The organism is Pseudomonas sp. NFX5 (genome assembly GCF_049132125.1).
GTDB lineage: Bacteria > Pseudomonadota > Gammaproteobacteria > Pseudomonadales > Pseudomonadaceae > Aquipseudomonas > Aquipseudomonas marginalis.
This window is the reverse complement of record NZ_JAFMZG010000030.1, coordinates 166533-223962: the sequence shown is the minus strand read 5'-3', so window position 1 is coordinate 223962 and position 57430 is coordinate 166533. Positions and strand designations below refer to the sequence as shown.

53 protein-coding genes (2 of these 53 only partly in view) are annotated in these 57430 nt (G+C 60.7%); 18 read left to right on the top strand and 35 right to left on the bottom strand.

Going from position 1 to position 57430, the window contains the following annotated elements; translation table 11 throughout:
• The 8 genes from J1N02_RS20490 to pdeM form a co-directional block, all read left to right on the top strand.
• Window positions 1-1402, top strand: the 3' portion of a protein-coding gene (locus J1N02_RS20490) for an ATP-dependent DNA ligase (protein ID WP_421147668.1). The gene continues 233 nt to the left of window position 1, outside the view; 1402 of the gene's 1635 nt are visible here — the last part of the coding sequence; its start codon lies off the left edge, out of view; the stop codon is at window positions 1400-1402.
• Window positions 1403-1636: 234 nt separating this feature from the next.
• Window positions 1637-2416 carry a transporter substrate-binding domain-containing protein gene (locus J1N02_RS20485; protein WP_027604451.1) on the top strand — a complete coding sequence of 260 codons (780 nt, stop codon included), beginning with the start codon at window positions 1637-1639 and terminating at the stop codon, window positions 2414-2416.
• A 57-nt stretch (window positions 2417-2473) separates the two neighbouring features.
• Window positions 2474-3202, top strand: a complete 729-nt coding sequence (locus J1N02_RS20480; RefSeq protein WP_027604452.1) for an ABC transporter permease — start codon at window positions 2474-2476, stop codon at window positions 3200-3202.
• The gene (locus tag J1N02_RS20475; protein ID WP_027604453.1) at window positions 3199-3909 is read left to right on the top strand and encodes an ABC transporter permease; all 711 of its coding nucleotides are present in this window, start codon (window positions 3199-3201) and stop codon (window positions 3907-3909) included. The genes J1N02_RS20480 and J1N02_RS20475 overlap by 4 nt, the downstream gene beginning before the upstream one ends.
• Window positions 3910-3918: 9 nt before the next feature.
• Complete coding sequence (locus J1N02_RS20470; protein ID WP_169899524.1) at window positions 3919-5037, top strand: succinylglutamate desuccinylase/aspartoacylase family protein; 1119 nt, start codon at window positions 3919-3921, stop codon at window positions 5035-5037.
• 13 nt (window positions 5038-5050) lie between these two features.
• Complete coding sequence (locus tag J1N02_RS20465) at window positions 5051-5815, top strand: ABC transporter ATP-binding protein (protein WP_016973168.1); 765 nt, start codon at window positions 5051-5053, stop codon at window positions 5813-5815.
• 57 nt (window positions 5816-5872) lie between these two features.
• A complete protein-coding gene (locus J1N02_RS20460) occupies window positions 5873-8353 on the top strand; it encodes a ligase-associated DNA damage response DEXH box helicase (protein ID WP_405126162.1) in 2481 nt (826 codons plus the stop codon).
• The gene (gene pdeM / locus J1N02_RS20455; protein ID WP_098480263.1) at window positions 8353-9003 is read left to right on the top strand and encodes a ligase-associated DNA damage response endonuclease PdeM; all 651 of its coding nucleotides are present in this window, start codon (window positions 8353-8355) and stop codon (window positions 9001-9003) included. Before J1N02_RS20460 ends, pdeM begins: the two co-directional genes overlap by 1 nt.
• Window positions 9004-9018: 15 nt before the next feature.
• On the opposite strand, the gene J1N02_RS20450 is transcribed toward pdeM, so the two are convergent.
• Together J1N02_RS20450 and dcd are read right to left on the bottom strand one after the other, a co-directional pair.
• Window positions 9019-9219, bottom strand: coding sequence for a hypothetical protein (locus J1N02_RS20450; RefSeq protein ID WP_027604457.1), 201 nt, complete (start codon window positions 9217-9219; stop codon window positions 9019-9021).
• A 107-nt stretch (window positions 9220-9326) separates the two neighbouring features.
• Window positions 9327-9893, bottom strand: a complete 567-nt coding sequence (dcd, locus tag J1N02_RS20445) for a dCTP deaminase (protein ID WP_003172320.1) — start codon at window positions 9891-9893, stop codon at window positions 9327-9329.
• Window positions 9894-10282: 389 nt separating this feature from the next.
• Here dcd and J1N02_RS20440 point away from each other — a divergent pair, with 389 nt between their 5' ends.
• Window positions 10283-10492 carry a cold-shock protein gene (locus J1N02_RS20440; protein WP_002554837.1) on the top strand — a complete coding sequence of 70 codons (210 nt, stop codon included), beginning with the start codon at window positions 10283-10285 and terminating at the stop codon, window positions 10490-10492.
• A 209-nt stretch (window positions 10493-10701) separates the two neighbouring features.
• Here the strand turns inward: J1N02_RS20440 and rpoS are convergent, their stop codons facing one another.
• The 8 genes from rpoS to J1N02_RS20400 form a co-directional block, all read right to left on the bottom strand.
• Entirely contained in the window at window positions 10702-11706 is a 1005-nt protein-coding gene (gene rpoS, locus J1N02_RS20435; RefSeq protein WP_025855149.1) for an RNA polymerase sigma factor RpoS, read from the bottom strand.
• Between the two features lie 105 nt (window positions 11707-11811).
• Window positions 11812-12648 carry a peptidoglycan DD-metalloendopeptidase family protein gene (locus J1N02_RS20430; RefSeq protein WP_027604458.1) on the bottom strand — a complete coding sequence of 279 codons (837 nt, stop codon included), beginning with the start codon at window positions 12646-12648 and terminating at the stop codon, window positions 11812-11814.
• Window positions 12649-12855: 207 nt separating this feature from the next.
• Complete coding sequence (locus J1N02_RS20425) at window positions 12856-13491, bottom strand: protein-L-isoaspartate(D-aspartate) O-methyltransferase (protein WP_169899534.1); 636 nt, start codon at window positions 13489-13491, stop codon at window positions 12856-12858.
• Between the two features lie 41 nt (window positions 13492-13532).
• Window positions 13533-14282, bottom strand: coding sequence for a 5'/3'-nucleotidase SurE (gene surE, locus J1N02_RS20420; protein ID WP_027604459.1), 750 nt, complete (start codon window positions 14280-14282; stop codon window positions 13533-13535).
• A complete protein-coding gene (gene truD / locus J1N02_RS20415; RefSeq protein ID WP_421147667.1) occupies window positions 14270-15328 on the bottom strand; it encodes a tRNA pseudouridine(13) synthase TruD in 1059 nt (352 codons plus the stop codon). The genes surE and truD overlap by 13 nt, the downstream gene beginning before the upstream one ends.
• Window positions 15325-15798: a 2-C-methyl-D-erythritol 2,4-cyclodiphosphate synthase gene (gene ispF, locus J1N02_RS20410; protein WP_092487654.1), complete on the bottom strand. Its 474-nt coding sequence runs from the start codon at window positions 15796-15798 to the stop codon at window positions 15325-15327. The genes truD and ispF overlap by 4 nt, the downstream gene beginning before the upstream one ends.
• A 54-nt stretch (window positions 15799-15852) precedes the next feature.
• A complete protein-coding gene (gene fghA, locus J1N02_RS20405; protein ID WP_027604461.1) occupies window positions 15853-16698 on the bottom strand; it encodes an S-formylglutathione hydrolase in 846 nt (281 codons plus the stop codon).
• 8 nt (window positions 16699-16706) lie between these two features.
• Window positions 16707-17819 (bottom strand): S-(hydroxymethyl)glutathione dehydrogenase/class III alcohol dehydrogenase, encoded by a 1113-nt coding sequence (locus tag J1N02_RS20400; RefSeq protein WP_017137160.1) that lies wholly within the window; start codon window positions 17817-17819, stop codon window positions 16707-16709.
• Window positions 17820-17927: 108 nt separating this feature from the next.
• On the opposite strand from J1N02_RS20400, the gene J1N02_RS20395 reads away from it, so the two are divergent.
• A complete protein-coding gene (locus J1N02_RS20395; RefSeq protein ID WP_027604462.1) occupies window positions 17928-18824 on the top strand; it encodes a LysR substrate-binding domain-containing protein in 897 nt (298 codons plus the stop codon).
• Here the strand turns inward: J1N02_RS20395 and ispD are convergent, their stop codons facing one another.
• The 23 genes from ispD to rpsB form a co-directional block, all read right to left on the bottom strand.
• Entirely contained in the window at window positions 18825-19532 is a 708-nt protein-coding gene (gene ispD / locus J1N02_RS20390; RefSeq protein ID WP_027604463.1) for a 2-C-methyl-D-erythritol 4-phosphate cytidylyltransferase, read from the bottom strand.
• Window positions 19529-19807 carry a cell division protein FtsB gene (gene ftsB, locus J1N02_RS20385; protein WP_003172294.1) on the bottom strand — a complete coding sequence of 93 codons (279 nt, stop codon included), beginning with the start codon at window positions 19805-19807 and terminating at the stop codon, window positions 19529-19531. The genes ispD and ftsB overlap by 4 nt, the downstream gene beginning before the upstream one ends.
• A gap of 170 nt (window positions 19808-19977) precedes the next feature.
• Window positions 19978-21267 (bottom strand): phosphopyruvate hydratase, encoded by a 1290-nt coding sequence (eno, locus tag J1N02_RS20380; protein WP_053137218.1) that lies wholly within the window; start codon window positions 21265-21267, stop codon window positions 19978-19980.
• A 157-nt stretch (window positions 21268-21424) separates the two neighbouring features.
• Window positions 21425-22270 (bottom strand): 3-deoxy-8-phosphooctulonate synthase, encoded by an 846-nt coding sequence (kdsA, locus tag J1N02_RS20375; RefSeq protein WP_027604465.1) that lies wholly within the window; start codon window positions 22268-22270, stop codon window positions 21425-21427.
• Between the two features lie 5 nt (window positions 22271-22275).
• Window positions 22276-23907 (bottom strand): CTP synthase, encoded by a 1632-nt coding sequence (locus J1N02_RS20370; protein WP_053137224.1) that lies wholly within the window; start codon window positions 23905-23907, stop codon window positions 22276-22278.
• A 274-nt stretch (window positions 23908-24181) separates the two neighbouring features.
• Entirely contained in the window at window positions 24182-25492 is a 1311-nt protein-coding gene (gene tilS / locus J1N02_RS20365) for a tRNA lysidine(34) synthetase TilS (protein ID WP_421147666.1), read from the bottom strand.
• 161 nt (window positions 25493-25653) lie between these two features.
• Window positions 25654-26601 carry an acetyl-CoA carboxylase carboxyltransferase subunit alpha gene (locus J1N02_RS20360; protein ID WP_016976871.1) on the bottom strand — a complete coding sequence of 316 codons (948 nt, stop codon included), beginning with the start codon at window positions 26599-26601 and terminating at the stop codon, window positions 25654-25656.
• Between the two features lie 128 nt (window positions 26602-26729).
• On the bottom strand, window positions 26730-30251 hold the full coding sequence (gene dnaE / locus J1N02_RS20355) for a DNA polymerase III subunit alpha (protein WP_027604469.1): 3522 nt from the start codon (window positions 30249-30251) through the stop codon (window positions 26730-26732).
• 77 nt (window positions 30252-30328) lie between these two features.
• A complete protein-coding gene (rnhB, locus tag J1N02_RS20350) occupies window positions 30329-30961 on the bottom strand; it encodes a ribonuclease HII (RefSeq protein WP_027604470.1) in 633 nt (210 codons plus the stop codon).
• The gene (gene lpxB, locus J1N02_RS20345) at window positions 30958-32097 is read right to left on the bottom strand and encodes a lipid-A-disaccharide synthase (RefSeq protein WP_027604471.1); all 1140 of its coding nucleotides are present in this window, start codon (window positions 32095-32097) and stop codon (window positions 30958-30960) included. The genes rnhB and lpxB overlap by 4 nt, the downstream gene beginning before the upstream one ends.
• A 2-nt stretch (window positions 32098-32099) precedes the next feature.
• On the bottom strand, window positions 32100-32876 hold the full coding sequence (gene lpxA, locus J1N02_RS20340) for an acyl-ACP--UDP-N-acetylglucosamine O-acyltransferase (protein ID WP_027604472.1): 777 nt from the start codon (window positions 32874-32876) through the stop codon (window positions 32100-32102).
• Window positions 32873-33313, bottom strand: coding sequence for a 3-hydroxyacyl-ACP dehydratase FabZ (fabZ, locus tag J1N02_RS20335; protein WP_003172281.1), 441 nt, complete (start codon window positions 33311-33313; stop codon window positions 32873-32875). The genes lpxA and fabZ overlap by 4 nt, the downstream gene beginning before the upstream one ends.
• A gap of 110 nt (window positions 33314-33423) precedes the next feature.
• The gene (gene lpxD / locus J1N02_RS20330; protein WP_027604473.1) at window positions 33424-34479 is read right to left on the bottom strand and encodes a UDP-3-O-(3-hydroxymyristoyl)glucosamine N-acyltransferase; all 1056 of its coding nucleotides are present in this window, start codon (window positions 34477-34479) and stop codon (window positions 33424-33426) included.
• A 3-nt stretch (window positions 34480-34482) separates the two neighbouring features.
• The gene (locus J1N02_RS20325) at window positions 34483-34986 is read right to left on the bottom strand and encodes an OmpH family outer membrane protein (protein WP_003219314.1); all 504 of its coding nucleotides are present in this window, start codon (window positions 34984-34986) and stop codon (window positions 34483-34485) included.
• Window positions 34987-35031: 45 nt separating this feature from the next.
• A complete protein-coding gene (gene bamA, locus J1N02_RS20320) occupies window positions 35032-37419 on the bottom strand; it encodes an outer membrane protein assembly factor BamA (RefSeq protein WP_421147665.1) in 2388 nt (795 codons plus the stop codon).
• Window positions 37420-37493: 74 nt separating this feature from the next.
• Entirely contained in the window at window positions 37494-38846 is a 1353-nt protein-coding gene (gene rseP, locus J1N02_RS20315; protein ID WP_108573951.1) for a sigma E protease regulator RseP, read from the bottom strand.
• Window positions 38847-38900: 54 nt separating this feature from the next.
• On the bottom strand, window positions 38901-40091 hold the full coding sequence (ispC, locus tag J1N02_RS20310; RefSeq protein ID WP_027604476.1) for a 1-deoxy-D-xylulose-5-phosphate reductoisomerase: 1191 nt from the start codon (window positions 40089-40091) through the stop codon (window positions 38901-38903).
• On the bottom strand, window positions 40088-40897 hold the full coding sequence (locus tag J1N02_RS20305) for a phosphatidate cytidylyltransferase (RefSeq protein WP_421147664.1): 810 nt from the start codon (window positions 40895-40897) through the stop codon (window positions 40088-40090). Before J1N02_RS20305 ends, ispC begins: the two co-directional genes overlap by 4 nt.
• The gene (gene uppS / locus J1N02_RS20300; RefSeq protein ID WP_027604478.1) at window positions 40898-41653 is read right to left on the bottom strand and encodes a polyprenyl diphosphate synthase; all 756 of its coding nucleotides are present in this window, start codon (window positions 41651-41653) and stop codon (window positions 40898-40900) included.
• A gap of 17 nt (window positions 41654-41670) precedes the next feature.
• Window positions 41671-42228 (bottom strand): ribosome recycling factor, encoded by a 558-nt coding sequence (gene frr / locus J1N02_RS20295; RefSeq protein ID WP_027604479.1) that lies wholly within the window; start codon window positions 42226-42228, stop codon window positions 41671-41673.
• The gene (gene pyrH, locus J1N02_RS20290; RefSeq protein WP_003172271.1) at window positions 42225-42968 is read right to left on the bottom strand and encodes a UMP kinase; all 744 of its coding nucleotides are present in this window, start codon (window positions 42966-42968) and stop codon (window positions 42225-42227) included. Before pyrH ends, frr begins: the two co-directional genes overlap by 4 nt.
• A 211-nt stretch (window positions 42969-43179) precedes the next feature.
• Window positions 43180-44043 carry a translation elongation factor Ts gene (gene tsf / locus J1N02_RS20285; protein WP_027604480.1) on the bottom strand — a complete coding sequence of 288 codons (864 nt, stop codon included), beginning with the start codon at window positions 44041-44043 and terminating at the stop codon, window positions 43180-43182.
• Between the two features lie 192 nt (window positions 44044-44235).
• A complete protein-coding gene (gene rpsB / locus J1N02_RS20280) occupies window positions 44236-44973 on the bottom strand; it encodes a 30S ribosomal protein S2 (protein ID WP_421147663.1) in 738 nt (245 codons plus the stop codon).
• 387 nt (window positions 44974-45360) lie between these two features.
• Between rpsB and map the strand changes: the two genes are divergently transcribed.
• The 3 genes from map to dapC all read left to right on the top strand — a co-directional run bounded on the left by map (window position 45361) and on the right by dapC (window position 50170).
• Window positions 45361-46143 (top strand): type I methionyl aminopeptidase, encoded by a 783-nt coding sequence (gene map, locus J1N02_RS20275; RefSeq protein WP_012722594.1) that lies wholly within the window; start codon window positions 45361-45363, stop codon window positions 46141-46143.
• Window positions 46144-46208: 65 nt separating this feature from the next.
• Window positions 46209-48911 carry a [protein-PII] uridylyltransferase gene (locus tag J1N02_RS20270; protein ID WP_027604481.1) on the top strand — a complete coding sequence of 901 codons (2703 nt, stop codon included), beginning with the start codon at window positions 46209-46211 and terminating at the stop codon, window positions 48909-48911.
• 59 nt (window positions 48912-48970) lie between these two features.
• Window positions 48971-50170 (top strand): succinyldiaminopimelate transaminase, encoded by a 1200-nt coding sequence (gene dapC, locus J1N02_RS20265; protein WP_027604482.1) that lies wholly within the window; start codon window positions 48971-48973, stop codon window positions 50168-50170.
• Between the two features lie 9 nt (window positions 50171-50179).
• On the opposite strand, the gene J1N02_RS20260 is transcribed toward dapC, so the two are convergent.
• Window positions 50180-51823: a Na+/H+ antiporter gene (locus J1N02_RS20260; protein ID WP_065948797.1), complete on the bottom strand. Its 1644-nt coding sequence runs from the start codon at window positions 51821-51823 to the stop codon at window positions 50180-50182.
• A 281-nt stretch (window positions 51824-52104) separates the two neighbouring features.
• Here J1N02_RS20260 and J1N02_RS20255 point away from each other — a divergent pair, with 281 nt between their 5' ends.
• From J1N02_RS20255 to J1N02_RS20240, 4 genes are all read left to right on the top strand, one after another.
• Complete coding sequence (locus tag J1N02_RS20255) at window positions 52105-52413, top strand: arsenate reductase (RefSeq protein ID WP_231982825.1); 309 nt, start codon at window positions 52105-52107, stop codon at window positions 52411-52413.
• Window positions 52414-52445: 32 nt separating this feature from the next.
• Window positions 52446-53480: a 2,3,4,5-tetrahydropyridine-2,6-dicarboxylate N-succinyltransferase gene (gene dapD / locus J1N02_RS20250; RefSeq protein ID WP_027604485.1), complete on the top strand. Its 1035-nt coding sequence runs from the start codon at window positions 52446-52448 to the stop codon at window positions 53478-53480.
• A gap of 64 nt (window positions 53481-53544) precedes the next feature.
• The gene (locus J1N02_RS20245) at window positions 53545-54750 is read left to right on the top strand and encodes an aminotransferase class V-fold PLP-dependent enzyme (RefSeq protein WP_421147662.1); all 1206 of its coding nucleotides are present in this window, start codon (window positions 53545-53547) and stop codon (window positions 54748-54750) included.
• Window positions 54747-55160, top strand: a complete 414-nt coding sequence (locus J1N02_RS20240; RefSeq protein ID WP_027604487.1) for a SufE family protein — start codon at window positions 54747-54749, stop codon at window positions 55158-55160. Before J1N02_RS20245 ends, J1N02_RS20240 begins: the two co-directional genes overlap by 4 nt.
• A 20-nt stretch (window positions 55161-55180) precedes the next feature.
• On the opposite strand, the gene tcdA is transcribed toward J1N02_RS20240, so the two are convergent.
• On the bottom strand, window positions 55181-55990 hold the full coding sequence (gene tcdA / locus J1N02_RS20235; protein ID WP_065938764.1) for a tRNA cyclic N6-threonylcarbamoyladenosine(37) synthase TcdA: 810 nt from the start codon (window positions 55988-55990) through the stop codon (window positions 55181-55183).
• Window positions 55991-56208: 218 nt separating this feature from the next.
• Between tcdA and J1N02_RS20230 the strand changes: the two genes are divergently transcribed.
• Window positions 56209-57430, top strand: partial view of a glycosyltransferase gene (locus J1N02_RS20230; protein WP_421147661.1) — the start only. It continues 1370 nt past the right edge of the window; 1222 of the gene's 2592 nt are visible here — the first part of the coding sequence; its start codon is at window positions 56209-56211; its stop codon lies beyond the right edge, outside the window.

Genomic DNA, 57430 nt, shown 5'->3' with positions numbered 1-57430 from the left:
GGTAGGCGACCTGGCCGAGACGATTTCCCTGCTCCTGCCGGAATCCACCTACACCTCCGAGGACGGCCTCTCCATATGGCTGGAAGAAAAACTCCTGCCGCTGCGTGGCCTGTCGCCCCTGGACCTGGCCGAACGGTTACCGGCGTTATGGGCGCAACTGGACCAGCCGAGCCTGATGGTGTGCATCAAGTTGATCACCGGCAGCTTTCGCGTCGGCGTGTCCAAATTGCTGGTCACCCGTGCGCTCGCGGCCATGGCCGACCTCGACAGCAAGCGCGTCGCGCAGCGATTGGTGGGCTACACCGATTTATCCAACCGACCGACAGCCGAAGGCTACCTCAAGCTGATCGCCGCCGAATCAGCCGACGAGCATGCACAACGGGGCGGACAGCCCTATCCGTTTTTTCTCGCCCACGGGCTGGCGCAACCGGTGGAGCAATTCGACGCCTTGCTCGGTTCCCCCGCCGACTGGCAGGTGGAATGGAAGTGGGACGGCATTCGCGCGCAGCTGGTCAAGCGCGAAGGCCGGCTGTGGATCTGGTCGCGGGGCGAAGAGCTGGTGACCGAACGCTTCCCCGAACTGCACAGCCTGGTCAGTGGCCTGCCTGATGGCACGGTGATCGACGGCGAGATCGTGGTGTGGAAGGACTCGGTACAACCCTTCGCCCTTTTGCAGCAGCGCATTGGCCGCAAGACCCTGAGCAAAAAAGTGCTCGACGATGCCCCGGTTGCGCTCCTCGCCTATGACCTGCTGGAACATCAGGGCGACGACTGGCGCAACCACCCCCAGGCCGAACGTCGCGCCCAACTGGAACAGGTGATTGCCCAGTGCAACCAACCCGTGTTGCAGCCCTCGCCCCTGCTGACGGGCGCCACATGGCAGGACCTGGCACTGCAACGCGAAGCCTCCCGCAGCCTCGGCGTGGAGGGCATGATGCTCAAGGCTCGCGACGGCCTGTATGGCGTGGGCCGCACCAAAGACATGGGCCTGTGGTGGAAGTGGAAAGTCGACCCCTTCAGTGTCGATGCGGTGTTGATCTACGCCCAACGCGGCCATGGCCGGCGCGCCAGCCTCTACAGCGACTACACCTTTGCCGTATGGGATGGCCCGCCCGGCAGTGAACGCACGCTGGTGCCCTTCGCCAAGGCCTACTCAGGACTGACCGACGAAGAAATGCGCAAGGTCGACGCCATCGTGCGCAAGACCACCGTGGAGAAGTTCGGCCCGGTCAGCAGCGTGACGCCCAGCATGGTGTTCGAGCTGGGGTTTGAAGGCATTGCCCTGTCCAAGCGGCACAAGAGCGGGATTGCGGTGCGCTTTCCGCGGATGTTGCGTTGGCGCCAGGACAAGGCAGTGGATGAGGCGGATAACCTTGCCACCCTGCAGGACCTACTGGCCTGACCCAGAACACCGCCCCTCCCACAATCGGATCTCCAAATGTTCCGAAACAGTGCGCTCGATTTTCAATGCCCATTTTCGGGCATCTCCTACACTCATGACTCCCTTGTCCCACCTTTTAAAACGCTCATTCGGAACTATGGTGCAGAAATTGCTACTCGTGATCCGTCTGACACCGTTCAGTAACAGTCCTAAAACGCGCCACAAGCGCTTATCTTGGTTTCCAGGGATTAAATAATGAAAAAAGCATTGCTGACCCTTTCTGCACTGGCTCTGTGCATGGCCGCCGGTACCGCGCTGGCCAAGGAATACAAGGAACTGCGTTTTGGTGTCGATCCGTCCTACGCACCGTTCGAATCCAAGGCGGCCGATGGCAGCCTCGTGGGCTTCGATATCGACCTGGGCAATGCGATCTGCGCCGAACTGAAAGTGAAGTGCAAGTGGGTCGAAAGTGACTTTGACGGCATGATTCCAGGCCTCAAAGCCAACAAGTTCGACGGAGTGATTTCGTCCATGACCGTGACCCCGGTGCGCGAGAAGGCCATCGATTTCTCCAGCGAGCTGTTCTCCGGCCCGACCTCGCTGGTGTTCAAGAAAGGCGCGGGTTACTCGACCCCAGAATCCCTCAAGGGCAAATCCGTGGGCTACGAGCAAGGCACCATCCAGGAAGCCTACGCCAAGGCGGTACTGGATAAAGCCGGTGTGACCACCAAGGCCTACGCCAACCAGGACCAGGTTTACGCCGACCTGACCTCCGGTCGTCTCGACGCTTCCGTGCAGGACATGCTGCAAGCCGAACTGGGCTTCCTGAAGTCCCCGGCCGGTGCCGGCTATGAAGTCAGCGCCGCCATCGATGACCCATTGCTGCCATCGAAAACCGCCATCGGTATCAAAAAAGGTAACACTGAACTGAAGGCCCTTTTGGATAAAGGTATCAAAGCGTTACACGATGATGGCACCTACGCCACCATCCAGAAGAAACACTTTGGCGATCTGAACCTGTACAGCGGCAAATAATGCCTGGGGCGCCCCTCCTGCGGAGGGGCGCTTTTTTATCGCCATAGGTCCTGATTTATGTTCGAAGAACTGTTGCAAACCCTCGGGCTGAGCGCACTCAGCTTGAAGGGTTTCGGCCCGTTGTTGCTGCAAGGCACCTGGATGACCATCAAGTTGTCGGTGCTGTCCCTGATCGTCAGCGTATTGCTGGGCCTGCTCGGCGCCAGCGCCAAACTTTCCAGCCTGCCCTTCCTGCGTATCCCCGCCCAGCTCTACACCACCCTGATTCGCGGTGTACCCGACCTGGTGCTGATGCTGCTGATTTTCTACAGCCTGCAAACCTGGCTCACCGGCCTGACCGACTTCATGGAATGGGAATACATCGAGATCGACCCATTCAGCGCCGGGGTGATCACCCTGGGCTTTATCTACGGTGCTTATTTCACCGAGACGTTTCGCGGCGCGATCCTCGCCGTGCCCCGTGGCCAGCTCGAAGCCGCCACGGCCTATGGCCTCAAGCGCGGGCAACGCTTTCGCTACGTGACCTTCCCGCAGATGATGCGCTTTGCCCTGCCGGGTATCGGCAACAACTGGATGGTAATGCTCAAGGCCACGGCCCTGGTGTCGATCATCGGTCTGGCGGACCTGGTCAAGGCCGCCCAGGATGCCGGCAAAAGCACCTACCAACTGTTCTACTTCCTGGTGCTCGCCGCGCTGATCTACCTGTTGATCACCAGCGCGTCCAACTTCGTCCTGCGTCGTCTTGAACGTCGCTACTCCGCAGGCTCACGGGAGGCGGTGCGATGATCGAACTCTTGCAGGAATACTGGCGCCCCTTCCTCTATAGCGACGGCCAGCACATCACCGGCCTGGCCATGACCCTGTGGCTGCTCAGCGCCGCCCTGGTCATCGGCTTTGTGGTGTCGATCCCGCTGTCCATCGCCCGTGTATCGCGCAACCCGCTGGTACGCTGGCCGGTGCAGTTCTACACCTACCTGTTCCGTGGCACGCCGCTCTATATCCAGTTGCTGATCTGCTACACCGGCATCTACAGCATCGCCGCCGTACGTGAACAGCCGCTGCTGGATGCGTTCTTTCGCGATGCGATGAACTGCACGATCCTGGCCTTCGCCCTCAACACCTGTGCCTACACCACGGAGATTTTCGCCGGGGCCATCCGCAGCATGGCCCACGGCGAAGTCGAGGCGGCCAAGGCCTACGGTTTAAGCGGCTGGAAGCTGTACGCCTACGTCATCATGCCTTCGGCGTTGCGCCGCTCGTTGCCCTACTACAGCAACGAAGTGATCTTGATGCTGCACTCGACCACGGTAGCGTTTACCGCGACGATCCCGGACATCCTCAAGGTGGCGCGGGACGCCAACTCGGCCACGTTCATGACGTTCCAATCATTCGGTATCGCCGCGCTGATCTACCTGACCGTGACCTTTGCCCTGGTCGGTCTGTTCCGTCTGGCGGAGCGCCGCTGGCTGGCGTTTCTCGGGCCCAGCCATTAAGGAGCCTTCATGCATCATCAGGTACACGATCTGGTCGCGCCGGTGCCAGGCACGGCGCGGCAGATTCACAGTTTCCACTTCGGCCCCGAACATGCCGAAGGCAAGGTCTATATCCAGTCATCGCTGCATGCCGATGAACTGCCGGGCATGCTGGTGGCCTGGCACTTGAAGGTGCGCCTGGCCGAGCTGGCGGCAGCCGGGCGGTTACTGAGCGAGATCGTGCTGGTGCCCATCGCCAATCCGGCAGGCCTGGAACAGGTGTTGATGGACACCCCGCTGGGCCGCTACGAGTTGGAAAGCGGGCAGAACTTCAATCGCCTGTTTGTCGACCTCAGTGATACCGTCGGCGATCAGGTCGAGGGCTCGCTCGGCGATAACCCGCAACAAAACGTCGAACTGATCCGCGCCGCCTTGAGCGCTGCCCTGGCCGTGCAAATCGCCGAGACCCAGTTGCACTCCCAACGCCTGGTGTTGCAACGCCTGGCCTGCGATGCCGACATGGTGCTGGACCTGCATTGCGACTTCGAAGCCGTGGCGCACCTCTACACCACGCCCGAAGCCTGGCCGCAGGTGGAACCGCTGGCACGCTATATCGGCTCGGAGGCCAATCTGCTTGCCACCGATTCCGGCGGGCAATCCTTCGATGAGTGTTTCACCCTGGTGTGGTGGCAGCTGCAACAACGCTTTGGCGCGCGCTTCCCGATTCCCATGGGCAGTTTTTCGGTGACCGTCGAACTGCGTGGCCAGGGCGACGTCAACCATGGGTTGGCCGCCCTCGACTGCCAGGCAATCATCGACTACCTGATTCACTTCGGCGCGATTGCCGGCGACGCCGCACCGCTGCCCGAACTGCCCTACCCCGCCACGCCGCTGGCGGGCGTCGAACCCGTGGCAACGCCGGTGGGCGGCCTGCTGGTGTTCAGCGCCCTGCCCGGTGAATACCTGGAAGCCGGGCAACTGATCGCCGAAATCATCGACCCCATTACCGACCGCGTAACGCCCGTGCACTGCCAGAAGGCCGGCCTGCTTTACGCCCGTTCGCTGCGCCGCATGGCCACTGCCGGGATGGTCATCGGCCATGTCGCAGGCACCGAGGCCTACCGCAGCGGCTATCTACTTTCGCCTTGAGGATGCACGCCCCATGTACAAATTGACCGTTGAAGGCCTGCATAAAAGCTATGGCGACAATGAGGTGCTCAAAGGCGTCTCGCTCAAGGCCAGGACCGGTGATGTGATCAGCCTGATCGGCGCCAGCGGCTCGGGCAAAAGCACCTTTTTGCGTTGCATCAACTTCCTGGAAACCCCCAACGACGGCGCCATGACCCTCGACGGCCAGCCGATCCGCATGGTCAGCGACCGCCACGGCATGCGCGTGGCCGACGATGCCGAACTGCAGCGCCTGCGCACGCGACTGGCGATGGTGTTCCAGCATTTCAACCTGTGGAGCCATATGAGCGTGCTGGAAAACATCACCATGGCCCCGCGCCGGGTGCTGGGTTGCAGCAAAAAGGACGCCGAAGACCGCGCCCGTCGCTACCTGGACAAAGTGGGTTTACCGGCACGCGTGGCGGACCAATACCCGGCGTTCCTGTCCGGTGGCCAGCAGCAACGGGTGGCCATCGCCCGTGCCCTGGCCATGGAGCCGGAAGTGATGCTGTTCGACGAACCCACCTCGGCCCTCGACCCGGAGTTGGTGGGTGAAGTGTTGAAGGTCATCCAGGGCCTGGCCGAGGAAGGCCGCACCATGATCATGGTGACCCACGAAATGAGCTTTGCACGCAAGGTATCCAGCCAGGTGCTGTTCCTGCACAAGGGCCTGGTGGAAGAGCAAGGCGCGCCGGAGGATGTGCTGGGCAATCCGAAGAGCGAACGCCTGCAACAGTTCCTGAGCGGCAATTTGAAGTAAACCTTTGCGACGCCTGGAGGGTCTGTGGAATAGGCCCTCCAGAGCGTTCGCCGCCCCATGGCAAAACCCCTCGACTTCGCCAAAACGTGGTTTGCCGCCAAAGGCTGGAAGCCGTTCGCTTTCCAGAAAGACGTATGGACGGCGGTCAGGGATGGCCGCTCGGGCTTGCTGCACGCCAGCACCGGCGCCGGCAAAACCTACGCCCTGTGGTTTGCCGCCCTCAACCGTTTCGCGATCACCCGACCGCCCCCCACCGGTAAACGCAAACCGCTGGCTGAGCCACTGACCGTGCTGTGGATCACGCCCATGCGTGCGTTGGCCGCCGACACCGCACGCGCCCTCGAAGCGCCGCTCGAGGCCTTGCAGATTCCCTGGAGCGTCGGCCTGCGCACCGGCGATACCAGCAGCAGCGAGCGTGCCCGGCAAACCCGACGCCAGCCCACCGCACTGGTCACCACCCCGGAAAGCCTGACCCTGATGCTCGCCCGCGCCGACAGCGAAACGAGCCTGGCGCACCTGCGCATGGTGGTGGTGGATGAATGGCATGAGCTGATCGGCAACAAGCGCGGCGTGCAGTTGCAGCTGGCGTTGGCGCGGCTGCGGCGTTGGCATCCTGAACTGATGGTGTGGGGCATTTCGGCCACCCTCGGTAACCAGTCCCACGCTCTGGAAGTGCTGGTCCCACAAGGGGACGGAATTAATGTGCAGGGGCAAACGGCCAAGCAGTTGCACGTCGACACCTTGCTGCCGCCCATCGCCGAGCGGTTTCCCTGGGCCGGGCATATCGGCTTGAAGATGCTGCCGCAGGTGGTGGCCGAGGTCGACGCCAGCAGCAGTTGCCTGGTGTTTACCAACACGCGGGCGCAGTCGGAAATCTGGTATCAGGCGCTGCTCGATGCACGCCCGGATTGGGCCGGGGTGATTGCCCTGCACCATGGTTCGCTGGCCCGCGAGACCCGCGACTGGGTGGAGCGGGCGTTGAAAGACGGTCAGCTCAAGGCGGTGGTGTGCACATCCAGCCTGGACCTGGGGGTGGATTTTTTGCCGGTGGAGCGCGTGCTGCAAATCGGCTCGGCCAAAGGCGTGGCGCGCCTGATGCAACGCGCCGGGCGCTCCGGCCATGCACCCGGACGGCCGTCGCGGGTGACCCTGGTGCCGACCCACAGCCTGGAACTGGTGGAAGCCGCTGCGGCCCAGGACGCCATTGCAGCGCGGCGCATCGAAGCCCGCGAATCGCCCCACAAGCCGTTGGATGTGCTCGTACAACATTTGGTGAGCATGGCCCTGGGCGGTGGCTTTACGCCGCAGGCGCTGCTGGCGGAGGTGCGTGGCGCCTGGGCCTATCGTGACCTCAGCGAGGCCGATTGGGCCTGGGCCCTGGGTTTTGTACGGCATGGCGGCTTATCGCTGACCGCTTACCCGGATTACCGCCGCGTGGCGCCGGACGAGCACGGCATCTGGCGCGTCCCCGATGCCCGGCTTGCGCGCCGCCATCGCATGAGCGTGGGCACCATTGTCAGCGACGCCAGTATCCAGCTGAAATTCTGGAGCAAGGGCGGCGGTGGCAAGAACCTGGGCAGTGTCGAGGAAGGTTTTATCGCACGCCTCAAGCCGGGTGATGGCTTCTTGTTTGCCGGACGCCTGCTGGAATTGGTGCGGGTGGAAAACATGACCGCCTATGTGCGCCGCAGCAGCGCCAAAAAAGCTGCCGTACCCCGCTGGAATGGCGGGCGCATGCCCCTTTCCAATGAGCTGGCCCAAGCCGTGGTGGAGCGCTTCGATGCGGCCGCGCACGGGGTCTACGAGGGGCCGGAAATGCGGGCTGTGCAAACCCTGCTGCAGACACAATTGCGCTGGTCCGGCTTGCCGACGCGCGAGCACTTGTTGGCCGAAGCCTTGAAATCGCGGGAGGGCTGGCACCTGTTCCTCTACCCGTTTGCCGGCCGCCAGGTGCACCTGGGACTGGCGAGTCTGCTGGCGTGGCGGGTCAGCCAGCAGCAGCCTGTGACCTTCTCGATTGCCGTCAACGATTATGGCTTGGAGTTGCTCAGCGCCACCGAGTTGGATTGGCCACGCTTGCTGAATGGGGCGCTGCTGAGCCCGAAGCAGTTGCTGGCAGACGTAGCAGCCAGCCTGAACGCCGGGGAACTCGCCCTGCGCCGCTTTCGCGAGATTGCGCGTATCGCCGGGCTGGTGTTTGCCGGTTACCCCGGCGCGCCGAAAAGCACGCGCCAGGTGCAGGCATCCAGCGGGTTGTTCTTTGAAGTGTTCAAGCAATATGACCCGCAAAACCTGTTGCTGGCCCAGGCGGGGGAAGAAGTCCTGCGCGACGAATTGGATATTCGTCGGCTGGAAGAGACCTTGCTTCGCCTCTCGGCGCTGACACTGGACGTGCATAGGATCGAACGTCCTACGCCCCTGGCCTTCCCACTGCTGGTAGAACGGATGCGCGAAAGCATGAGTTCGGAAAAACTCTCGGAGCGCATTGCGCGGATGGTCAAGGACTTGGAAAAAGTCGCCGATAACGGCAAACGCTGATGGTGTGCTCAGTGACGCTGGAGGGCGAAGAGCTGTGGCTGTTGGCGGATAAGGCGCTCTACTGGCCCGCGCGCCAGTGCCTGCTGATCGCCGATGCACACTTTGGCAAGGCATCGGCCTATCGCAGCCTGGGCCAGCCGGTACCGCAAGGCACCACCACCGAGAATCTGCAGCGCCTGGATCGGCTGTTGGCGGCCGTACCGTGCGCCCAGGTAATCTTTCTCGGCGATTTCCTCCACGGGCCCGGCTCCCACGCCAGCGGCACCCTCAGCGCCTTGAGAGCCTGGCGAGCACGTCATTGCGACCTGTCGATGACCTTGATTCGCGGTAATCACGATAAACGCGCGGGCGACCCACCGGCTGACTTGAACATCGAAGTGGTCCCGGAGCCCCTGTTGATGGGCCCTTTCGCCCTGCAACACGAACCGCACGCCCATGCCAGCCACCATGTGCTGGCGGGGCATGTGCACCCGGTGTATCGCTTACGCGGCAAGGGCCGGCAGAGCCTGCGCCTGCCGTGTTTCCAGTTCGGCACACGCGTCAGCCTGCTGCCGGCGTTTGGGGCGTTTACCGGGGGGCATACGGTGGAGCAGGACAATGACCGCCGAATCTTTGTCATCGGCGATCACCAGGTGTGGCAGGTGCGCTGACCGGCCTTGCGGGTATCAGGCGACCGGTGCGGGAGGCGGCTCGTCCGGAAGGGTCGGCTCACCGGGCTCGGTGGGCTGCTGTGGCCAATCCTCATCGGGTTGGCCGGGGATGCCGCCTGCATAGGCGGGATCAGCCATCAGGGACCAGGCCAGAACGCCAATCTGGTTGGGTTCAAGCCGGGCAAGTTCTGCGCTGATTCGCGGGTCAATCTTCATAAGGCACTCCTCAAGCGTGGCTCGGTGCGTTTTGCACGCACCGAGGCAGTACACCCAATAGAGTCACTTTCTGCGGACTAATTCCCTTTACGCGTAGGACCTTTCGATCAAGCGCGTGGCAAGGTGACGCCGCGCTGGCCTTGGTACTTGCCGGCGCGGTCTTTGTAGGACACTTCACAGGCCTCGTCAGACTGCAGGAACAGCATCTGCGCCACGCCTTCGTTAGCGTAGATTTTCGCCGGCAGGGTGGTGGTGTTGGAGAACTCCAGGGTCACGTGGCCTTCCCACTCAGGCTCAAGTGGCGTCACGTTGACGATAATGCCGCAGCGCGCGTAGGTGCTTTTACCCAGGCAGATGGTCAGCACGTCGCGGGGAATCCGGAAGAATTCCACGGTGCGTGCCAGGGCAAAGGAATTCGGCGGGATAATGCACACGTCGCTTTTCACATCGACGAAGCTCTTTTCGTCGAAGTTCTTCGGATCGACGATCGCCGAGTTGATGTTGGTGAACACCTTGAACTCGTCGGCGCAGCGCACATCGTAGCCGTAGCTGGAAACGCCGTACGAGATCACGCGGTCATCGCCTTCACCACGAATCTGGCGCTCGACGAACGGTTCGATCATGCCGTGCTCTTGCGCCATGCGGCGAATCCACTTGTCCGATTTGATGCTCATGGCGGGTGTCCTGAATAGCGAGGTGGAAAAATTCTGTGGGGCATCTTACCGGGGCCGGCGTTGGGGTTCAAAGGGCGTCGGGCTTTTCTTGATGAACGCACCGGCTGTCATAAGGCGCAGCCAGCGGGGCCGGGACCCGCATTGCCGCAACCGGTGTGTGTAAATACCACCGCCAGTCACGAAAATAGAGAAACCTTCGGAAATACCATTGGCACGTTCCGGAAAAAGGGTTAAGGTGGCGCCACTGTGCTGCTTGTGTCACTGAGAATCTCTACACGATATGTTGAATTTCGATCCAACCATCTCCAAGAATTTTTCCTGCTCTTTGCACTCAGTCTCGGCCAGGGCTTTTCCTGAGTCGCAGTTAACTTTGTCCAAGGAGATACACCATGTCTAATCGCCAAACTGGTACCGTTAAGTGGTTCAACGATGAAAAAGGCTTCGGCTTCATCACTCCACAATCCGGTGACGACCTGTTCGTTCACTTCAAAGCTATCCAATCCGACGGCTTCAAAAGCCTGAAAGAAGGCCAACAGGTTTCTTTCATCGCTACCCGCGGTCAGAAAGGCATGCAAGCTGAAGAAGTTCAAGTTATCTAACTTGTACTGACTCAGTCAAAAAGACCCCGCCCTTAAAAGCGGGGTTTTTTTATGCCTGGGATTTGGGCATACATGAATAAAATGTCGTGCGCAAAAAATGTGGGAGGGGGCTTGCCCCCGATGGCGGTGTAGCAGTCGATACTTGCATTGACTGACAGACCACTATCGGGGCAAGCCCCCTCCCACATTCAAGCACTCAAGCGGCGTCGTTATTGAAACAACGACTCGCTCGACAAGCCATTCTTCTCCAGGATCTCGCGCAAGCGCTTGAGCCCTTCCACCTGGATCTGCCGCACCCGCTCACGGGTCAGGCCAATCTCCAGGCCTACGTCCTCCAGCGTACTGCTCTCATGGCCACGCAGGCCGAAGCGGCGAATCACCACCTCACGCTGCTTGTCCGTGAGCTCCGACAGCCACTGGTCAATGCTTTGGGAAAGATCATCATCCTGCAACAGCTCGCAGGGATCCGTAGGACGATCATCCGTCAGGGTGTCCAGCAGGGTTTTATCCGAGTCCGGACCCAGCGAGACGTCGACCGAAGACACACGCTCGTTAAGACCCAGCATGCGCTTGACCTCCCCTACCGGTTTTTCCAGCAGGTTGGCGATTTCTTCGGGCGAGGGTTCATGATCGAGTTTTTGAGTGAGCTCACGTGCCGCCCGCAGGTACACGTTGAGCTCCTTGACCACATGGATCGGCAACCGGATCGTGCGGGTCTGATTCATGATCGCCCGTTCGATGGTCTGGCGAATCCACCAGGTGGCATAGGTCGAGAAGCGGAAGCCCCGCTCAGGATCGAACTTCTCCACCGCCCGGATCAAGCCCAGGTTGCCCTCCTCGATCAGGTCCAACAAGGACAGCCCACGATTGACGTAGCGCCGGGCGATTTTCACCACCAGGCGCAGGTTGCTTTCAATCATGCGCTTGCGCCCAGCCGGATCACCCTTTTGCGACAAGCGCGCAAAATGGACTTCTTCTTCGGGAGTCAGCAGAGGGGAAAAGCCGATTTCATTGAGGTACAGCTGGGTCGCATCGAGCGCCCGGGTGTAATCAATGTATTTGTGTTGCTTTAACGCGGTGGAGTTCTTGGATTTGGTGCGAACTGAAGGTACAGCAGGTCCCTCATTCGACATCGATTCCGTAGCGATGCCGGTCTCCATAAGGAGAACCTCATCGTCGATGTCAAACTCCGGCGCTTCTTTACTGAGAGCCATTGTTATAGTCCTTTGGTGAGTTCGACCTCAAGCTCAAGCGACGCCTTTATCCTTGGCAACGCTGGAGCCTGTTCCTTCTACGTGAGGAACAGGCTGTGCAACATATCAACGACGGGGTAGGAATTGCAGTGGATCTACAGGCTTCCCTTGACGGCGAATCTCAAAGTGCAGTTTCACCCGGTCTGTACCAGTTGATCCCATTTCGGCAATTGTCTGTCCGACTTTGACCTGCTGCCCCTCCCGAACCAACAGCCTACGGTTGTGGCCGTAAGCACTGACGTAGGTATCGCTGTGTTTGATGATGACCAGCTCGCCGTAGCCCCGCAAACCACTCCCGGCGTACACCACCGTCCCATCAGACGCAGCTAAAACAGGCTGTCCCAAATCCCCGGCAATATCAATGCCTTTATTCAAACTGCCGTTTGAAGAGAATTTTCCAATTAACACTCCATTTGAGGGCCATCCCCAACCGGTCGGCGCAGGCCCTGCGGGGGGCAACGGCGCGGGTGCCGGCTTGTTCGCGACACTCGGCGCAGCGGTACCCGCAGGCCGGGTAATGATGGTGGTTTTGCTCGAAGACGACGGCGAAGATCCGGTGTTTGTCACAACTGCCGTAGGGGTAGAACCGGTGCGACCGTCAAAGCGAATCGTCTGACCCGGATGTATCGTGTAGGGCACAGGAATATTGTTACGGGCTGCGAGGGCCTTGTAGTCCCAGCCATAACGGAAGGCAATCGAGAACAAGGTGTCGCCCTTGCGCACGACATACTGCCCGGTGGTCACCGTCGGCTTTTGTGGTGCAGCGTTATTGCGGTCAACCACCCGTGCACCGCTGCTTGGCGAGCTGGAACACCCTACCAGAAGGGAACCAAAGACAAGGCCAAGCACCAGTCGCTGAAAACTTGTTTTACTCATACGCTGCGCAAGACCTGTGAGACTCACCCGCCGCTCCCTTTGTGGTGGCTGAACATGAATGCCTGTATCAGGCTTGAAATATGACGCAAGTATAACTGGGCATTGAAGTTTTACCGTCACGCGACTGAAACGAATCATTCAGCGCGTTGAATCGCCCCGCCCATCATGTTGACTTGATAGACCCCGCCGTAAGACACATCCTCACCAACAGAATTCACTGCCCGCGAAAAATGATCAGGCCAGCGGGCCATTGAGCAACGGCACAAAACGCACGGCGCCGAGTACATGCCGGGAAAAACCATCGTCTTCACGGACAATAAGCATCAATTGTTGCACTTCACCGGAACCCACCGGAATGACCAGCCGCCCTCCCGGGGCCAGTTGATCGAGCAGCGCCTGCGGCACATCCGTGGCCACGGCAGTGACGATAATCCCGTTGTAGGGCGCCAGCGCCGGCCAGCCTTCCCAACCATCGCCCCAGCGGAATACCACGTTGCGCAGGTTCAGCTCCACCAGGCGTTCCTTGGCGCGATCCTGCAGCACCTTGATGCGCTCCACCGAGAACACCCGCTCCACCAGTTGCGACAGCACCGCCGTCTGGTAGCCGGAACCGGTGCCGATCTCCAGCACTTTGTCCAGCGGCCCCGCCGCCAGCAGCAGCTCGCTCATGCGCGCAACCATATAAGGCTGGGAGATGGTCTGGTTATGGCCGATGGGCAATGCCGTGTCTTCGTAGGCACGATGGGCCAAGGCTTCATCGACAAAGAGGTGCCGAGGCGTACGCCGGATCACTTCCAACACCTGGGCGTTGGAAAGCCCCTCTTCGTACAGGCGCTGGATCAAACGCTCACGGGTGCGCTGGGAGGTCATCCCGATGCCCCGGCGCAGCAGGTCGTCTTGTTCACGAGCCATCAGCGCAGCCCCTCCAGCCAGCCATCGAGACTACTGAAGGCATCACTGAAGGTGCGATCAAGTTGCAACGGGGTAATCGACACATAGCCTTGCATCACCGCGTGAAAGTCCGTGCCTGGGCCACCGTCTTCGGCATCGCCCGCTGCCGCGATCCAGTAGCCTTCCTTGCCACGCGGGTCGACGACCTTCAACGGCGCTGCCGCGCGGGCGCGATGGCCCAGGCGCGTAAGCTGGATACCGCGAATGTGGTCGAGGGGCAAATTGGGAATGTTGACGTTGAGCACCGTGCGCGGCGGCAGGTCCAGGGCGCCATGGGCCTCCACCAGCTTGCGCGCGAAATAGGCCGCGGTGGGCAAGTTGTCCAGTTGCCGCGATGCCAACGAAAACGCAAACGAGGTACGGCCGAGGAAGCGTCCTTCAAGCGCCGCCGCCACCGTGCCGGAATACAGCACGTCGTCGCCCAGGTTGGCGCCGAGGTTGATGCCCGACACCACCAGGTCCGGCTCCTGGTCCAACAAACTGTTGATCGCCAGGTGCACGCAGTCGGTGGGGGTGCCGTTCACACTGATAAAGCCATTGGCCAGAACCTGCGGGTGCAGCGGACGGTCGAGCGTCAGCGAACTGCTGGCGCCGCTCTTGTCCTGGTCGGGGGCAACCACCACGCACTCGGCGTAATCCTGCAGCGCAGCATAGAGCGCGGCAAGGCCGGGTGCGGTGGCACCGTCATCGTTTGATATCAGAATACGCATGGGCTGTCCGTCTGCCCCACCGGCACCAGATCAACAAGCTCGCGCACCAAGACAGTGGCGAAGCATCCGGCCGGCAGGACGAATTCCAATTGCAGAATGTCAGGCCCGGGATAATGCCACGTCAACCCGCCAATGGGCAGTCGCAGAATGCGACGTTCCTGGCTCATGCCGGCACTCACCAGCCAATCACGCAGGTCGGCTTCACCGGCGGCGACCTCCTGCTCCAACTCAAACGTGGCGCCTGTCGCCGGAGAATCACCCTCGCCCCACTGCGGGCCGGTGGGGTGCAGGTCCAGGATCGCCAGGCGCGGGTCGCTGCACTCAGCCTCCCCCGCCGGAAAAAAGCTGCGGCTGTCGGTAAACGCCAGCAGATCACCCACTTGCGCGCGCTGCCAGGAACCGTCGGCGACACGTGCCGCCAACACTTTGTTGAAGAGGAAGCTACGCGCGGTGGACAACAACCGCGAACGCACATTGCGCTGCTCCGGGAGGGCCTTGCGCGCCGCCCATTCCCGCGCGTCGACGACATTGCCACCGTTGTGGCCAAAACGCTGGGTGCCGAAATAGTTGGGGATGCCGTGCTGGGCAATCAATTGCAGCCGCGCGTCAATGGCGGCGGTATCACCGGCCAATTGGGTCAGGCGCAAGGTAAAGCCGTTGGCCGAATGCGCGCCGCGCTGCAGCTTGCGCTTGTGGCGGGCGGTTTTCAGGATCCTGAGGGTGTCGTTTTCCGCACCGCTCATGTCCGGATCGGCCTTGCCCGGCAATTGAACGCTGAACCACTGGCGGGTCAACGCCTGACGGTCCTTGAGCCCGGCATAGCTGACAGTGCGCAACGGCACGCCAGCCGCCTTGGCGATACGCCGCGCGGCTTCCTCAGTATTGAGCCCGCGCTTCTCAACCCACAACCACAGGTGCTCGCCTTCGCCGCTGAGCGGAATATCGAGCACTTCGTCGACCTGAAAATCTTCAGCCGTGGCCTTCAGGACCGCGCTGCCCAGGGCCTCGCCATAGGCACGCGGGCCCAGCAGTTGCAGGTCGTTCATGCGCGCAGCAACAAGGCGACGGAGTGCACCGCGATGCCCTCTTCACGACCGGTGAACCCGAGCTTTTCGGTGGTGGTGGCTTTCACGTTGACTTGATCCAATTCAATTTGCAGGTCTGCGGCAATCAGTGCGCGCATGGATTCGATATGCGGGGCCATTTTCGGCGCCTGGGCCACGATGGTGTTATCGACATTGCCGACCTTCCAGCCCTTGGCATGGATCAGGCCGACCACATGGCGCAGCAGGGCACGGCTGTCCGCGCCCTTGAAGGTAGGATCGGTATCCGGAAAGTGCTTGCCGATATCGCCCAGCGCCGCCGCGCCGAGCAAGGCATCGCTCAAGGCATGCAGGACAACGTCGCCGTCGGAATGAGCCAGCAACCCATGGTGGTGTGCAATGCGCACGCCGCCCAGGGTGATGAAATCGCCTTCAGCGAAACGGTGCACATCGTAGCCGTGGCCAATACGCATAAAAAAACGCCCCGATTTAATTCAGGGCGTGATTCTACCTACTTTTGCCTCATATTAACCGAGCAAAGCACGACCATGATGTCGCAAATGATCTTCGATGAAGCTGGCGATAAAGAAGTAGCTGTGGTCGTAGCCAGGCTGCAGGCGCAGTTCCAGCGGATGGCTGGCCGCCTTGGCCGCTTGCTGCAAGGCTTCGGGCTTGAGCTGCACGGCAAGGAAATCGTCGCGGTCGCCCTGGTCCACCAGCAACGGCAGCTTTTCCGAGGCTTCGCCGATCAGCACACAGGCATCCCATTCACGCCATTTGGCGCGCTCTTCACCCAGGTAACGGGAGAAAGCTTTCTGGCCCCACGGGCAATCCATCGGATTGTTAATCGGCGAAAACGCCGACACCGACAGGTAACGCCCGGGGTTGCGCAGGGCACACACCAACGCACCGTGGCCGCCCATGGAGTGGCCGCTGATACCGCGTTTGTACGAAGCCGGGAAATGCGCTTCAACCAATGCCGGCAATTCCTGCACCACGTAGTCATGCATCCGATAGTGCTTGGCCCACGGTTCCTGCGTGGCATTCAGGTAAAACCCTGCGCCCAGGCCGAAATCCCAGGCGTTATCCGGGTCGCCCGGTACACCGGGCCCACGTGGGCTGGTGTCCGGCGCCACGATGATCAACCCCAGTTCCGCCGCCATGCGCTGGGCACCGGCTTTCTGCATGAAGTTCTCATCGGTGCAGGTCAGGCCGGACAGCCAGTACAGCACCGGCAGCTTGCCGCCCTGCTCCGCTTGCGGCGGCAGGTAGACGGCGAAAGTCATGTCGCAGCCGAGCACATCGGAGTGATGTTTGTAGCGTTTATGCCAGCCGCCGAAGCTCTTCTGGCACGACAGGTTTTCCAGACTCATGGCCGACCTCAGAAGTGGATGACGGTACGAATGCTCTTGCCTTCATGCATCAGGTCAAACGCTTTGTTGATGTCTTCCAGGCCCATGGTGTGGGTGATGAAAGTGTCCAGCGGAATCTCGCCGGTCTGGGCCATTTCCACGTAGCTTGGCAACTCGGTACGGCCGCGTACGCCACCGAACGCCGAGCCACGCCAGACGCGACCGGTCACCAGCTGGAACGGGCGGGTGGAGATTTCCTGGCCGGCACCGGCAACGCCGATGATCACCGACTCGCCCCACCCCTTGTGGCAGCACTCGAGCGCGGCACGCATCAGTTGCACGTTGCCGATGCACTCGAAGGAAAAGTCCACGCCGCCGTCAGTCAAATCGACAATCACGTCCTGGATCGGGCGGTCATAATCTTTCGGATTGATGCAGTCGGTAGCGCCCAGTTGCTTGGCGATCTCGAACTTGGCCGGGTTGATGTCAATCGCGATGATACGGCCGGCCTTGGCCTTGACCGCACCGATCACGGCCGACAGGCCGATACCGCCAAGACCGAAGATCGCCACGGTGTCACCCGGCTTGACCTTGGCGGTGTTGATTACCGCACCGATGCCGGTGGTGACGCCACACCCGAGCAGGCAGACCTTCTCCAGCGGCGCTTCTTTGGGAATTTTGGCAACGGAAATTTCCGGCAGCACGGTGTACTCGGAGAACGTCGAGGTGCCCATGTAGTGGAAAATCGGCTGACCCTTGTAGGAAAAACGCGTGGTGCCATCCGGCATCAGGCCTTTGCCTTGGGTGGAACGAATGGCCTGGCACAGGTTGGTCTTACCCGAGAGGCAGAACTTGCACTTGCCGCATTCCGGGGTGTACAGCGGGATCACATGGTCGCCCACCGCCACCGAAGTCACGCCTTCGCCGATGGCTTCGACCACCGCACCGCCTTCATGGCCAAGGATGGAGGGGAAGATGCCTTCCGGGTCAGCGCCGGACAGGGTGTAGGCATCGGTATGGCAAACCCCGGAGGCGACCACACGCAACAGCACTTCGCCCGCCTTGGGCATGGCCACATCGACTTCCACGATCTCGAGGGGTTTCTTGGCTTCAAAGGCAACGGCAGCGCGGGACTTGATCATCCAGGTTTCTCCAGGGCGTTAAAAATGATGGAGAGAGTGTAAAACATGGCTCCATGATTAATAATCCAGGCAAAAGCAAAACTTTATTGCTGTACAGGGATAATCGCTATGCTGGAGAACCGCTGGGAAGGCATCGATGAATTCGTTGCCGTCGCCGAATGCAGCCAATTTACGGCGGCTGCCGAGCGGCTGGGTGTGTCTTCGTCCCACATCAGCCGCCAGGTGGCACGCCTGGAAGAGCGCCTGCAAACGCGGTTGCTGTATCGCAGTACCCGTAAGGTGACCCTGACCGAAGCAGGTCAGACATTTCTGCAACATTGCCAGCGCCTGCAGGACGGCCGCGAAGAAGCCCTGCGCGCCGTGGGCGACCTCACCAGCGAACCGAAAGGCATGTTGCGCATGACCTGCGCGGTGGCCTATGGCGAGCGTTTCATCGTGCCGCTGGTGACGCGGTTCATGGGCCTGTACCCGCAATTGCGGGTGGATATCGAATTGAGCAACCGCCAACTGGATCTGGTGCACGAAGGCCTCGACCTGGCGATTCGCCTGGGGCGCTTGCAGGATTCGCGCATGGTCGCCAGTCGCCTCGCACCTCGGCGTATGTACCTGTGCGCGTCGCCGTCCTACCTGGCGCGGTACGGACGGCCCCATAGCTTGTCGGAATTGAGTCGACATAACTGCCTGATCGGCAGCTCGGATATTTGGCAACTGGCCCAGGACGGGCGCGAATTTTCCCAACGGGTACAGGGAAACTGGCGCTGCAACAGTGGGCAAGCGGTGCTGGATGCGGCGCTGCAAGGGGTGGGGTTATGCCAACTGCCGGACTATTACGTGCTGGAGCATCTGCACAGCGGCGCGCTGGTGTCGTTGCTGGAGGCGCATCAGCCGCCGAATACGGCGGTGTGGGCGCTGTATCCGCAACAACGGCACTTGTCGCCGAAGGTCAGGAAGTTGGTGGATTTCTTGAAAGAGGGCTTGGCCGAGCGGCCGGAGTACAGCGGTTGATTAACGACGATTCGCCCAACGCAGTCGCAGCCACTCCAGGTCTTCCGGCCGGGTCACCTTGATATTGTCCGAGCGCCCTTCGATCAAGCGCGGCGCCTGCCCGGACCACTCCATCGCCGAGGCTTCATCGGTGATCACCGCATCGGCCACCAGGCTGTCAGCCAATGCGCGGTGCAAGGCCCCGAGGCGGAACATCTGCGGCGTATAGGCTTGCCAGATCAAGCTGCGGTCGACGGTTTCCACCACCCGCCCCTGCTTGTCGACACGCTTGAGGGTATCGCGAGCCGGCACCGCCAGCAGGCCGCCCACCGGATCGTCCGCCAATTCGACCAGCAGCTTGTCGAGGTCATCACGGCTCAAATTAGGCCGCGCCGCGTCATGCACCAACACCCAATCGTCATCGCCGGCGCCCAGGGCATTGAGTTGCAGCAGTGCATTGAGCACCGACCCCGAGCGCTCCGAACCACCGTCCGCACGTTGGATACGCGGGTCAGCGGCACACGCCAGGTCGGGCCAATACGGATCTTCAGCAGCAAGACTGACCACCAACCCCTTGAGGCTGGGATGGTCGAGAAAACAGCCAAGGCTGTGTTCGAGAATAGTGCGCCCGCCCAATTGCAAGTATTGCTTGGGACGGTCCGCGGCCATACGGGCACCGACGCCCGCGGCAGGTATCACGGCCCAGAAGGCCGGCAAACGGTAACTCATTGGGCCAACTGGTAGAGGGTCTCGCCCTCCTTGACCATGCCCAACTCATGACGGGCCCGTTCTTCAACGGTCTCGGTACCCTTTTTCAGCTCAAGCACTTCGGCATCGAGGACGCGGTTGCGCTCCAGCAGGCGTTCGTTCTCGGCGTGCTGGTCGGCAATTTGCTGGGTCAGGTCTTTTACCTGCGCAAAGCTGCCATTACCTACCCATAGGCGGTACTGCAGGCCAGCCAGCAACAAGAGCAAGACGAGGAACAACCAATTGGGACTGCGCATCGAATATCGGGTATCCAGTGGAAAAACACGCCATGCAAAACTTTTACAGCAACTGATAGCACGAAGCCTGGAAGAACCAGGCTTGTGCTTGATCGCCATCAGATTAGCGTCGAAACTCGCACCTTCGTGATCTTTCCGACGCAATCCACCGACTTTTTACCACTTACCGATCAGCCGCGAAACTCGCCGCGACCGTTGTACTTGGCTTTGCCGGCCAGTTGCTCTTCGATACGCAGCAATTGGTTGTACTTGGACACACGGTCGGAACGGCACAGGGAGCCGGTCTTGATCTGGCCCGCCGAAGTGCCCACGGCCAGGTCGGCGATGGTCGAGTCTTCGGTTTCGCCGGAGCGGTGCGAGATCACGGCGGTGTAGCCCGCAGCCTTGGCCATCTGGATGGCTTCCAGGGTTTCGGTCAGGGTGCCGATCTGGTTGAACTTGATCAGGATCGAGTTGGCGATCTTTTTGTCGATGCCTTCTTTCAGGATCTTGGTGTTGGTCACGAACAGGTCGTCACCCACCAGCTGGACTTTCTCGCCGATCTTGTCGGTGAGGATCTTCCAGCCATCCCAGTCGGACTCGTCCAGGCCGTCTTCGATCGAGATGATCGGATAGCGCTGGGTCAGGCCCTTCAGGTACTCGGCAAAACCTTCGGAGTTGAACACCTGGCCTTCGCCGGACAGGTTGTATTTGCCATCTTCGTAGAACTCGCTGGCGGCGCAGTCCAGGGCCAGGGTCACGTCGGTGCCCAGTGTGTAGCCGGCGTTGGCCACGGCTTCGGAGATCACTTTCAGTGCATCTTCGTTGGACGCCAGGTTCGGTGCGAAACCACCTTCGTCACCTACGGCAGTGCTCAGGCCACGAGCTTTCAGCACGGCTTTGAGGTGATGGAAAATCTCGGTGCCCATGCGCAGGCCTTCGGAGAAGGTCTTGGCGCCGACCGGCTGCACCATGAATTCCTGGATGTCGACGTTGTTATCGGCATGCTCGCCACCGTTGATGATGTTCATCATCGGAACCGGCATCGAGTAGACACCCGGGGTACCGTTCAGGTTGGCGATGTGGGCGTACAGCGGCAGGTCCTGGTCCTGGGCGGCCGCCTTGGCAGCAGCCAGGGACACGGCGAGGATGGCGTTGGCGCCGAGGCTGCCTTTGTTTTCAGTGCCGTCGAGCTTGATCATCGCGTGGTCCAGGGCTTTCTGGTCCAGCGGGTCCTTGCCCAGCAGCAGGTCACGGATCGGGCCGTTGATGTTGGCTACAGCCTTGAGGACACCCTTGCCCAGGTAACGGCTCTTGTCGCCATCACGCAGTTCCAGCGCTTCGCGCGAACCTGTGGAAGCACCGGACGGCGCGCAGGCGCTGCCGATGATGCCGTTATCGAGAAGCACGTCGGCTTCGACGGTGGGGTTGCCACGGGAGTCGAGAACTTCACGACCTTTGATGTCGACGATTTTTGCCATTGTTGTAAACACTCCAAAGTTGACGAAAACGACGCAGCTGAAGGAAATCTTTTGACCGACCGCAAGGGTGGAACAACGGGGCAGGCTTGCAGGCGACAAGGCTCAGGCCCGTAGGCCTGAGCGTAAAGCATGGGAAAGTCTACCGGAGAATCAACGCTTACGCGGTCTCTACCGTCGGAAAACTCTTGACCAGTTCGTCCAACTGCTTGAGCTGGGCCAGGAATGGCTCCAGCTTGTCCAGGCGCAGGGCGCATGGGCCGTCGCATTTGGCGTTGTCCGGGTCCGGGTGGGCTTCGAGGAACAGGCCCGCCAGGGACTGGCTGATGCCGGCCTTGGCCAGGTCCAGTACCTGGGCACGGCGCCCACCGGCGGAGTCGGCGCGACCACCGGGCATTTGCAGCGCGTGGGTCACGTCGAAGAACACCGGGTATTCGAACTGCTTCATGATGCCGAAACCGAGCATGTCCACCACGAGGTTGTTGTAGCCGAAGCTCGAACCGCGCTCGCAGAGGATCAACTGGTCGTTACCCGCTTCCACGCACTTGTTCAGGATGTGTTTCATCTCCTGGGGCGCGAGGAACTGGGCTTTCTTGATATTGATCACCGCGCCGGTCCTGGCCATCGCGACCACGAGGTCGGTCTGGCGCGACAGGAAGGCCGGCAACTGGATGATGTCGCACACCTCGGCGACCACGGCAGCCTGTTCAGGCTCGTGGACGTCGGTGATGATCGGCACGCCGAAGGCTTGCTTGATGTCCTGGAAGATCCGCATGCCTTCTTCAAGGCCCGGGCCGCGATAGGAGGTCACGGACGAACGGTTGGCCTTGTCGAAGCTGGCCTTGAACACGTAGGGGATACCCAGTTTCTCGGTAACCTTGACGTACTCTTCACAGACCTGCATCGCCATGTCACGGCTTTCCAACACGTTCATGCCGCCGAACAGCACCATGGGCTTGTCGTTGGCAATCTCGATGTCGCCTACGCGAATGATCTTCTGGGCCATCAGGTTTACGCCTTCTTCTGGTGTTGCGTCAGTGCAGCCTTGACGAAACCGCTGAACAACGGGTGACCGTCGCGTGGAGTCGAGGTGAACTCGGGGTGGAACTGGCAAGCGACGAACCATGGATGATCCGGGGCCTCGACCACTTCCACCAGCGCGCCATCACCGGAGCGACCGGAGATTTTCAGGCCAGCCTCTTTGATCTGCGGCAGCAGGTTGTTGTTCACTTCGTAGCGGTGACGGTGACGCTCGACGATCACGTCCTTGCCGTAGCAATCATGAACCAGGGAACCCGGCTCCAGCAGGCAGTCTTGCGCGCCAAGGCGCATGGTGCCGCCCAGGTCGGAGCTTTCGGTACGGGTTTCGACGGCACCGGTGGCGTCTTCCCACTCGGTGATCAGGCCCACGACCGGGTGGCCGCTCTTGCTGTCGAACTCGGTGGAGTTGGCGTCTTTCCAGCCCATCACGTTACGGGCGAACTCGATAACAGCCACTTGCATGCCCAGGCAGATGCCCAGGTACGGCACCTTGTTCTCGCGAGCGTACTGCACGGCAGTGATCTTGCCTTCCACGCCACGCAGGCCGAAACCGCCTGGAACGAGGATCGCATCGACACCTTCGAGCAGCGCGGTGCCCTGGTTCTCGATGTCTTCGGAATCGATGTAGCGCAGGTTGACCTTGGTACGGTTGCTGATGCCCGCGTGGCTCATCGCTTCGATCAGCGACTTGTACGCATCCAGCAGTTCCATGTACTTGCCGACCATGGCGATGGTGACTTCGTGCTCAGGGTTGAGCTTGGCGTCAACCACGGCTTCCCACTCGGACAGGTCCGCGCCGTTGCACTGCAGGCCGAAACGCTCGACCACAAAATCATCCAGGCCTTGCGAATGCAGGATGCCCGGGATCTTGTAGATGGTGTCGGCGTCTTCCAGGGCGATCACCGCACGTTCTTCAACGTTGGTGAACTGCGCGATCTTGCGACGCGAGGAAATGTCGATCGGGTGGTCGGAGCGGCATACCAGTACGTCCGGCTGCAGGCCGATGGAACGCAGTTCCTTGACCGAGTGCTGGGTAGGCTTGGTTTTGGTTTCGCCGGCGGTGGCGATGTACGGCACCAACGTGAGGTGCATCAGCATCGCGCGCTTGGCGCCGACTTCGAAACGCAGCTGGCGGATGGCTTCGAGGAACGGCTGGGATTCGATGTCACCCACGGTGCCACCGATCTCGACCATCGCCACGTCGGCATCGCCTGCACCCTTGATGATGCGGCGCTTGATCTCGTCGGTGATGTGCGGGATCACCTGGATGGTTGCACCCAGGTAGTCACCACGGCGCTCTTTGCGCAGCACGTGCTCGTAGACACGGCCGGTGGTGAAGTTGTTGTTCTGGGTCATGGTCGTGCGGATGAACCGCTCGTAGTGGCCCAGATCCAGGTCGGTCTCGGCGCCGTCGTGTGTGACGAACACTTCACCGTGCTGGAACGGGCTCATGGTGCCCGGGTCGACGTTGATGTACGGGTCCAGCTTGAGCATGGTGACTTTAAGCCCCCGCGCCTCCAGGATGGCCGCCAATGAAGCGGAGGCAATGCCTTTCCCCAATGAAGAAACAACACCGCCCGTGACGAATATGTAGCGCGTCATGAAAAACCCTAGAAGTCTGCGTTAAAGCGGTCCGAGCCGCCGGGGAAAGCGAAGAGAGGCCGAAGCCCCCGATCACCTGCATTAATCACAGTGCACCTTTCAAAAAAACCGCCGCGTTGTGACAGACCAGCAGTGAAACTGCCGGTACGTTGATCGCTACACATTTTTTGGAATCGCCCAGCAAAGACTGCTTGGTAATCGGCAACTGCTGCGATTCAGGCGAATCCACAGAAGTTGTATCAAGAAGGGAGCGTAGTCTACCGGAAAGGCGCTATCAGCTCAAACCTTGATCGCAGGTCTCTGGCATCCAATGTAATTGCCAAGCTTCACTCGGTGCGGCCCAGAGTCCTGTGAGGAGGGGCACGCCGAGCAATTGCTCGCCCCGATACAGCAGCGGCAATCTGCCACGGATGAAGCCCGGCACCCCCTGTTCATTAAGCAGGCGCTTCAAGTCACGCCGGCCTCGGCCAGGTAATTCAAGCATTTCGCCGCCCTGGCGATAACGCACCTCCAGCGGGCCTTCGGGCACCTTGCCGCTCATTTCCAGCAGGCCATTGCCGGGTAACTCTAGTGGCTTTTGCGGATCAGGCCAGCTCACCGATGCGTGGGAAAACTCCGACCAGCCGCGAGGCAACCACCAGATGCGTGCGCCGCAACGGTGCAACTCCCCATCAGCCAGACGCCATAAGGGCTGCGCGTCGCCCTTGGCGTCGCGCAGGGAATACCAGCCGGCCCAATGGTCGCTGTCGGGTAAACGGGTCAGCGGCGCCAGCCAATGGCGCAGGACATTGCGCTGGCGGGCATCGGAAAGTTCGCGCAGTGGACCAAGGTCCAATGATGGCAACACCAACCAAGGAAACCGCGAAGGTTGATCGGCGGCTTGCAGGTCCATGCAGGCCAGTTCACCCAGCAGCGCCTGGGCTTCACCGAGGTGGTCGGCAGTCCGGGCCAGACTGGAGACAGCTTGGGGCCAACGCGCCGTCAGCGTCGGGATCACGCGGTGACGCAGGTAATTACGGGAGAAACGTGGATCGGTGTTGGAAGGATCTTCAATCCACGTGAGTTGATGCTCATCGGCGTAGGCTTCCAGCTCGGCGCGCGAGACCTCCAGCAACGGCCGCACCAGGAAACCACCTGCCAACGGACGATGCGCAGGCATTGCGGCGAGCCCTCGCACCCCGGCACCGCGCAGCAGGCGGAATAGCAGGGTTTCGGCTTGATCATCGCGATGCTGGCCGGTGAGTAACACTTCCCCTGCCCCGATCACCTCGGTAAACGCCCGGTAACGTGCATCACGCGCTGCACGCTCAAGACTGGCGCCGGGCTGCACGTGCACGCGCATGACCCGCAAGGGGACGCCCAGGCTGTCGCACACCGACTGGCAATGGCTCGGCCAGGTGTCGGCGGCGGCTTGCAGGCCATGATGGACATGGACAGCGCTTAGAGGCGGAAGGGCTTCGGCGTTGGCCAGGAGATGCAGCAGGACAGTGGAATCAAGACCACCGGAGAAGGCGATATGCCAAGCCGGGGCGTTGCGCCAGGGGGCCAGGGCGTGCAGGAGTTTGGCGGATAAAGTCGGTTTCATCACAGGTTACCGCCGCAAATCTGGAATACCCAAGCCAAGCATACACAAAGCAAATGTGGGAGGGTGCTTGCCCCCGATAGCGGAGCGTCAGCCAGTGAATACAGTGACTGACACTCAGCAATCGGGGGCAAGCCCCCTCCCACATTAGTACCGCTGCGGCCTTAGAGGCCGTAGCTCATCAGGCGCTCGTAACGACGGGCCAGCAGCGCTTCGTTATCCAGCTTCTTGAGCATCGCCAGTTGCGAACCCAACTCGGCACGGATAGTCGCGGCGGCGGCGGCCGGGTCGCGGTGGGCGCCGCCCAATGGCTCGGCGATCACTTTGTCGACGATACCCAAGCCTTTGAGGCGATCGGCGGTGATGCCCATGGCTTCAGCAGCGTCCGGCGCCTTTTCTGCGGTTTTCCACAGGATCGAGGCGCAACCTTCCGGCGAGATCACCGCATAGGTCGAATATTGCAGCATGTTCAACTGGTCGCAGACGCCAATCGCCAGTGCACCGCCAGAACCACCTTCACCAATCACGGTGGCGATGATCGGGGTTTTCAGGCGGGCCATCACTCGCAGGTTCCAGGCAATCGCTTCGCTCTGGTTGCGCTCTTCGGCGTCGATACCCGGGTAAGCACCCGGGGTGTCGATAAAGGTCAGGATCGGCATCTTGAAGCGCTCGGCCATTTCCATCAGGCGGCACGCCTTGCGGTAGCCTTCCGGACGCGGCATGCCGAAGTTGCGGCGTACTTTCTCGCGCACTTCACGGCCTTTCTGGTGACCGATGACCATGACCGGCTGGTCGTCCAGGCGAGCGATACCGCCCACGATGGCCGCGTCGTCGGAAAAATGGCGGTCGCCGTGCAGCTCGTCGAACTCGGTGAAGATGTGCTGAATGTAGTCCAGGGTATACGGACGGCGCGGGTGGCGGGCCAGGCGCGCGATCTGCCAGCTGGTCAGCTTGCCGAAGATGTCTTCGGTGAGCGTGCTGCTCTTGTCTTGCAGGCGAGCGATCTCATCGCCGATATTCAGCGAATTGTCATTGCCGACCAGGCGCAGCTCTTCGATCTTGGCTTGCAGGTCAGCGATCGGCTGTTCGAAATCAAGAAAATTCGGGTTCATAAGCGTCCGTCTTGGGTCGACGGCCAAGGGTTGCCTGGCCAGCCGGTTGTCTATTCGCGCCCTACCTTAAGGGAGAGGCGCGTTTAGGTCGAGATTAAATGTTCAGCCGAGGTCAGGCGTCCTGACCGTCAACGGTATTGGAGGAAGACGTTGTCACGACCGAACTGGTCACGCAAAGCTTGAATCAAGCCGTCAGCGGGATCAATTCGCCAGGTCTCGCCAAACTGCAACATGGCCTTGGCGTCGTTGCCGGTGTACTCCATGGTCACCGGGCAGGCACCACGATGGCGCTTGAGCAGGTCACCCAACCAGCGTAGCTGATCGCCCTTGAGGGCTTCGGTCTTCACCTTCAGGCGCAGGCTTTCGGCCAGGTTGGTGCGCGCGTCCTCCATGCTCATCACCCGCTTGATCCGCAGGCGCAAGCCGCCGGAGAAGTCATCGTTGCTGACCTCCCCTTCCACCACCACCATGGCGTCGGTCTGCAGCAGCGACTGCGCGGAATGAAAGGCGTCGGCAAACAGCGACGCCTCGATCCGCCCCGAGCGGTCGTCGAGGGTGATAAAGCCCATCTTGTCGCCCTTTTTGTTTTTCATCACTCGCAGGGCGATGATCATGCCGGCGACGGTCTGGGTATCACGCGCCGGCTTCAGGTCGATAATACGTTGACGGGCAAAACGGCGGATTTCGCCTTCATATTCGTCAATCGGGTGACCGGTGAGGTACAGGCCCAAGGTGTCTTTTTCACCCTTGAGGCGCTCCTTGAGGGTCAGGTCCTTGGCCTTGCGGTGGTTGGCATACACATCCGCATCTTCTTCGACGAACAACCCGCCAAACAGGTCGGCGTGGCCGCTGTCGTGGGTGCGGGCGGTCTGTTCGGCGGCCTTGATCGCTTCTTCCATGGCGGTGAGCAGCACCGCGCGGTTGCGGTCGATATTCGCCTGGTACGCCTTCGGCTCATCATGGAAATACGGGCCGAGACGGTCGAGTGCGCCGCTGCGGATAAGACCATCGAGGGTACGTTTGTTGATGCGCTTGAGGTCAACCCGTGCGCAGAAGTCGAACAGATCCTTGAACGGTCCGTCCTGGCGCGCTTCGGTGATGGCTTCCACCGGGCCTTCGCCCACGCCCTTGATAGCGCCCAGGCCATAGATGATGCGGCCTTCGTCGTTCACCGTGAACTTGAACTCCGAGGCGTTCACGTCCGGCGCGTCGAGGCGCAGCTTCATGGTGCGCACTTCCTCGATCAAGGTCACGACCTTGTCGGTGTTGTGCATATCCGCCGAAAGTACCGCAGCCATGAACGGCGCCGGGTAGTGGGCTTTCAGCCAGGCGGTCTGGTACGACACCAGGCCGTAGGCGGCGGAGTGGGATTTGTTGAAGCCGTAACCGGCGAATTTTTCCACCAGGTCGAAAATGTTACCGGCCAGGTCGGCATCGATATTGTTGGTGGCGCAACCCTCAATGAAACCGCCGCGTTGCTTGGCCATTTCCTCGGGCTTTTTCTTACCCATCGCACGCCGCAGCATGTCCGCGCCACCGAGGGTGTAGCCGGCCATCACCTGGGCGATCTGCATCACCTGTTCCTGGTACAGGATGATGCCGTAGGTCGGCGCCAATACCGGCTTGAGGCCTTCGTACTGGTAGTCGGAGTGCGGGTACGCCAGCTCGGCACGACCGTGCTTACGGTTGATGAAGTCATCCACCATGCCCGATTGCAGCGGGCCCGGACGGAACAGGGCCACCAGTGCGATCAAGTCTTCCAGGCAGTCGGGCTTGAGCTTTTTGATCAGCTCTTTCATGCCGCGGGATTCAAGCTGGAACACCGCCGTGGTTTCGGCTTTTTGCAGCAAGGTGTAGGTGGGCTTGTCGTCCAGCGGGATGAAGGCGATATCCAGCGGTTCTTCGTTGACCTTGGCGCGGTCGCGGTTGATGGTCTTGAGTGCCCAGTCGATGATCGTCAGGGTGCGCAGGCCGAGGAAGTCGAACTTCACCAGGCCGGCCGCCTCCACATCGTCCTTGTCGAACTGGGTGACCAGGCCGCCGCCCTCTTCATCGCAATAGATAGGCGAAAAGTCAGTCAGCTTGGTCGGCGCAATGACCACACCACCGGCGTGCTTACCGACGTTACGCACCACGCCCTCGAGCTTGCGCGCCATCTCCCAGATTTCGGCGGCCTCTTCATCGACCTTGATGAAGTCGCGCAGGATCTCTTCCTGCTCGTAGGCTTTTTCCAGGGTCATGCCGACTTCGAACGGGATCATCTTCGACAGGCGGTCCGCCAGGCCGTAGGACTTACCCTGCACCCGCGCTACGTCACGGATAACCGCCTTGGCCGCCATGGAACCGAAGGTGATGATCTGGCTCACGGCGTTGCGACCGTATTTCTCGGCCACGTATTCGATCACACGGTCGCGACCGTCCATACAGAAGTCGACGTCGAAGTCGGGCATGGACACCCGTTCCGGGTTCAGGAACCGTTCGAACAGCAGGTCATATTCCAGCGGATCAAGGTCGGTGATCTTCTGTACATAGGCGACCAGCGAGCCGGCACCCGAGCCCCGGCCCGGGCCTACCGGCACGCCGTTGCTCTTGGCCCACTGGATAAAGTCCATCACGATCAGGAAGTAACCGGGGAACCCCATCTGGATGATGATATCCAGCTCGAAATTCAGCCGATCGACATAAACCTGGCGCTTGGCCTCGTAATCTTCGGTGGTGTCCCTCGGCAGCAGGACGGAGAGCCGCTCCTCCAGACCATCAAACGACACCTTGCGGAAATACTCGTCGATGGTCATGCCATCGGGAATCGGGAAGTTGGGCAAAAAGTGCTTGCCCAGCTTCACTTCGATATTGCAGCGCTTGGCGATCTCGACGGAGTTTTCCAGGGCCTCGGGCAGGTCGCTGAACAGCTCGGCCATCTCCTCCGCGCTCTTGAGGTACTGCTCTTCGCTGTAGTTCTTGGAACGACGCGGGTCATCCAGGGCCCGGCCTTCACCGATGCACACGCGGGTTTCGTGGGCCTCGAAATCTTCCTTCTTGATAAAGCGCACATCGTTGGTCGCCACCAAGGGCGCGCCCAGCTTGTCGGCCAGGGCTACGGCGGCGTGCAGATGCTCTTCATCGTTGGGGCGGTTGGTGCGCTGGACTTCCAGGTAGAAACGGTCGGGGAAGACCTGCATCCACTCCCTTGCCAGCACTTCGGCTTCATGGGGATTGCCGCCCAGCAGTGCGATACCGATCTCGCCCTCCTTGGCGGCCGACAGCATGATCAGGCCTTCGCTGGCCTCGGCGACCCATTCGCGCTCGATGATGATCGAACCGTTGCGCTGGCCGTCGATAAAGCCACGGGAAATCAATTCGGTGAGGTTGCGATAACCCACGCCATTCATCGCCAGCAGGCTGATGCGGCTCAGGGGGTTATCCGGGTCTTTGTTGGACAGCCACAGGTCGGCGCCGCAGATCGGCTTGATGCCGGCGCCCATGGCGTTCTTGTAGAACTTGACCAGGGAGCACATGTTGTTCTGATCGGTAACCGCGACCGCAGGCATGTTCATGCCCACCAGGGTCTTGACCAGCGGTTTGATCCGTACAAGGCCGTCGACCAGGGAGTATTCAGTGTGCAGGCGCAGGTGAACGAATGAAGCCGGCATAGTGATCCTGTCCAGAAACTTAGAAACAACAAGGCCCGGGATTGTACCGGGCCTTGGCAAAAACATCAGCCTTGCGACTAAACCTCGCTGAGGTTCTCGCGCAGCTCATAAGCCTGGCGCACCGGGGCAAACGAGCGCCGATGGATCGGCGTTGGGCCGAGACGGGCCAGGGCTTCCAGATGAACGGGCGTCGGATAGCCTTTATGGCCCCCGATGCCGTAGCCGGGGTAAATCAATTCGAAGGCAGCCATTTCACGGTCTCGGCTGACCTTGGCCAGGATCGACGCGGCGGCAATGGCTGGAACCTTGCTATCACCCTTGACCACCGCCTCAGCCGGCATCGCCAGCTTCGGGCAACGGTTGCCATCGATCATCGCCAGTTTTGGCGTGATATGCAGGCCTTCAACGGCACGCTGCATGGCCAGCATCGTGGCGTGCAGAATGTTCAATTCGTCGATTTCTTCGACTTCGGCCCGGGCGATATGCCAGCTCAGGGCCTTTTCACAGATTTCGTCGTAGAGTTTTTCACGACGCGCTTCGGTGAGTTTTTTCGAGTCGTTGAGGCCCAGGATCGGACGGTTCGGATCCAGGATCACGGCCGCCGTCACCACCGCGCCACACAGCGGGCCGCGCCCCACTTCGTCAACACCGGCCACCAGTTCGTGGGTTTGGGCAACGAGGCTGAAATCCAGGCCTATTTGCGTGCTCATAAAGCTTCCTGTTTTTGGCCGATCAAGGTCAATACGGCGTCGGCCGCCTGGTTCGAGGCATCACGGCGCAGGGTGCGGTGAATGTCGTCAAAACCGCGGGTCTGTTCTTCGCCGCCGTCGATCAAGGGCAATAGGGTTTGCGCGAGGGCTTCGGGGGTTGCATCGTCCTGCAATAATTCCGGCACCAACAAGCGCTGGGCCAGCAAGTTGGGCAAGGAGATGTAAGGACTTTTGACCATGCGCTTGAGAATCCAGAAGGTCAGCGGTGCCAGGCGATAGGCCACGACCATCGGGCGCTTGTAGAGCAGGGCCTCCAAGGTCGCGGTGCCCGAAGCGATCAGCACCGCATCACAGGCCGCCAGGGCCAGGTGCGACTGGCCGTCGAGCAGGGTCAATGGCAGATTGCGACCGACCAGCAGCGTCTCGATTTGTGCACGCCGTTGCGGGCTGGCGCAGGGCAACACGAACCGTATCCCGGGCTTCAAGGCTTGCAGGCGCTCGGCAGCATCGAAAAACACGCTGGCAAGACGGCCCACTTCGCCGCCTCGACTGCCCGGCATCAGCGCAACGAGCGGGCCTTCGGGCAACCCCAGCTCGGCACGCGCGGCTGCACGATCAGCCTGCAAAGGAATGCTGTCAGCCAGGGTATGCCCGACAAACCTTACCGGCACGCCCTTCTCCTCGTAGAACCTGGCCTCGAACGGCAACAGGGTCAACATCAGGTCGCAGCCTTCGCGGATCTTCAACACACGTTTCTGCCGCCACGCCCACACAGAGGGGCTGACGTAGTGCACGGTCTTGATCCCGGCCTGACGCAACTTGAGTTCGATATTGAGGGTGAAGTCCGGCGCATCGATGCCGATAAACACGTCGGGCTTTTCTTCGATCAGCGTCTGGATCAGCAGCTTGCGACGAGCCAGGAGCTCACGCAGGCGACCCAGCACCTCGACCAGGCCCATGACCGACAGACGCTCCATGGGGAAGTATGACGTCAGGCCTTCGGCCTGCATCAGCGGGCCGCCGACGCCGATAAACTCCACCGCAGGGTGCCGGGCCTTGAGTGCCCGCATCAGACCTGCGCCCAAAATGTCGCCGGAAGCTTCTCCGGCCACCAGCGCGATACGCAGAGTAGCCATGATCAGCGGGTGATGCCGCGGGTCGACGCCTGGATCGAGTCACGGAACACCGCGACTTCCGGAAACAACGCTGCCGGCTCGGCCAGTTGGATCAACGCCTGGTCCACCGTCAGCCCCTGACGGTAGACCACCTTGTAGGCGCGGCGCAGGGCGTGGATCGCCTCTTCGCTGAAGCCACGACGGCGCATGCCTTCGAAGTTCATGCTGCGGGCTTCGGCCGGGTTGCCGAACACCGTGACGAACGCCGGAACGTCCTTGCCGATGGCAGTGCCCATGCCGGAAAAGCTGTGGGCGCCGATATGGCAATACTGATGCACCAGGGTAAAACCGGACAGGATCGCCCAATCGTCAACGTGTACATGGCCAGCCAACGCGGTGTTGTTGACCAGGATGCAGTGGTTGCCGATCACGCTGTCATGACCGATATGGGCATAGGCCATGACCAGGTTGTGATCACCCAGCGTGGTCTCGGCACGATCCTGCACGGTGCCACGGTGAATGGTCACGCCTTCACGGATGATGTTGTGATCACCGATTACCAGGCGGGTTTCTTCACCCTTGTACTTCATGTCCGGGGTGTCTTCGCCTACCGAGGAAAACTGGTAGATGCGGTTATGTTTGCCAATGCGGGTCGGACCCTTGAGGATCACGTGCGGCCCGATGACAGTCCCCTCGCCGATTTCCACACCTGCGCCGATGATCGACCAGGGGCCGACCTCAACGTCGGCGGCCAGTACGGCCGACGGATCGATGATTGCGCGAGGGTCAATCAAACTCATAGTTTGCGTTCCGCACAGATGATCTCGGCAGAGCACACCGGCTTGCCATCTACCGAGGCCTGGCATTCGAACTTCCAGATCTGGCGCTTGCAGCTGATGAACTTGGCTTCCAGGATCAACTGGTCACCCGGGGTAACCGGGTTGCGAAAGCGCAACTTGTCGGAGCCCACGAAATAGTAAAGCGTGCCGTCGGCAGGCTTGAGGTCGAGCATTTTGAAACCAAGGATACCGGCAGCCTGGGCCATTGCTTCGATGATCAATACGCCCGGCATGATGGGATGCGCGGGAAAGTGACCGTTGAAGAACGGTTCGTTGATGCTGACATTCTTGTAGGCACGAATGCGCTTTTCCTCAACATTCAGGTCCACTACACGGTCCACCAGCAGGAACGGGTAACGGTGAGGCAGGTATTCGCGAATCTCGTTGATGTCCATCATTTCGGGGGGAAGCCTGTAATAAAGATTGGGGGCGGGCGACTAAACGCACGCCCCGCTAGCAAATCAAGGAGGCAGTCTAGCGGCTGTGCACACTTGATATGGAAATGGTATCAGCCTTCTGATGAAGCATTACCGCCAGGGGTCACGTCCCCAACACGCTTTTCCAGCTGTTTGAGACGTCGAGCCATGTCGTCGAGCTGCCTCAAACGTGCTGCGCTCTTGCGCCATTCAGCTGCGGGCTGCATGGCGGTACCAGATGAATAGGCCCCCGGTTCGGTAATCGAGTGGGTGACCATGGTCATGCCGGTGATGAAAACGTTGTCGCAAATATCGATATGCCCCACCAGCCCTACGCCACCGGCGAGCATGCAATGCTTGCCGATCCGGGTGCTGCCGGAAATGCCTACACAGGCGGCCATGGCGGTGTGATCGCCAATCTGCACGTTGTGGGCGATCTGGATCTGGTTGTCGAGCTTCACGCCGTTACCGATCACGGTATCGGCCAGGGCCCCGCGATCGACCGCCGTGTTGACACCGATTTCCACGTCGTCGCCGATCAATACGCCGCCGACCTGGGCGATCTTGTGCCAGGCGCCTTTCGAGTTGGCAAAGCCAAAGCCTTCACCGCCGATCACCGCACCCGACTGAATGACCACACGTTCACCGATACGCACGTCGTGGTACAGGGTCACGCGAGGTGCCAGCCAACCATCGGCGCCGATTACACAGCGAGCGCCGATAAAGCAATGTGCACCGACCGTTACACCGGCCGCGATGCGTGCGCCGCTCTCGATCACCGCAAACGCACCGATGCTGGCCGCAGGGTCAACCTGGGCATCATCGGCGATAACCGCAGACGGATGAACACCACCTGCTGCCTTGGGCTTCGGGTCGAACAGATGCGACGCCTTTGCGTACGACAGGTAGGGGTCAGCCACTACCAGGGCATCCCCGGCGTAACTCTCGGCGTCAGCGGCCTTCAGCAACACGGCTGCGGCCTGGCAGTCGACCAGGTATTTACGGTATTGGGGGTTTGCGAGGAAGCTCAACTGAGCTGGGCCAGCCTCCTGCAAGGTGGCTAGCCCAGTAATTTCCTTCTCCGGGGAACCACGCAAGGTGGCTCCCAGGAACTCGGCCAACTCGCCGAGCTTGATAGTCGCGGTCATGGCTTACTTCAGCTGGTTCATGCGCTCGATCACCTGACGGGTGATGTCGTATTGAGGCTTGACGTCAATCACGGCGCCACGCTCGAACACCAGGTCAAAGGCACCTTTCTTGATGACTTCTTCCACGGCGCTGTCGAGTTTAGGCTTCAGCTGTTTCAGCATTTCACGGTCGGCAACAGCCTTGGCTTCGTTCAGCTCCTTGGATTGGAACTGGTAGTCACGGGCCTTTTGCTTGAACTCAAGCTCCAGACGCTCGCGCTCGCCTTGCTGCATCTTGTCGCCACCCGCTACCAGACGGTCCTGGATACCCTTGGCGCTGCTTTCCAACGTCTTGAGCTTGGTCAGTTGCGGACCGAATTTTTTCTCGGCATCCACGGCGTATTTCTTGGCCGCATCGGATTCCAGCAGGGCCATCTGATAGTTCAGGACGGCGATTTTCATTTCGGCGAAGGCCGGGGTGGCTACCAGCACGGTGGCCAGCAGAACCAATTGAGTCAACTTACGCACGATGTACTCCTACAGAATCCGTTGTCGTTATCTTGGGTCAGACGCTTAGAACGTCTGGCCGAGGGAGAATTGGAAAATCTGGGTTTCAGCGTTATCCGGTTTCTTGATCGGCATGGCCAGAGCAAAGCTCAACGGGCCAAGCGCAGTCACCCAGGTCACACCGACACCCACCGAGCTCGCCAGGTTGCTGAGGCTCACGTCGTTGCACTCAGTCCGTGACTTCACGCCGCTTGGGTTGGTGATCTGTTCGCACTTGGAGTCGAACACGTTACCCACATCCCAGAAGACCGAAGTACGCAGGGACCGCTGATCCTTGACGAACGGCAGCGGGAACAGGATTTCCGCACCACCCTGGATCAACACGTTACCACCGAATGGCAGCGGGTCGTTGTCGGAGTCAGCGACGGTGCCCTGGTTACCGGTCACACCAACGCCACGGCTCGGTGTACCACGTGGACCCAGGGTGCTGTCCTTGAAGCCCCGCACGGAGTTGAAGCCACCCGCGTAGTAGTTCTCGTAGAACGGCAGCCCATTGGTGGAACCATAACCGTCGCCATAGCCCAGCTCGGTGTGCAGGCGCATGGTGTAGTTATCGCTCAGCGGCTGGAACAACTGGCCACGGTAGTCGAGCTTGAAGAACGACAGGTCGCTGCCCGGCGTCGTTGCTTCCAGCGTCAGGCTCTGGGAATGACCACGGGTGGCAAGCACGCCTTTGTTCAGGGTCGACTCGGACCAGCCGGCGGACGCCTTGAAGTTCAGGAACTTGTCGCCTTCCTTGCGAGTGAAGTCGAAGATCTCGTCCACGGTGTACACACCGGTCTTGATCTCATCCTGTTGCGCAGTCAGGCCGAAGGTCAGGCGCGAGGTCTCGCTGATCGGATAACCGATGTTGGCGCCTACGCCCAGGCTGTCGATTGCATAGCTGGCTACGTCGACGTCGAGGTCTTTGTAGTCGGTGGTGCGATAGAAGGCGTTGTAGCCCAGGCTGACACCGTCCGCGGTCCAGTAGGGGTCGACATAACCGAAGTTATAACGGCTCTGGTATTCGCTTCGGGTCAGGCCGATGGACACCTTGTTACCGGTACCCAGGAAGTTGTTCTGGGTGATGGAACCACCGAGGATCAGGCCGGCACTCTGTGCGAAACCGACACTGGCGGTGATCGAACCCGACGCTTGCTCTTCCACGGCGTAGTTCACGTCAACCTGGTCATCCACACCCGGTACGGCTGGCGTTTCGACGTTCACTTCCTTGAAGAAGCCCAGGCGCTCAAGACGGGTCTTGGACTGGTCGATCAGGTAAGTCGACGCCCAGCCACCTTCCATCTGGCGCATTTCGCGGCGCAGCACTTCGTCCGCGGACTTGGTGTTGCCACGGAAGTTGATGCGGTTCACGTAGGCACGCTTGCCTGGGTCGACGACAAAGGTGATGTCCACGGTGTGGTCTTCATCGTGGGGGGTAGGCACGCCGTTGACGTTGGCGAAGGTATAGCCTTCGTTACCCAGGCGACGGGTGATCAGTTCGGACGTGGTGGTCATCAGCTTGCGCGAGAACACCTGGTCTTTCTGCACCAGCAACAGGGCCTTGACCTGGTCTTCAGGCACTTTCAAGTCGCCGCTGAGCTTAACGTCACGAACCTTGTACTTCTCGCCTTCGTTGACGTTGACAGTGATGTAGACGTGCTTCTTGTCCGGGGTGATGGACACCTGGGTCGAAGCGATATCCATGTTGATATAGCCACGGTCCAGGTAGTAGGAACGCAGGCGCTCCAGGTCACCGGAGAGTTTTTCGCGGGCGTACTTGTCATCGCTCTTGAAGAACGACAACCAGTTGGTGGTCTTGAGCTCGAACAGGTCGATCAGGTCTTCATCAGCGAACTTGGTGTTGCCCACCACGTTGATGTGCTGAATGGCCGCCACGGTACCTTCGTTGATGTTGACCTTGAGGCCGACACGGTTACGAGGCTGCGGCACGACTTCCGTTTCCACGGTCGCGGAGTAGCGACCCTGGGCAACGTACTGGCGCTGCAGTTCGTTACGCACACCTTCAAGGGTGGCGCGCTGGAAGATCTCGCCCTCGGCCAGGCCGGATTGCTTCAGGCCTTTCATCAGGTCTTCAGTGGAGATCGCCTTGTTGCCTTCGATCTCGATACTGGCGACGGAAGGTCGCTCGACGACGGTGATGACCAGGACGTTACCTTCGCGACCCAGTTGGATGTCTTGAAAGAACCCGGTTTTGAACAGCGCACGAGTGGATTCCACCAGGCGACGGTCATCAGCCTGTTCCCCGACGTTCAACGGCAAGGCACCAAAGACGCTACCCGCGGAAACCCGCTGGAGGCCGTTGACGCGAATATCGGAGATGGTGAAGGACTCGGCGTGAACTTCGGCGATCATCAATACGGTGAGAACCGCAGTTAGCAGCAGACGTTTCATGAAGTCCTTTCTTATTCCAACTGGCAATAAACAAACTGCCGCAAAATGCGGCAGATTCGCAATTCAGCGAAGCGTTACAGTCGACCCAGATCGTTGACCAAGGCTAATAACATCACCCCGACCACCAAGCTGATACCGATCTGTATCCCCCAACCCTGCACCCGATCCGACAAGGGGCGACCACGCACCCACTCGACCAGATAAAACAACAGATGCCCCCCATCCAATACTGGAATGGGCAGCAAATTCAGAACACCCAGGCTGATACTCAGATAAGCCAGGAAATTCAGGAAATCCGCGACACCCGACTGGGCAGAAGCGCCCGCCACTTTAGCAATGGTTATCGGTCCACTCAAGTTTTTTACCGAGAGCTCGCCGAACAACATTTTCTTGAGGGATTCGAGGGTCAGCACACTCATGGTCCAGGTGCGTTTTGCACCCTCGCCAATGGCCGCCAGCGGCCCGAAACTGACCTCACGCACCATCGAGGGCGGCCACTCCGGACTCTTGACGCCTGCACCCAGGTAACCCCCGGCCGCCTTGGCTTCCCCACGTACCGCCAGGGTCACGGGGACGTCGATTTGAGCACCGTCACGCTCAATTTTCAGCACAATCCTTGTATCAGGGCGTACGCGCACCAGGTCGACTACCTGCTGCCACTCACTCAACGCCTGGCCATCGAGGGCCAGCAAGCGATCGCCGGTTTTCAGGCCAGCGGCCTGGGCCGGCCCCTTCGGATCCAGCTCGGCAAGCACTGGCGGCAGCGCAGGACGCCATGGACGGATGCCCAGGGACTTGATCGGATCAGGCTCGTCAGCGCCCTTGAGCCAATGGTCCAAGGCCAACGTGCGCGGGGTCTCGGCACTGGAGTCCTGCTCACGCACCACGACGTTGACGGTGCCGCTTTCACCCAAACGACGGACCAGCTGCAAATTGACCGCGCCCCAACCCGTCGTCGGCTCACCATCAATGGAAACAATTTCCTGCCCTGCGACCAGACCTGCCTTGGCGGCGATACTATCCGCCTCGACCGCGCCGATGACAGGACGCACCTGCTCGCTGCCGAGCATGGCCAGGACCCAGAAAAACAGCATCGCCAGGAGGAAGTTGGCGATAGGACCGGCCGCAACAATGGCGATACGCTGACGAACGGTCTTGCGATTGAAGGATTGGTCCAACTGATCGGCCGGCACTTCACCTTCACGCTCATCGAGCATCTTGACGTAGCCACCCAACGGGATGGCCGCGATCACGAACTCGGTGCCATGCCGGTCGTGCCAGCGAACCAGTGGCATGCCGAAACCGACGGAAAAGCGCAGTACCTTGACGCCGCAACGACGTGCCACCCAGAAGTGGCCGAATTCGTGGAAGGTAACCAGCACACCCAGAGCAACCAGGGTGCCGACAATCATGTAAAGCGCACTCATCTAATTTCTCCGCATTCCAATCCAGTGCCCCAGGGCTCAATCGCGCCCACAAGACTAACGCGCGTTGCGGTCCAACCATTGTTCGGCCAAGGCCCGTGCCTTGGTGTCCGCCTCGAATACCGCGCCGAGGTCATTGACTGCCACCACGGGTTCAAGACCCAGGACGTCCTCGATGATACTCGCGATCTGCGGAAAGCGGATGCGCCGTTCGAGAAACGCCGCCACGGCCACTTCATTCGCCGCGTTGAGCATCGCCGGCGCGCTGTTACCTGCCTCCGCCGCCTCACGCGCCAGACGCAGGCACGGAAAACGTTGCTCATCCGGCGCCTCGAAGTCCAAGCGGGCAATGGCAAACAGGTCCAGTGGCGCCACACCGGAATCGATTCGCTCCGGCCAGGCCAGGGCATTGGCGATCGGGGTGCGCATATCCGGATTGCCCAATTGGGCCAATACCGAGCCATCCACATAGTCGACCAGTGAATGAATCACACTTTGCGGGTGAATCACCACCTCGACCTGATCCGGTCGCGCATCGAACAACCAGCACGCCTCGATCAACTCCAGGCCTTTATTCATCATGCTTGCCGAGTCGACGGAGATCTTGCGCCCCATCGACCAGTTAGGATGAGCGCACGCCTGGTCCGGAGACACCTGCTCCAACTCCCCCAAGGGAGTTTGCCGGAAAGGACCACCCGACGCGGTCAGCAGAATCCGACGCACACCCACCTGGCCCAGGCCACGAGCAAAGTCGCCGGGCATGCATTGGAAGATCGCATTATGTTCACTGTCGAGGGGCAGCAATACGGCGCCGCTCTTGCGCACCGCCTGCATGAAGAGCGCGCCGGACATCACCAGCGCTTCTTTGTTGGCCAGCAGGATCTTCTTGCCCGCATCCACGGCAGCCAAGGTCGGACGCAAGCCGGCCGCACCGACGATAGCGGCCACCACTGTATCCACCTCGGCATCGGCCGAGACCTGGCACAACCCCTCCTCCCCTACCAATACCTGAGTGGCCAGCCCGGCAGCCCGCAGGTCATCCTGCAGGCTCCGTGCCGCCGAACGCCCGGGCACCACGGCAAAGCGCGGCACGTGGCGCACGCACAGTGCCAGCAGTTCGCTGAGGCGGGTGAACCCGGTCAAGGCAAACACTTGATAGCGGTCAGGATGACGAGCGATCACATCCAGGGTGCTCAACCCTACCGAGCCGGTTGCACCCAGCACGGTCACTTGTTGCAGGCGGCTCACGAAGCGGTCATCCACAACAGCACGGCAAAGATCGGGATGGCTGCGGTAAGGCTATCGATACGATCCAGCACCCCGCCATGACCCGGCAGCAGGTTGCTGCTGTCCTTGATCCCGGCCTGGCGCTTGAACATGCTTTCGGTGAGATCACCGACCACCGAGATAAATACGACGATGGCCGTGCCCAGCAGGGCCAGGAAGATCTCCTTCGCCGACCAGTCGCGCACCAAACCCACTACAAGCGTGATCACCAGCGTCAACGCCAGGCCGCCATACACGCCTTCCCAACTCTTGCCCGGACTGACTGCCGGCGCCAGCTTGCGCTTGCCGAAGGCCCGGCCAGAGAAGTAGGCGCCGATGTCTGCGCCCCAGACCAGCACCATCACCGCCATGATCAGCCAGTTACCCATGGGCGAATTCTTGATCTCCACCAGCCCTTGCCAGGCAGGCAACAGAATCAACAAGCCAATCACCAGCTTGCTGGCGACACTGGACCACTGGCCACTGCTGCGCGGAAAAGTCAGCACCAGGTAGGTCGCAAGCGCCCACCACAGCAGCGCCGCCCCCAACACCCAAGGCACGATAATGCTCGACAGGGTGTGCATCAGAAACAGCAGCACCGCCACCACAAGGGCATACACCACACGCGGCAACTGCGCGTTGAAACCTGCCAATCGCGCCCACTCCCAGGCACCCAGGGTTACCACCAGGCCGATAAACAGCGCAAAGCCGGAGCCATCCAGCAGGAAAAACCCGCACAAGGCAATCGGCAACAGTATCAGTGCGGTGATGATTCGTTGTTTAAGCATTTAAACCCGGGCTCCAGCTTCGATCTGCTCACTCGTTTTACCGAAGCGACGCTGACGGGAAGCGAAATCGGCCAGCGCAGTGCGCATGGCATCGTGTTTGAAGTCCGGCCAGAACAGGTCGGAGAAGTACAACTCGGTATAGGCCAATTGCCATAAGAGGAAATTGCTGATGCGATGCTCACCACCGGTACGGATACACAAGTCAGGCAACGGCAGGTCGCCGGTCACCAGGCAGGTCTGTAACAGTTCAGGCGTGATGTCGTCCGGCCGCAGATGACCGGCCTGCACTTCGCGGGCCAGTCGCTGCGCAGCCTGGGCAATATCCCACTGGCCACCGTAGTTGGCCGCGATTTGCAGCACAAAGCGGTCAGTGCCGGCAGTGATCGCCTCGGCTTCACGCATGGCCGCCTGCAGTTCCGGGTGAAAGCGCGAGCGGTCGCCGATGATGCGCAGGCTGATGTTGTTGTCATTCAGGCGCTTGGCCTCACGACGCAGGGCCTTGAAGAACAGATCCATCAAGGCACTGACTTCTTCGGCGGGCCGCTGCCAGTTTTCACTGGAGAACGCGAACAGGGTCAATACCTCGACCTTGGCCTCGGCACACACCTCGATCACGGCCCGCACCGCATCGACACCCGCCTTATGCCCGGCGACACCCGGCATAAAGCGTTTCTTCGCCCAGCGATTATTCCCATCCATGATGATCGCGACATGGCGCGGCACCACGGAGGGCACAGTCTGCTTGGTCTTTTCCATGAAGGCGTCCTGACCCCTTATACGGCCATCAGGTCCTTTTCTTTTTCGTCGGTTGCCTGGGTGATCTTCGCCTCGGCTTCCTTGGTCAGCTTGTCGATATCGGCGACGGCACGACGCTCTTCGTCTTCGCTGATTTCCTTGTCCTTGACCAGCTTCTTCAGCTCGCCCAAGGCATCACGACGAATGTTACGCACTGCAACCCGTGCATCTTCAGCCGCGCTGCGGGCCTGCTTGGTGAAGCCCTTGCGGGTTTCTTCAGTCAGGGCCGGCATGGAGATCAGCAGCAACTCACCCAGGTTGGTGGGGTTGAGGTTCAGGCCGGCGCTCTGGATGGCCTTGTCGACTGCCGCGAGCATGTTGCGCTCGAAGGCCACGACCTGCAGGGTGCGCGAATCCTTTACGGTAACGTTGGCCACGCCGCTCAGCGGGGTATCAGTGCCGTAATAAGGCACCATCACGCTGCCCAGGATGCTCGGGTGCGCCTTGCCGGTACGAATCTGGCCGAATGCGTGGCTCAGAGACTCCAGGGATTTCTGCATACGCGCTTGGGCGTCTTTCTTGATTTCGTTGATCATTGTTGGCCTTCCTCGATCAGAGTCCCTTCCGCGCCGCCGTGTACGATATTCAGCAGGGCACCGGGCTTGTTCATGTTAAATACGCGCAGCGGCATCTTGTGGTCGCGGCACAGGCAAATAGCCGTCAGGTCCATCACGCCCAGCTTGCGATCCAGCACTTCATCGTAGGTCAGATGATCGAACTTCTCGGCATGCGGGTCTTTGAATGGGTCTGCGGTGTACACGCCATCTACCTTGGTCGCCTTGAGCACCACGTCGGCATCGATCTCGATGGCGCGCAGGCAAGCAGCCGAGTCCGTGGTGAAGAACGGGTTGCCGGTACCGGCAGCGAAGATCACCACCTCTTTGGCGTTCAGGTGGCGCATGGCTTTGCGACGATCATAGTGATCGGTCACACCCACCATGGAAATAGCCGACATCACGATAGCCGAGATATTGGCACGCTCCAGGGCGTCACGCATGGCCAGGGCGTTCATCACAGTGGCCAGCATGCCCATGTGGTCGCCGGTGACCCGATCCATGCCGGCCGCACTCAATGCCGCGCCGCGGAACAGGTTACCGCCACCGATCACCAGGCCGACCTGCACGCCGATGCCGACCAACTGGCCGACTTCCAGCGCCATGCGGTCGAGCACCTTGGGGTCGATCCCGAACTCTTCCGAGCCCATCAGGGCCTCGCCGCTAAGCTTGAGTAGAATGCGTTTATAGCGAGCCTGATAACCACTGCCCTGCTGAGCCATTGCGAATCTCTCCTGCGGCGTATTTTTAAAAAATTCTTGGCGAGCCGTTTACGGCTTGCGTTCACTCTAGCTGGACGCTCTCACAGCGCCATCGGAACACGGCTTTGTAAGCCAGTTCCGAGGGTAAGCCAAATTAAATCGGCCTGCCCATTTGAAAAGAGGCTGCGCGCGTGAGCGGGCAGCCTCTTTCGGGCGACAGTTAAAAACTGTCTTATTGCTTGGCGGCAGCCAGCTGGGCAGCAACTTCTTCAGCGAAGTTGTCGACCGGCTTCTCGATGCCTTCGCCTACCTTGAAGTAAGTGAAGGAAACGATTTCAGCACCGGCTTTCTTGGCCAGTTCGCCAACCTTGATTTCAGGGTTCTTGACGAACGCCTGCTCAACCAGGCTTGCCTCAGCCAGGAACTTGCTGATACGGCCCTTGACCATGTTTTCAACAATGTTTTCTGGCTTGCCTTTGATTTTTTCTTCGTTCAGCTGCAGGAACACCGCTTTTTCACGCTCGATCGCTTCGGCAGAAACTTCCGAAGGCAGCAGGAACTCAGGGTTGCTGGCCGCTACGTGCATAGCGATGTCTTTGGCCAGCTCAACGTTGCCGCCCTTCAGGACCACTGCAACGCCGATCTTGTTGCCGTGCAGGTAACCACCGACAACATCACCTTCAACGCGCACCAGGCGACGGATGTTGACGTTTTCGCCAACCTTGCCGACCAGTACCAGGCGATCAGCTTCTTGAGCGGCGATCAGCGGAGCGACGTCAGTCAGCTTGTCGGCGAACGCTTTTTCAACGCTGGCAGCAACAAATGCCTTGAAGTCGTCCTGCAGGGCCAGGAAGTCGGTCTGGGAGTTCACTTCCAGCAGAACAGCAGACTTGCCGTCTTCTTTCAGAGCGATAGCGCCTTCAGCAGCCACGTTGCCTGCTTTCTTGGCAGCCTTGATGGCGCCGGAAGCACGCATGTCATCAATGGCTTTTTCGATGTCGCCGTCAGCCTTTTCCAGGGCTTTCTTGCAATCCATCATGCCTTCGCCGGTACGCTCACGCAGTTCTTTAACCAACGCTGCAGTAATTGCTGCCATTTTCAAATTCCTCTTGGATAGGTTTTCAACCATTCCACCCGATCGAACGGGGGATCAATTCTTCCCGAACCACCCTTGTTAGCCGCTGCACGTTACAGGTGATGTAGCTGCGCTGCTGACAAATGGTTTTCGAGGTGGCAAAAAGGGGGCCAAGCCCCCTTTTTGCTTACTGAGTCAACGCCAGGGCGTCAATTACTCAGCTGCGGCTACCGGAGCTTCTTCAACGAACTGCTCGGTGCCACCAGCAACGTGGTTGCGACCACGGATGACAGCGTCAGCCATCGAACCCATGTACAGCTGGATGGCGCGGATGGCGTCATCGTTACCTGGGATGATGTAGTCAACGCCTTCCGGGCTGCTGTTGGTATCGACTACGCCGATAACAGGGATGCCCAGCTTGTTGGCTTCGGTGATCGCGATGCGCTCGTGATCAACGTCGATAACGAACAGTGCGTCAGGCAGACCGCCCATGTCCTTGATGCCACCCAGGGAACGATCGAGCTTTTCCAGGTCACGAGTGCGCATCAGCGCTTCTTTCTTGGTCAGCTTGGAGAAAGTACCGTCTTCGGCCTGCACTTCAAGGTCACGCAGACGCTTGATGGAAGCACGGATGGTTTTGAAGTTGGTCAGCATGCCGCCCAACCAGCGGTGATCGACGTACGGCGAACCGCAACGTGCTGCTTCTTCAGCAACGATCTTGCCAGCGGAACGCTTGGTGCCGACGAACAGGATCTTGTTTTTGCCCTGGGCCAGGCGCTCTACGAAAGTCAGAGCTTCGTTGAACATTGGCAGGGTTTTTTCAAGGTTGATGATGTGGATCTTGTTACGCGCGCCGAAAATGTATTTACCCATTTTCGGGTTCCAGTAACGGGTCTGGTGACCGAAGTGCACACCGGCCTTCAGCATATCGCGCATGTTGACTTGGGACATGATAGTTCCTTAATAAGTCGGGTTTGGCCTCCACGTATCCCAATGACCAACCAGCGGCATCAAGGCCTCCGGCACCCAGGTCATCGTGTCGACACGTGTGTGGATTTAAGCTTTTCGGGGTATCCCCGGAAAGCGGCGCATTTTATACCACACGAAGGGCGAAAACGAAACACGCAATCACATTTGGCCTGGGCGACGTGTACGCAAGCCTTTGAATAGAGCCGATATAACCCCATCTGATAGAGAGAAGCGATCGTCGGGGGCTCATGATTTGCCGCCCGCGTCTGTTAGAATCGCGTTTTTTGGCGCTTGTGCGAGTTCTGCAACCTTTTGTCGCACGCCCGTAAACCGTATTGATTTCAGCGCATCGCGCTAGAGAGAGCCTGTATGACCGTTAGTTTGAAAACCGCCGAAGACATCGCCGGCATGCGCATTGCCGGCAAACTGGCTGCCGATGTGCTGGAAATGATTGCCGAGCACGTCAAGCCCGGCGTTACCACGGAAACCCTGAACCAGATCTGCCACGACTATATAGTCAATGTGCAGGGCGCCATTCCTGCGCCGCTGAACTACAAGGGCTTCCCCAAGTCGATCTGTACTTCGGTCAATCACGTGGTCTGCCACGGGATTCCGGGCGACAAGCCGTTGAAGGACGGCGACACCCTGAACATCGACGTCACCGTGATCAAGGACCGCTACTTCGGCGACACCAGCCGCATGTTCCACGTCGGCACCGTGCCGGTGTGGGCCGAGCGCCTGTCCCAGGTCACCCAGGAATGCATGTACAAGGCCATCGAGATCGTCAAGCCTGGCTGCCGCCTGGGCGACATCGGTGAAGTGATCCAGAAGCACGCCGAAAAGAACGGTTTCTCGGTAGTGCGCGAATTCTGCGGTCACGGTATCGGTACGGTCTTCCACGAAGAACCGCAGATCCTGCACTACGGCCGCGCCGGCACCGGCATGGAGCTCAAGGCAGGCATGACCTTTACCATCGAGCCGATGATCAACCAGGGCAAGGCCGACACCAAGGTGCTGGGCGACGGCTGGACCGCCATCACCAAGGACCGCAAGCTCTCGGCCCAGTGGGAACACACCCTGCTGGTCACCGAGACCGGCTACGAGATCTTCACCCTGCGCGCCGACGACACGATCCCACGCGTTTCGGCGTGAAGGGCTGCCAAGGTTTTCCCAAACTGTGTTGTGACTGACTGATAGATAGAAAGGAAAGCCGATCAATGCCCCAGGTGGATCCCGAACTCTTCGATCGTGGCCAGTTCCAGGCCGAGCTGGCACTGAAGGCGAGCCCCATCGCCGCATTCAAAAAGGCGATCCGCCAGGCCCGCGAGGTGCTCGACGAGCGCTTTCGCAGCGGCCGGGACATCCGCCGGCTGATCGAAGACCGCGCCTGGTTCGTCGATAACATCCTGCAAAAGGCCTGGGAACAGTTCAGCTGGAGCGAAGACGCCGATATTGCCCTGGTAGCGGTCGGCGGCTACGGTCGTGGCGAGCTGCACCCGTACTCCGACATCGACCTGCTGATCCTGCTGGACAGCGCCGACCATGAGATCTTTCGCGATTCCATCGAGCGCTTTCTGACACTGCTGTGGGACATCGGCCTGGAAGTCGGCCAGAGCGTGCGCTCGGTGGATGAGTGCGCCGAAGAGGCCCGCGCCGACCTGACCGTCATCACCAACCTGATGGAAAGCCGCACCATCGCCGGCCCCGAGCGCCTGCGCCAGCGCATGCTCGAAGTCACCAGCACCGCGCACATGTGGCCGAGCAAGGATTTCTTCCTGGCCAAGCGTGCCGAGCAGAAGGCCCGGCACCACAAGTACAACGACACCGAATACAACCTCGAACCCAACGTCAAAGGCTCGCCGGGCGGGTTGCGCGACATCCAGACGATTCTGTGGGTCGCACGTCGCCAATACGGCACCCTGAACCTGCGCGCCCTGGCCGGAGAAGGCTTCCTGGTGGAGAGCGAAAACGCCCTGCTGGCATCGTCCCAGGAATTCCTGTGGAAAGTGCGCTACGCCCTGCACATGCTCGCCGGGCGCTCCGAAGATCGCCTGCTGTTCGACCACCAGCGCTCCATCGCCACCCTGCTGGGGTTTGAAGGCGAAGACGCGAAGACCAGCATCGAAAGCTTCATGCAGCAGTACTACCGGGTGGTCATGAGCATTGCCCAGCTCAGCGACCTGATCATCCAGCATTTCGAAGAAGTGATCCTCGCTCCGGAAGACGAAGCACCGCCGCAGCCGATCAATTCGCGCTTCCAACTGCACGACGGCTATATCGAGGCACGCAACGACAACGTGTTCCGCCGCACTCCGTTCGCCATGCTGGAAATCTTCGTGCTGATGGCCCAGCAGCCGGAAATCAAGGGCGTACGCGCCGACACCATCCGCCTGCTGCGGGAAAACCGTCACCTGATCGACGATGACTTTCGCAACGACATTCGCAACACCAGCCTGTTTATCGAGCTGTTCAAGTGCAAGATCGGCATCCACCGCAACCTGCGGCGCATGAACCGCTATGGCATCCTCGGGCGTTACCTGCCGGAGTTCGGGTTTATCGTCGGGCAGATGCAGCACGACCTGTTCCACATCTACACCGTAGACGCCCACACCCTCAACCTGATCAAGCACCTGCGCAAGTTGCAGTACACCCAGGTGTCAGAGAAATTCCCGCTGGCCAGCAAGCTCATGGCCAAGCTGCCCAAACCGGAGTTGATCTACCTGGCCGGCCTGTACCACGACATCGGCAAGGGCCGGCATGGCGATCACTCGGAAATCGGCGCAGTCGATGCCGAGGCGTTCTGCCAACGCCACCAACTGCCGTTGTGGGACAGCCGCCTGATCGTGTGGCTGGTGCAGAACCACCTGGTGATGTCGACCACCGCCCAGCGCAAGGACTTGTCCGACCCGCAGGTGATCCACGACTTCGCCGGGATCGTCGGCGATGAAACCCGCCTCGACTACCTGTACGTGCTGACCGTTTCCGACATCAACGCCACCAACCCGACCCTGTGGAATTCCTGGCGCGCCAGCCTGTTGCGCCAGCTCTACACCGAGACCAAGCGCGCGCTGCGCCGTGGCCTGGAAAACCCGGTGGACCGCGAAGAGCAGATCCGCCGCACCCAAAGCGCCGCCCTGGACATCCTGGTGCGCGGCGGCAACGACCCGGACGACGTCGAGCAACTGTGGTCGCAATTGGGGGACGATTACTTCCTGCGCCACACCGCCGGCGATGTGGCCTGGCACAGTGACGCGATCCTGCAGCAGCCGGCCGATGGCGGCCCGCTGGTGTTGATCAAGGAAACCACCCAGCGCGAATTCGAAGGTGGCACGCAGATCTTCATCTATGCGCCCGACCAGCACGACTTCTTCGCCGTGACCGTGGCGGCCATGGACCAGCTCAACCTGAACATCCACGACGCACGGGTGATCACCTCCAGCAGCCAGTTCACCCTCGACACCTATATCGTGCTCGACACCGAAGGCGAGTCCATCGGCGATAACCCGGCGCGGGTGAAAAAGATCCGCGAAGGCCTGACCGAAGCCCTGCGTAACCCCGACGACTACCCGACGATCATCCAGCGCCGGGTACCGCGTCAGCTCAAGCACTTTGCCTTTGCGCCCCAGGTGACCATTTCCAACGATGCGCAGCGCCCGGTGACCGTGCTGGAACTCAGCGCGCCGGACCGGCCAGGCCTGCTGGCACGGATCGGCGGCATTTTCCTGGAATTCGATTTGTCACTGCAGAACGCCAAGATTGCGACCCTCGGCGAGCGCGTGGAGGACGTGTTCTTTATTACCGATGCCGATAACCAGCCGCTGTCCGACCCGGAGCTGTGCCTGCGCTTGCAGGCGGCGATCGTGCAGCAGCTGAGCGTGCCCCAGGAACCCGGTGTCGAGCTGACGCGCCTGACGATTTGATACCAGGAGCGGCCTACCGCTCCCCTCCCAGTTTTTAACGCCTTGCACGAGATCCACCGATGAACAACGCCCTGAACCAGCTCCAGCCCTACCCGTTCGAAAAGCTGCGCGCCCTGCTGGGCAGCGTCACGCCGAACCCGGACAAGCGCCCGATCGCGCTGTCCATCGGCGAACCCAAGCACAAATCGCCGCAGTTCGTTGCCGATGCCCTGGCCAACAACCTCGACCAGATGGCGGTCTACCCCACCACCCTGGGCATCCCGGCCCTGCGGGAGGCCATCGGTGCCTGGTGCGAACGCCGCTTCGACGTACCCAAGGGCTGGCTGGATCCGGCGCGCACTATCCTGCCGGTCAACGGCACCCGTGAAGCGCTGTTCGCCTTCACCCAGACCGTGGTCAACCGAGGCGACGACGCGCTGGTGGTCAGCCCGAACCCCTTCTACCAGATCTACGAAGGCGCCGCGTTCCTGGCCGGGGCCAAGCCGCATTACCTGCCATGCCTGGATGAAAACGGCTTCAACCCGGATTTCGACGCGGTATCGCCGGACATCTGGAAACGCTGCCAGATCCTGTTCCTGTGCTCCCCCGGCAACCCGACCGGTGCACTGATCCCGGTCGACACCCTGAAAAAACTCATCGCCCTGGCCGACGAATATGACTTCGTTATCGCCGCCGACGAGTGCTACAGCGAACTGTACTTCGACGAACAAACCCCGCCACCGGGCCTGCTCAGCGCGTGCGTCGAGCTGGGCCGCCAGGACTTCAAGCGTTGCGTGGTGTTCCACAGCCTGTCCAAGCGCTCCAACCTGCCAGGCCTGCGCTCCGGTTTTGTCGCGGGCGACGCCGAGATCCTCAAGGGTTTCCTGCTGTACCGCACTTACCATGGCTGTGCGATGCCGGTGCAAACCCAGCTGGCAAGCATCGCGGCCTGGCAGGACGAGGCCCATGTGCAGGCCAACCGCGACCTGTACCGCGAGAAGTTTGATGCCGTGCTGGCAATCCTCAAGCCGGTGCTGGACGTACAGGCCCCGGACGGCGGCTTCTACCTGTGGCCGAATGTGCAAGGCGATGATGCCGCGTTCTGCCGCGATTTGTTCGTGGAGGAACACGTGACCGTGGTGCCGGGTTCTTACCTGTCCCGGGAAGTGGATGGCGTCAACCCCGGGGCTGGCCGTGTGCGCCTGGCGCTGGTTGCACCGCTGGCCGAGTGTGTGGAAGCGGCCGAGCGGATTCGGGCTTTCATTCAGCGTCGTCGATAGGCAACCGGGTCATTTCATCTGGCCCAGATTCGCCTCACTCATATCCAGCTCCGCCAACACTTCCCTCAAAACGTCATCACCAATTTGGTGATGACGGCTCAAGCTGTACAACTCCAAGCGTTGCGCACGCAGGGCCTTGAGCCGCAGTTTTCGCTCGAGCAGGTCCATCTGCATCGCGAGCGCCTGGGCTTCGGCTGAGTCGTTGAACACTTCCAACTGATGGCGGTATTCCGACATCAACCGTGCCTTTAGCTCCGTAGCCAGCGCCGCCTGGGCGGCGTCGGACGTTTCCGAGTCTAAGGGCTCTTCCGCCTCCAGTGCGTGAATCGCTGCCACGGCGGTTTTTTTCCAGGCCTCGCGCACTTCGTTATGGCGCTTTTCGTCCGGACTTTTTTCAACGCCCCGCAAGAGCAGCGGCAGGGCGATGCAGGCGGCGATCAGCGACAGCAGGATCACACCCGCTGCGATAAAGATCAGCAGGTCGCGCTCGGGGAAATCCTGGCCTGGCACCAACAGCAATGGCACCGACATTACACCGGCCAGGGTCACCGCACCGCGCACACCGCCCACGGTCAACAGCCAGCAGGAACGCGCAGTGGGCACCAGGGTCAACTCACTTTTCCCACGCAGTCGCCGGAGCAAACCCGATAGGCGCCAGATGCTCTGCACCCAGATAAAACGCAGCACCACCAACACCAGGAAAATCGCAATCACATCCAGGCAGCGATACAACAAGGTGGGCCACAGCGTCGGCTCATGACTGGCCACGGCCTTGATGATGTCCGGCAATTGCAGGCCCAGCAGCAGGAAGATCAGGCCATTGAAGGCAAACTCCAGCAATGACCAGACACTGCGATTGAGCAGGCGCGTGCTGGTCTGGCGAGGCAGCAGGTCGAGCCAGCTTTGCATCATGCCCGCCGCGACCGCCGACAAGATGCCCGAGGCGCCGAGGCGTTCGGCCAACACGTAGGCCGCAAACGGCAGCAGCAACATGAACACCACATGCGTTGCCGGATCATCCCAGCCCCGGGCAATCATCCAGGCGCGCAGGCGGCCGACCAGCCAACTCAGCGCCACCCCCACCGCCAGGCCGCCCAAGGCCACCAAGACAAAGGTCAGGCTGGCATCGGCCAACGAGAACACACCGGTCAACGCGGCCGCCAAGGCGAACTTGAAGGTCACCAGGCCCGAGGCGTCATTCATCAACGCTTCGCCCTGGAGCATATGCATCAGCGGCGTCGGCAAGCGGTTCTGGGCAATTGCCGACACGGCCACGGCATCGGTGGGCGACAACACGGCCGCCAGGGCGAAGGCCACCGGCAGTGGGATCGTCGGCAATAGCCAATGAATGAAGTAGCCGGCACCGACCACGGTGAACAGCACCAACCCGACGGCGAGTGTCAGGATCGGCCCACGCAGGCGCCACAATTCGCGCTTGGGCATGCGCCAGCCATCGGAGAACAGCAGCGGTGGCAGGAACAGAAACAGGAACAGCTCCGGGTCCAGCGCCACATGCAGTCCCAGCGTGGGCCAGGCCAGCAAGGCGCCGGCGGCAATCTGCACCAGGGGTAACGGCAGGGGGATGACACGCCCGACCAGACGCGAAACGCTGACCAGCATCAGCAGGATAAGAACGGTGTAGGCGGTTTGCATAACGCGGGTTTCCCGGACGATCGGCTTGCAACGACACACATCAGGCAACAACTGGCCGTTGAAGTGCCATATTACCCGGCTATCTTACCGGCCTATGCTGCGCGCTGGCTTTTGCACAAAAGTCGCACGCTGCTGACGAGCGGCACCCAAAATCTCTGGGCGTGGCATAATCCGTGACCTTTCATTTTCATTGGCACTTGCATCAGTAAAGCAGGGGGGGCAATTCCTTGACCGCTTCAAGCAAAACGTTGCACCTTTTCGGCATCAAAGCCTGCGACACCATGAAAAAGGCGCGCACCTGGCTCGACGAGCACGCGGTGAGCTATGAGTTCCACGACTACAAAACGGCCGGTATCGACCGCGAACACTTGACCCAATGGTGCAACGAGCACGGTTGGCAGGTGGTTTTGAACCGTGCGGGCACCACCTTTCGCAAACTCGAAGACGAACGCAAAGCCGATCTCGATCAGTCGAAAGCCATTGAATTGATGCTCGCACAACCTTCGATGATCAAGCGCCCGGTGCTTGATCTCGGCGACAGAACCCTGATTGGCTTCAAGCCAGATAGTTATTCGGCGGCCCTCAAGTAGGCCAGCCCTTCCATTTTTGTAGAGGTAACAGCATGTCCAATTCCCTGTTCAGCCTGGGCTTCGGCGTCGGCACTCAGAACCGCCAAGGTGCTTGGCTGGAAGTGTTTTACGCACAACCCCTGCTCAACCCATCGGCTGAAATCGTTGCCGCCATCGCGCCGATCCTCGGCTACAGCGAAGGCAACCAGGCAATCACCTTCACCGTCGCCCAGGCCCTGCAACTGGCCGACGCGCTCAAAGGCGTCGACGCTACCCAGGCCGCCCTGCTGAGCCGCCTGGCCGAAAGCCACACGCCGCTGGTCGCCACCTTGCTGGCCGAAGACGCCGCACTGACGTCCACCCCGGAGGCCTACCTCAAGCTGCACCTGCTGTCCCATCGCCTGGTCAAGCCGCATGGCCTGAGCCTCGCTGGTGTGTTCCCGCAACTGCCGAACGTGGCGTGGACCAGCCAGGGCGCGATCGACATCAACGAGTTGGCCGAACGCCAACTGGAAGCCCGCCTGCGTGGCGAGTTGCTGGAAGTGTTCTCGGTGGACAAGTTCCCGAAAATGACCGACTACGTGGTGCCGAGCGGCGTGCGTATCGCGGATGCCGCGCGTATCCGCCTGGGTGCCTACGTGGGCGAAGGCACCACCGTGATGCATGAAGGTTTCGTCAACTTCAACGCCGGCACCGAAGGCCCGGGCATGATCGAAGGCCGTGTATCGGCTGGCGTGTTCGTCGGCAAGGGTTCGGACCTGGGCGGCGGTTGCTCGACCATGGGCACCCTGTCGGGCGGCGGCAACATCGTGATCAAGGTCGGCGAAGGCTGCCTGATCGGCGCCAACGCCGGTATCGGTATCCCATTGGGCGACCGCAACACCGTGGAGTCGGGCCTGTACGTCACCGCCGGCACCAAGGTTGCGCTGCTGGACGAGTCGAACCAACTGGTCAAGGTGGTCAAGGCCCGTGAGCTGGCCGGCCAACCCGACCTGCTGTTCCGCCGTAACTCCGAGACCGGTGCCGTGGAGTGCAAAACCCACAAATCGGCCATCGAACTGAACGAAGCGCTGCACGCTCACAACTAAGCAGCCACTCGATGCCACTGGCGGGCCCCGACCCTGGGGCCCGCTTATACGAGTCTTGAACACCATGCTTGTGCCCTCCCCCTGGCGCGCCGACTTTCCGGCCATCGCCACCCTGCAACGGCAAGACCAGACTTATCTGGACAACGCCGCGACGACGCAAAAACCCCAGGCCCTGTTGGATGCCATCAGCCATTACTACGCCAATGGCGCCGCCAATGTGCACCGCGCCCAGCATTTGCCGGGTGCCCATGCGACCCAGGCCTTCGAGGACAGTCGCAGCAAGGTTGTGCAGTGGTTGAATGCAGGTGACAGCGGGCAAATCGTGTTCACCCACGGCGCGACGTCAGCGCTGAACCTCCTGGCTTATGGCCTTGAGCACTTATTCAATGCGGGCGATGAGATTGTCATCAGCGCCCTGGAACACCACGCCAACCTGTTGCCGTGGCAGCAACTGGCCAAGCGTCGCGCGCTCACCCTGGTGGTATTGCCACTCGGCGATGACGGCGTGATCGACCTGCAAGCCGCCACCGAGTCGATCGGCCCGCGTACACGCCTGCTGGCGGTGAGCCAACTGTCCAACGTCCTTGGCACCTGGCAGCCGCTGCCGGCCTTGCTGGCGTTGGCCCAGGCCCACGGCGCCCTGACCGTGGTCGATGGCGCCCAAGGCATCGTCCACGGCCGCCACGACGTGCAGGCCCTGGGCTGCGACTTCTATGTGTTTTCCAGCCACAAGCTGTACGGTCCGGACGGCGTCGGCGTGCTCTATGGCCGCAACGAGGCCCTGCATCACCTGCGCCATTGGCAATTTGGTGGCGAGATGGTGCAACAGGCTGAGTACCAAAGCGCGAGCTTTCGCCCGGCACCGCTGGGCTTCGAGGCCGGCACCCCGCCGATCGCCGGTGTGATCGGCCTGGGCGCGTCCCTTGACTACCTGAGTTCGCTGGATCAGCACGCGGTGCTCGCCCATGAAGCGGCCCTGCATGACTACCTGTTGCGCGGGCTGAACGCGCGCAATGGCGTCCGTGTGCTGGGGTCGCCGCAGGCGGCGCTGGTCAGTTTTGTGGTCGAGGGCGTGCACAATGCCGACCTCGCACACCTGCTGACCGAGCAAGGCATTGCCGTACGCGCCGGCCATCATTGCGCGATGCCGCTGCTCAAGGCGATGCACTTGTCGGGGGCGATCCGTGTCTCCCTGGCGCTGTATAACGACTCCGATGACCTGGAACGCTTCTTTGAAGCGCTGGACCAGGCGCTGGATATGCTGCGATGAGCCTGCCGGTGGATGCGCAGGCTGCACTGGAAACCTTTCACTCAATCGGCAGTTGGGAGCAACGCGCTCGAATGCTGATGCAGTGGGGTGAGCGCCTGCCCGTATTGGCGGACGAGGAGAAGGTCGATGCCAACCTGGTGCAGGGCTGTGAGAGCCTGGTGTGGTTGGTGGGGCGCTTGCACGATGGCCACTGGCAGTTCGCCGCGAGCAGCGATGCGCGGATGATTCGTGGCTTGGTGGCATTGCTGCTGGCGCGGGTCAATGGGTTGTCGACGGACGAGTTGCAGGCGGTCGACTTGCCGGATTGGTTCAATCAGCTGGGGCTTTCCCGTCAACTGTCGCCGTCGCGCAGCAATGGGCTGAATGCAGTCCTGCAGCGCATGCGCGAACTCAGTCATACCCACATTTGAACCGTGTAACGTTCTGAGACTCAGGCGGGCTTGACCCGCTCCGAGGGCCTACGCACCCCGGCCACAATCTTGTCCACCGCCTTGGTCGCCGCGACCATGCCGAAAGTCGCCGTCACCATCATCACCGCGCCAAACCCGCCGGCGCAGTCCAGCTTCACCCCATCACCGACAAAACTCTTCTGCAGGCAGATGCTGCCATCCGGCTTGGGGTAGCGCAGTTGCTCGGTGGAAAACACGCACGGCACGCTGTAATGGCGGGTCACGGTGCGGGAAAAGCCGTAGTCACGGCGCAAGGTGGAGCGCACTTTCGACGCCAAGGGGTCATTAAAGGTGCGGTTCAGGTCGCAGACCTGGATCAGCGTCGGGTCGATCTGCCCACCGGCGCCACCAGTCGTGATGATCTGGATCTTGCGGCGCTTGCACCAGGCAATCAGTGCGGCCTTGGCGTTAACCGCGTCGATGCAGTCGATCACGCAGTCGATAGTGGGCGTGATGTACTCGGCCATGGTGTCGCGGGTGACGAAATCCGCCACCGCATGCACCGTGCAATCCGGGTTGATCGCGCGCAGGCGCTCGGCCATCACCTCGACCTTGGGCTTGCCCACGGTGCTGTCCAAGGCGTGCAACTGGCGGTTGCTGTTGCTGACGCAGACGTCGTCCAGGTCGAACAGCGAAATCTCGCCCACTCCGCAACGGGCCATGGCTTCCGCCGCCCAGGAGCCGACGCCGCCGACGCCGACGATCGCCACATGGGCCGCTTTCAAGCGCTCCAGGCCTTCAATGCCATACAAGCGGGCGACGCCTGCAAACCGCGGATCTTCTGTACTCATGACCATTACCCCAAAAACCGGCGCGCATTATAGGACTACGCAGCGACAAGTTTTAAGCTACAAGCTACAAGTTAAGAACTTAGATGTACTTTCGCTGCCCAATGTCCGGTTTTTCTCGGCTTGCTGTACGGTCAGGGAAAGGCCGGTGTAGGATGCGCGCCGTTCGGTGCAGGCCGACACCTCTTTTCGTTCCACACCCTTTGGAACCCGACATAACCATGGCATCGCGTAAATTTGGACTCAACCTGGTGATAGTGCTGGCAATTGCCGCGCTGTTCACCGGCTTCTGGGCGCTGATCAACCGCCCGGTCACTGCTCCCAACTGGCCCGAGCAGATCTCCGGTTTTTCCTACTCGCCGTTCCAGCAAGGCCAGTACCCGCAGAAAAACCAGTACCCCACCGACGAGCAGATGCGTCGCGATCTGGAGATCATGAGCAAGCTGACGGATAACATCCGCACCTACTCGGTCGACGGCACGCTGGGGGACATTCCCAAGCTGGCCGAAGAGTTCGGCCTGCGCGTAACCCTGGGGATCTGGATCAGCCCGGACCTGGAGCGTAACGAGCGCGAAGTCCAGCGCGCCATCGAGATCGCCAACAGCTCGCGCAGTGTCGTGCGGGTCGTGGTCGGTAACGAAGCCCTGTTCCGTGAAGAGATCACCCCTGAAGCGCTGATTGTGCTGCTGGACCGAGTGCGCGCCGCCGTGAAAGTCCCGGTGACGACCTCCGAGCAATGGCATATCTGGGAAAAGAACCCGCAACTGGCCAAGCACGTCGACCTGATCGCCGCGCACATCCTGCCGTTCTGGGAATACATCCCGATGGACAAGGCCGGCCAGTACGTACTCGACCGCGCCAGGGACCTGAAGAAACTGTTCCCGAAAAAGCCGCTGCTGTTGTCGGAAGTGGGCTGGCCAAGTAACGGCCGTATGCGCGGCGGGAATGAAACGTCCCCGGCAGACCAGGCCATTTACCTGCGTACGCTGGTGAACAAGCTGAACCGCCAGGGCTACAACTACTTCGTGATCGAGGCCTTCGACCAGCCGTGGAAGGTCAGCGACGAAGGCTCGGCCGGCGCGTATTGGGGCGTCTACAACGCCGCGCGCCAGCAGAAATTCAACTTCGAAGGGCCGGTGGTGGCAATCCCGCAGTGGCGCGTCCTGGCGATCGGCTCGGTGGTGCTCGCCTTGCTGTCCCTGACCCTGCTGATGATCGACGGCTCATCCCTGCGCCAGCGTGGCCGCACCTTCCTGACCTTTATCGCGTTCCTCTGCGGTTCGGTACTGGTGTGGATCGGCTACGACTACAGCCAGCAATACAGCACCTGGTTCAGCGTGACCGTCGGCATCTTGTTGGCCCTGGGCGCCCTGGGCGTGTTCATTGTGTTGCTGACCGAAGCCCACGAACTGGCGGAAGCGGTATGGACCCACAAGCGCCGGC

Bases quoted from the DNA above. Each gene is read 5' to 3' on its own strand.
- J1N02_RS20425 (WP_169899534.1), bottom strand. From the start codon at position 13,491: ATGACCTCCCAGCGCACCCGTGAGCGTTTGATCCAGCGCCTGTACGAA.
- dapC (WP_027604482.1), top strand. From the start codon at position 48,971: ATGAACAACGCCCTGAACCAGCTCCAGCCCTACCCGTTCGAAAAGCTG.
- fghA (WP_027604461.1), bottom strand. From the start codon at position 16,698: ATGAGTCTGGAAAACCTGTCGTGCCAGAAGAGCTTCGGCGGCTGGCAT.
- J1N02_RS20470 (WP_169899524.1), top strand. From the start codon at position 3,919: ATGCATCATCAGGTACACGATCTGGTCGCGCCGGTGCCAGGCACGGCG.
- tsf (WP_027604480.1), bottom strand. From the start codon at position 44,043: ATGGCAGCAATTACTGCAGCGTTGGTTAAAGAACTGCGTGAGCGTACC.
- J1N02_RS20305 (WP_421147664.1), bottom strand. From the start codon at position 40,897: ATGCTTAAACAACGAATCATCACCGCACTGATACTGTTGCCGATTGCC.
- pdeM (WP_098480263.1), top strand. From the start codon at position 8,353: ATGGTGTGCTCAGTGACGCTGGAGGGCGAAGAGCTGTGGCTGTTGGCG.
- ispF (WP_092487654.1), bottom strand. From the start codon at position 15,798: ATGCGTATTGGCCACGGCTACGATGTGCACCGTTTCGCTGAAGGCGAT.
- fabZ (WP_003172281.1), bottom strand. From the start codon at position 33,313: ATGATGGACATCAACGAGATTCGCGAATACCTGCCTCACCGTTACCCG.
- J1N02_RS20450 (WP_027604457.1), bottom strand. From the start codon at position 9,219: ATGAAGATTGACCCGCGAATCAGCGCAGAACTTGCCCGGCTTGAACCC.
- map (WP_012722594.1), top strand. From the start codon at position 45,361: ATGACCGTTAGTTTGAAAACCGCCGAAGACATCGCCGGCATGCGCATT.
- dnaE (WP_027604469.1), bottom strand. From the start codon at position 30,251: ATGCCGGCTTCATTCGTTCACCTGCGCCTGCACACTGAATACTCCCTG.
- rpoS (WP_025855149.1), bottom strand. From the start codon at position 11,706: ATGGCTCTCAGTAAAGAAGCGCCGGAGTTTGACATCGACGATGAGGTT.
- J1N02_RS20485 (WP_027604451.1), top strand. From the start codon at position 1,637: ATGAAAAAAGCATTGCTGACCCTTTCTGCACTGGCTCTGTGCATGGCC.
- tilS (WP_421147666.1), bottom strand. From the start codon at position 25,492: ATGAAACCGACTTTATCCGCCAAACTCCTGCACGCCCTGGCCCCCTGG.
- rseP (WP_108573951.1), bottom strand. From the start codon at position 38,846: ATGAGTGCGCTTTACATGATTGTCGGCACCCTGGTTGCTCTGGGTGTG.
- rpsB (WP_421147663.1), bottom strand. From the start codon at position 44,973: ATGTCCCAAGTCAACATGCGCGATATGCTGAAGGCCGGTGTGCACTTC.
- lpxA (WP_027604472.1), bottom strand. From the start codon at position 32,876: ATGAGTTTGATTGACCCTCGCGCAATCATCGATCCGTCGGCCGTACTG.
- rnhB (WP_027604470.1), bottom strand. From the start codon at position 30,961: ATGAGCACGCAAATAGGCCTGGATTTCAGCCTCGTTGCCCAAACCCAC.
- dapD (WP_027604485.1), top strand. From the start codon at position 52,446: ATGTCCAATTCCCTGTTCAGCCTGGGCTTCGGCGTCGGCACTCAGAAC.
- J1N02_RS20260 (WP_065948797.1), bottom strand. From the start codon at position 51,823: ATGCAAACCGCCTACACCGTTCTTATCCTGCTGATGCTGGTCAGCGTT.
- J1N02_RS20480 (WP_027604452.1), top strand. From the start codon at position 2,474: ATGTTCGAAGAACTGTTGCAAACCCTCGGGCTGAGCGCACTCAGCTTG.
- J1N02_RS20465 (WP_016973168.1), top strand. From the start codon at position 5,051: ATGTACAAATTGACCGTTGAAGGCCTGCATAAAAGCTATGGCGACAAT.
- ispD (WP_027604463.1), bottom strand. From the start codon at position 19,532: ATGAGTTACCGTTTGCCGGCCTTCTGGGCCGTGATACCTGCCGCGGGC.
- eno (WP_053137218.1), bottom strand. From the start codon at position 21,267: ATGGCAAAAATCGTCGACATCAAAGGTCGTGAAGTTCTCGACTCCCGT.
- J1N02_RS20400 (WP_017137160.1), bottom strand. From the start codon at position 17,819: ATGATCAAGTCCCGCGCTGCCGTTGCCTTTGAAGCCAAGAAACCCCTC.
- truD (WP_421147667.1), bottom strand. From the start codon at position 15,328: ATGAACGACCTGCAACTGCTGGGCCCGCGTGCCTATGGCGAGGCCCTG.
- J1N02_RS20245 (WP_421147662.1), top strand. From the start codon at position 53,545: ATGCTTGTGCCCTCCCCCTGGCGCGCCGACTTTCCGGCCATCGCCACC.
- J1N02_RS20255 (WP_231982825.1), top strand. From the start codon at position 52,105: ATGAAAAAGGCGCGCACCTGGCTCGACGAGCACGCGGTGAGCTATGAG.
- surE (WP_027604459.1), bottom strand. From the start codon at position 14,282: ATGCGTATTCTGATATCAAACGATGACGGTGCCACCGCACCCGGCCTT.
- frr (WP_027604479.1), bottom strand. From the start codon at position 42,228: ATGATCAACGAAATCAAGAAAGACGCCCAAGCGCGTATGCAGAAATCC.
- ftsB (WP_003172294.1), bottom strand. From the start codon at position 19,807: ATGCGCAGTCCCAATTGGTTGTTCCTCGTCTTGCTCTTGTTGCTGGCT.
- kdsA (WP_027604465.1), bottom strand. From the start codon at position 22,270: ATGGCCCAGAAGATCATTCGCGTAGGCGACATCGAGATTGCCAACGAC.
- bamA (WP_421147665.1), bottom strand. From the start codon at position 37,419: ATGAAACGTCTGCTGCTAACTGCGGTTCTCACCGTATTGATGATCGCC.
- tcdA (WP_065938764.1), bottom strand. From the start codon at position 55,990: ATGAGTACAGAAGATCCGCGGTTTGCAGGCGTCGCCCGCTTGTATGGC.
- J1N02_RS20440 (WP_002554837.1), top strand. From the start codon at position 10,283: ATGTCTAATCGCCAAACTGGTACCGTTAAGTGGTTCAACGATGAAAAA.
- J1N02_RS20240 (WP_027604487.1), top strand. From the start codon at position 54,747: ATGAGCCTGCCGGTGGATGCGCAGGCTGCACTGGAAACCTTTCACTCA.
- J1N02_RS20460 (WP_405126162.1), top strand. From the start codon at position 5,873: ATGGCAAAACCCCTCGACTTCGCCAAAACGTGGTTTGCCGCCAAAGGC.
- J1N02_RS20475 (WP_027604453.1), top strand. From the start codon at position 3,199: ATGATCGAACTCTTGCAGGAATACTGGCGCCCCTTCCTCTATAGCGAC.
- pyrH (WP_003172271.1), bottom strand. From the start codon at position 42,968: ATGGCTCAGCAGGGCAGTGGTTATCAGGCTCGCTATAAACGCATTCTA.
- J1N02_RS20270 (WP_027604481.1), top strand. From the start codon at position 46,209: ATGCCCCAGGTGGATCCCGAACTCTTCGATCGTGGCCAGTTCCAGGCC.
- lpxB (WP_027604471.1), bottom strand. From the start codon at position 32,097: ATGGCTACTCTGCGTATCGCGCTGGTGGCCGGAGAAGCTTCCGGCGAC.
- J1N02_RS20360 (WP_016976871.1), bottom strand. From the start codon at position 26,601: ATGAACCCGAATTTTCTTGATTTCGAACAGCCGATCGCTGACCTGCAA.
- uppS (WP_027604478.1), bottom strand. From the start codon at position 41,653: ATGGAAAAGACCAAGCAGACTGTGCCCTCCGTGGTGCCGCGCCATGTC.
- J1N02_RS20395 (WP_027604462.1), top strand. From the start codon at position 17,928: ATGCTGGAGAACCGCTGGGAAGGCATCGATGAATTCGTTGCCGTCGCC.
- dcd (WP_003172320.1), bottom strand. From the start codon at position 9,893: ATGAGCATCAAATCGGACAAGTGGATTCGCCGCATGGCGCAAGAGCAC.
- J1N02_RS20370 (WP_053137224.1), bottom strand. From the start codon at position 23,907: ATGACGCGCTACATATTCGTCACGGGCGGTGTTGTTTCTTCATTGGGG.
- lpxD (WP_027604473.1), bottom strand. From the start codon at position 34,479: ATGACCGCGACTATCAAGCTCGGCGAGTTGGCCGAGTTCCTGGGAGCC.